The sequence below is a fragment of the Mycobacterium dioxanotrophicus genome (assembly GCF_002157835.1).
Taxonomy (GTDB): Bacteria; Actinomycetota; Actinomycetes; order Mycobacteriales; family Mycobacteriaceae; genus Mycobacterium; species Mycobacterium dioxanotrophicus.
The window spans coordinates 911,607-967,859 of the sequence record NZ_CP020809.1 but is presented as its reverse complement, the minus strand read 5'-3'; the positions used below and the strand labels follow the sequence as shown (position 1 = coordinate 967,859).

General features: G+C 67.4%; 54 protein-coding genes and 1 pseudogene (2 of these 55 running past the window's edge). 31 read left to right on the top strand and 24 right to left on the bottom strand.

Annotated features, from left to right (window positions below; all coding sequences use genetic code 11):
* Window positions 1-651, bottom strand: partial view of a response regulator transcription factor gene (locus BTO20_RS04580; RefSeq protein WP_087073763.1) — the 5' portion only. Its footprint begins 15 nt before the window's first position; only the first 651 of its 666 coding nucleotides appear in the window; its start codon is at window positions 649-651; the stop codon falls past the left edge of the window.
* A gap of 123 nt (window positions 652-774) precedes the next feature.
* Between BTO20_RS04580 and BTO20_RS04575 the strand changes: the two genes are divergently transcribed.
* The 5 genes from BTO20_RS04575 to BTO20_RS04555 are packed head-to-tail and all read left to right on the top strand — an operon-like array spanning window position 775 to window position 7,930.
* A complete protein-coding gene (locus tag BTO20_RS04575) occupies window positions 775-2,073 on the top strand; it encodes an SWIM zinc finger family protein (RefSeq protein WP_157680132.1) in 1,299 nt (432 codons plus the stop codon).
* Window positions 2,070-3,518, top strand: a complete 1,449-nt coding sequence (locus BTO20_RS04570) for a DUF5691 domain-containing protein (protein WP_087073759.1) — start codon at window positions 2,070-2,072, stop codon at window positions 3,516-3,518. Before BTO20_RS04575 ends, BTO20_RS04570 begins: the two co-directional genes overlap by 4 nt.
* Complete coding sequence (locus tag BTO20_RS04565; protein WP_087073757.1) at window positions 3,515-4,603, top strand: ATP-binding protein; 1,089 nt, start codon at window positions 3,515-3,517, stop codon at window positions 4,601-4,603. The genes BTO20_RS04570 and BTO20_RS04565 overlap by 4 nt, the downstream gene beginning before the upstream one ends.
* A gap of 53 nt (window positions 4,604-4,656) precedes the next feature.
* The gene (locus BTO20_RS04560) at window positions 4,657-6,783 is read left to right on the top strand and encodes a DUF5682 family protein (RefSeq protein WP_408632180.1); all 2,127 of its coding nucleotides are present in this window, start codon (window positions 4,657-4,659) and stop codon (window positions 6,781-6,783) included.
* Complete coding sequence (locus BTO20_RS04555; RefSeq protein ID WP_087073755.1) at window positions 6,776-7,930, top strand: VWA domain-containing protein; 1,155 nt, start codon at window positions 6,776-6,778, stop codon at window positions 7,928-7,930. Before BTO20_RS04560 ends, BTO20_RS04555 begins: the two co-directional genes overlap by 8 nt.
* A 133-nt stretch (window positions 7,931-8,063) precedes the next feature.
* On the opposite strand, the gene ipdF is transcribed toward BTO20_RS04555, so the two are convergent.
* Together ipdF and ipdE1 are read right to left on the bottom strand one after the other, a co-directional pair.
* Entirely contained in the window at window positions 8,064-8,852 is a 789-nt protein-coding gene (gene ipdF / locus BTO20_RS04550) for a (5R,7aS)-5-hydroxy-7a-methyl-1-oxo-2,3,5,6,7,7a-hexahydro-1H-indene-carboxyl-CoA reductase (protein ID WP_087081602.1), read from the bottom strand.
* Between the two features lie 23 nt (window positions 8,853-8,875).
* Window positions 8,876-10,024 carry an acyl-CoA dehydrogenase IpdE1 gene (gene ipdE1 / locus BTO20_RS04545; protein WP_087073753.1) on the bottom strand — a complete coding sequence of 383 codons (1,149 nt, stop codon included), beginning with the start codon at window positions 10,022-10,024 and terminating at the stop codon, window positions 8,876-8,878.
* Window positions 10,025-10,071: 47 nt separating this feature from the next.
* On the opposite strand from ipdE1, the gene fadD3 reads away from it, so the two are divergent.
* Genes fadD3 through ipdE2 form a run of 4 tightly spaced genes read left to right on the top strand, consistent with a single transcriptional unit; the run spans window position 10,072 to window position 14,649 of the window.
* Window positions 10,072-11,619: a 3-((3aS,4S,7aS)-7a-methyl-1,5-dioxo-octahydro-1H-inden-4-yl)propanoate--CoA ligase FadD3 gene (gene fadD3, locus BTO20_RS04540; RefSeq protein WP_087073751.1), complete on the top strand. Its 1,548-nt coding sequence runs from the start codon at window positions 10,072-10,074 to the stop codon at window positions 11,617-11,619.
* Window positions 11,610-12,767 carry an acyl-CoA dehydrogenase family protein gene (locus tag BTO20_RS04535; protein ID WP_087073749.1) on the top strand — a complete coding sequence of 386 codons (1,158 nt, stop codon included), beginning with the start codon at window positions 11,610-11,612 and terminating at the stop codon, window positions 12,765-12,767. Before fadD3 ends, BTO20_RS04535 begins: the two co-directional genes overlap by 10 nt.
* On the top strand, window positions 12,764-13,717 hold the full coding sequence (locus BTO20_RS04530) for an acyl-CoA dehydrogenase family protein (protein ID WP_087073748.1): 954 nt from the start codon (window positions 12,764-12,766) through the stop codon (window positions 13,715-13,717). The genes BTO20_RS04535 and BTO20_RS04530 overlap by 4 nt, the downstream gene beginning before the upstream one ends.
* Window positions 13,714-14,649 carry an acyl-CoA dehydrogenase IpdE2 gene (ipdE2, locus tag BTO20_RS04525; protein ID WP_087073746.1) on the top strand — a complete coding sequence of 312 codons (936 nt, stop codon included), beginning with the start codon at window positions 13,714-13,716 and terminating at the stop codon, window positions 14,647-14,649. Before BTO20_RS04530 ends, ipdE2 begins: the two co-directional genes overlap by 4 nt.
* Here the strand turns inward: ipdE2 and BTO20_RS04520 are convergent.
* Genes BTO20_RS04520 through BTO20_RS04500 form a run of 5 tightly spaced genes read right to left on the bottom strand, consistent with a single transcriptional unit; the run spans window position 14,646 to window position 18,705 of the window.
* Window positions 14,646-15,569 carry an ABC transporter substrate-binding protein gene (locus BTO20_RS04520; protein WP_087073744.1) on the bottom strand — a complete coding sequence of 308 codons (924 nt, stop codon included), beginning with the start codon at window positions 15,567-15,569 and terminating at the stop codon, window positions 14,646-14,648. The two genes, ipdE2 and BTO20_RS04520, sit on opposite strands and share 4 nt — an antisense overlap.
* A gap of 1 nt (window position 15,570) precedes the next feature.
* Window positions 15,571-16,290 (bottom strand): ABC transporter permease, encoded by a 720-nt coding sequence (locus BTO20_RS04515; RefSeq protein WP_232491034.1) that lies wholly within the window; start codon window positions 16,288-16,290, stop codon window positions 15,571-15,573.
* On the bottom strand, window positions 16,287-16,931 hold the full coding sequence (locus BTO20_RS04510) for an ABC transporter permease (RefSeq protein ID WP_087073740.1): 645 nt from the start codon (window positions 16,929-16,931) through the stop codon (window positions 16,287-16,289). The genes BTO20_RS04515 and BTO20_RS04510 overlap by 4 nt, the downstream gene beginning before the upstream one ends.
* Window positions 16,928-18,028 carry an ATP-binding cassette domain-containing protein gene (locus BTO20_RS04505; RefSeq protein ID WP_087073738.1) on the bottom strand — a complete coding sequence of 367 codons (1,101 nt, stop codon included), beginning with the start codon at window positions 18,026-18,028 and terminating at the stop codon, window positions 16,928-16,930. The genes BTO20_RS04510 and BTO20_RS04505 overlap by 4 nt, the downstream gene beginning before the upstream one ends.
* Window positions 18,025-18,705: an IclR family transcriptional regulator gene (locus tag BTO20_RS04500; protein ID WP_087081600.1), complete on the bottom strand. Its 681-nt coding sequence runs from the start codon at window positions 18,703-18,705 to the stop codon at window positions 18,025-18,027. The genes BTO20_RS04505 and BTO20_RS04500 overlap by 4 nt, the downstream gene beginning before the upstream one ends.
* A gap of 126 nt (window positions 18,706-18,831) precedes the next feature.
* Between BTO20_RS04500 and BTO20_RS04495 the strand changes: the two genes are divergently transcribed.
* Both BTO20_RS04495 and BTO20_RS04490 read left to right on the top strand, forming a co-directional pair.
* Window positions 18,832-20,283: an aromatic amino acid lyase gene (locus BTO20_RS04495; RefSeq protein ID WP_087073736.1), complete on the top strand. Its 1,452-nt coding sequence runs from the start codon at window positions 18,832-18,834 to the stop codon at window positions 20,281-20,283.
* A 9-nt stretch (window positions 20,284-20,292) separates the two neighbouring features.
* On the top strand, window positions 20,293-21,459 hold the full coding sequence (locus BTO20_RS04490; protein WP_087073734.1) for a pyridoxal phosphate-dependent aminotransferase: 1,167 nt from the start codon (window positions 20,293-20,295) through the stop codon (window positions 21,457-21,459).
* A 45-nt stretch (window positions 21,460-21,504) separates the two neighbouring features.
* On the opposite strand, the gene BTO20_RS04485 is transcribed toward BTO20_RS04490, so the two are convergent.
* Genes BTO20_RS04485 through BTO20_RS04475 form a run of 3 tightly spaced genes read right to left on the bottom strand, consistent with a single transcriptional unit; the run spans window position 21,505 to window position 25,507 of the window.
* Window positions 21,505-23,439, bottom strand: coding sequence for an acetoacetate--CoA ligase (locus BTO20_RS04485; protein WP_087081598.1), 1,935 nt, complete (start codon window positions 23,437-23,439; stop codon window positions 21,505-21,507).
* Window positions 23,436-24,182, bottom strand: a complete 747-nt coding sequence (locus BTO20_RS04480; protein WP_087073732.1) for a 3-hydroxybutyrate dehydrogenase — start codon at window positions 24,180-24,182, stop codon at window positions 23,436-23,438. Before BTO20_RS04480 ends, BTO20_RS04485 begins: the two co-directional genes overlap by 4 nt.
* Entirely contained in the window at window positions 24,179-25,507 is a 1,329-nt protein-coding gene (locus tag BTO20_RS04475) for an MFS transporter (protein WP_087073731.1), read from the bottom strand. The genes BTO20_RS04480 and BTO20_RS04475 overlap by 4 nt, the downstream gene beginning before the upstream one ends.
* Before the next feature lie 72 nt (window positions 25,508-25,579).
* Here BTO20_RS04475 and BTO20_RS04470 point away from each other — a divergent pair, with 72 nt between their 5' ends.
* Both BTO20_RS04470 and BTO20_RS04465 read left to right on the top strand, forming a co-directional pair.
* Complete coding sequence (locus tag BTO20_RS04470; RefSeq protein WP_198344254.1) at window positions 25,580-26,563, top strand: LysR family transcriptional regulator; 984 nt, start codon at window positions 25,580-25,582, stop codon at window positions 26,561-26,563.
* Window positions 26,564-26,607: 44 nt separating this feature from the next.
* Window positions 26,608-27,372 (top strand): alpha/beta fold hydrolase, encoded by a 765-nt coding sequence (locus BTO20_RS04465; protein ID WP_087073728.1) that lies wholly within the window; start codon window positions 26,608-26,610, stop codon window positions 27,370-27,372.
* Here the strand turns inward: BTO20_RS04465 and BTO20_RS04460 are convergent.
* Window positions 27,353-27,925: a TetR family transcriptional regulator gene (locus BTO20_RS04460; protein WP_087073726.1), complete on the bottom strand. Its 573-nt coding sequence runs from the start codon at window positions 27,923-27,925 to the stop codon at window positions 27,353-27,355. The two genes, BTO20_RS04465 and BTO20_RS04460, sit on opposite strands and share 20 nt — an antisense overlap.
* An 82-nt stretch (window positions 27,926-28,007) precedes the next feature.
* Here BTO20_RS04460 and BTO20_RS04455 point away from each other — a divergent pair, with 82 nt between their 5' ends.
* The 8 genes from BTO20_RS04455 (at window position 28,008) to BTO20_RS04420 (ending at window position 36,870) form a co-directional block, all read left to right on the top strand.
* Window positions 28,008-28,838, top strand: coding sequence for a mycofactocin-coupled SDR family oxidoreductase (locus BTO20_RS04455; RefSeq protein WP_087073724.1), 831 nt, complete (start codon window positions 28,008-28,010; stop codon window positions 28,836-28,838).
* The gene (locus BTO20_RS04450; RefSeq protein ID WP_087073722.1) at window positions 28,835-29,638 is read left to right on the top strand and encodes a mycofactocin-coupled SDR family oxidoreductase; all 804 of its coding nucleotides are present in this window, start codon (window positions 28,835-28,837) and stop codon (window positions 29,636-29,638) included. The genes BTO20_RS04455 and BTO20_RS04450 overlap by 4 nt, the downstream gene beginning before the upstream one ends.
* On the top strand, window positions 29,635-30,417 hold the full coding sequence (locus tag BTO20_RS04445) for a carboxymuconolactone decarboxylase family protein (RefSeq protein WP_087073720.1): 783 nt from the start codon (window positions 29,635-29,637) through the stop codon (window positions 30,415-30,417). The genes BTO20_RS04450 and BTO20_RS04445 overlap by 4 nt, the downstream gene beginning before the upstream one ends.
* 66 nt (window positions 30,418-30,483) lie before the next feature.
* Window positions 30,484-31,260: a DeoR/GlpR family DNA-binding transcription regulator gene (locus tag BTO20_RS04440; protein WP_087073718.1), complete on the top strand. Its 777-nt coding sequence runs from the start codon at window positions 30,484-30,486 to the stop codon at window positions 31,258-31,260.
* An 84-nt stretch (window positions 31,261-31,344) separates the two neighbouring features.
* The gene (locus BTO20_RS04435) at window positions 31,345-32,832 is read left to right on the top strand and encodes an amino acid permease (protein ID WP_087073716.1); all 1,488 of its coding nucleotides are present in this window, start codon (window positions 31,345-31,347) and stop codon (window positions 32,830-32,832) included.
* Complete coding sequence (locus BTO20_RS04430; protein ID WP_087073714.1) at window positions 32,832-34,256, top strand: FGGY family carbohydrate kinase; 1,425 nt, start codon at window positions 32,832-32,834, stop codon at window positions 34,254-34,256. The genes BTO20_RS04435 and BTO20_RS04430 overlap by 1 nt, the downstream gene beginning before the upstream one ends.
* The gene (locus BTO20_RS04425; RefSeq protein ID WP_087073712.1) at window positions 34,253-35,638 is read left to right on the top strand and encodes an NAD(P)/FAD-dependent oxidoreductase; all 1,386 of its coding nucleotides are present in this window, start codon (window positions 34,253-34,255) and stop codon (window positions 35,636-35,638) included. The genes BTO20_RS04430 and BTO20_RS04425 overlap by 4 nt, the downstream gene beginning before the upstream one ends.
* Window positions 35,635-36,870 carry an NAD(P)/FAD-dependent oxidoreductase gene (locus tag BTO20_RS04420; protein ID WP_087073710.1) on the top strand — a complete coding sequence of 412 codons (1,236 nt, stop codon included), beginning with the start codon at window positions 35,635-35,637 and terminating at the stop codon, window positions 36,868-36,870. The genes BTO20_RS04425 and BTO20_RS04420 overlap by 4 nt, the downstream gene beginning before the upstream one ends.
* Here the strand turns inward: BTO20_RS04420 and BTO20_RS04415 are convergent.
* Together BTO20_RS04415 and BTO20_RS04410 are read right to left on the bottom strand one after the other, a co-directional pair.
* Window positions 36,854-38,134 carry a cytochrome P450 gene (locus BTO20_RS04415; RefSeq protein ID WP_087073708.1) on the bottom strand — a complete coding sequence of 427 codons (1,281 nt, stop codon included), beginning with the start codon at window positions 38,132-38,134 and terminating at the stop codon, window positions 36,854-36,856. The two genes, BTO20_RS04420 and BTO20_RS04415, sit on opposite strands and share 17 nt — an antisense overlap.
* Before the next feature lies 1 nt (window position 38,135).
* On the bottom strand, window positions 38,136-38,363 hold the full coding sequence (locus tag BTO20_RS04410) for a ferredoxin (RefSeq protein ID WP_087073706.1): 228 nt from the start codon (window positions 38,361-38,363) through the stop codon (window positions 38,136-38,138).
* A gap of 49 nt (window positions 38,364-38,412) precedes the next feature.
* On the opposite strand from BTO20_RS04410, the gene BTO20_RS04405 reads away from it, so the two are divergent.
* Complete coding sequence (locus BTO20_RS04405; protein WP_087073704.1) at window positions 38,413-38,997, top strand: TetR/AcrR family transcriptional regulator; 585 nt, start codon at window positions 38,413-38,415, stop codon at window positions 38,995-38,997.
* On the opposite strand, the gene BTO20_RS04400 is transcribed toward BTO20_RS04405, so the two are convergent.
* On the bottom strand, window positions 38,990-39,829 hold the full coding sequence (locus tag BTO20_RS04400) for a mycofactocin-coupled SDR family oxidoreductase (RefSeq protein ID WP_087081596.1): 840 nt from the start codon (window positions 39,827-39,829) through the stop codon (window positions 38,990-38,992). The two genes, BTO20_RS04405 and BTO20_RS04400, sit on opposite strands and share 8 nt — an antisense overlap.
* A 294-nt stretch (window positions 39,830-40,123) precedes the next feature.
* Between BTO20_RS04400 and BTO20_RS04395 the strand changes: the two genes are divergently transcribed.
* Window positions 40,124-41,503: a hypothetical protein gene (locus BTO20_RS04395; RefSeq protein ID WP_087073702.1), complete on the top strand. Its 1,380-nt coding sequence runs from the start codon at window positions 40,124-40,126 to the stop codon at window positions 41,501-41,503.
* A 51-nt stretch (window positions 41,504-41,554) separates the two neighbouring features.
* Here BTO20_RS04395 and hsaB read toward each other — a convergent pair whose 3' ends face one another.
* From hsaB to hsaA, 4 genes are read right to left on the bottom strand one after another with little or no spacing between them, the layout of a single operon-like run.
* Window positions 41,555-42,118: a 3-hydroxy-9,10-secoandrosta-1,3,5(10)-triene-9,17-dione monooxygenase reductase subunit gene (gene hsaB / locus BTO20_RS04390; RefSeq protein WP_087073700.1), complete on the bottom strand. Its 564-nt coding sequence runs from the start codon at window positions 42,116-42,118 to the stop codon at window positions 41,555-41,557.
* Between the two features lie 34 nt (window positions 42,119-42,152).
* Window positions 42,153-43,052, bottom strand: a complete 900-nt coding sequence (gene hsaC / locus BTO20_RS04385; protein ID WP_087073698.1) for an iron-dependent extradiol dioxygenase HsaC — start codon at window positions 43,050-43,052, stop codon at window positions 42,153-42,155.
* A gap of 3 nt (window positions 43,053-43,055) precedes the next feature.
* Window positions 43,056-43,931 carry a 4,5:9,10-diseco-3-hydroxy-5,9,17-trioxoandrosta-1(10),2-diene-4-oate hydrolase gene (gene hsaD / locus BTO20_RS04380; RefSeq protein ID WP_087073696.1) on the bottom strand — a complete coding sequence of 292 codons (876 nt, stop codon included), beginning with the start codon at window positions 43,929-43,931 and terminating at the stop codon, window positions 43,056-43,058.
* A 1-nt stretch (window position 43,932) separates the two neighbouring features.
* Window positions 43,933-45,123 carry a 3-hydroxy-9,10-secoandrosta-1,3,5(10)-triene-9,17-dione monooxygenase oxygenase subunit gene (gene hsaA, locus BTO20_RS04375; protein WP_087081594.1) on the bottom strand — a complete coding sequence of 397 codons (1,191 nt, stop codon included), beginning with the start codon at window positions 45,121-45,123 and terminating at the stop codon, window positions 43,933-43,935.
* 150 nt (window positions 45,124-45,273) lie between these two features.
* On the opposite strand from hsaA, the gene BTO20_RS04370 reads away from it, so the two are divergent.
* Window positions 45,274-46,332, top strand: coding sequence for a ferredoxin--NADP reductase (locus BTO20_RS04370; protein WP_087081590.1), 1,059 nt, complete (start codon window positions 45,274-45,276; stop codon window positions 46,330-46,332).
* 28 nt (window positions 46,333-46,360) lie between these two features.
* Entirely contained in the window at window positions 46,361-46,930 is a 570-nt protein-coding gene (locus BTO20_RS04365) for a hypothetical protein (RefSeq protein ID WP_087081592.1), read from the top strand.
* 3 nt (window positions 46,931-46,933) lie between these two features.
* Here the strand turns inward: BTO20_RS04365 and BTO20_RS04360 are convergent, their stop codons facing one another.
* Window positions 46,934-49,063 (bottom strand): acyl-CoA dehydrogenase, encoded by a 2,130-nt coding sequence (locus BTO20_RS04360; protein WP_087073694.1) that lies wholly within the window; start codon window positions 49,061-49,063, stop codon window positions 46,934-46,936.
* A 273-nt stretch (window positions 49,064-49,336) separates the two neighbouring features.
* Between BTO20_RS04360 and kstR the strand changes: the two genes are divergently transcribed.
* Window positions 49,337-49,942 (top strand): cholesterol catabolism transcriptional regulator KstR, encoded by a 606-nt coding sequence (gene kstR / locus BTO20_RS04355; RefSeq protein WP_170064307.1) that lies wholly within the window; start codon window positions 49,337-49,339, stop codon window positions 49,940-49,942.
* A 3-nt stretch (window positions 49,943-49,945) separates the two neighbouring features.
* Complete coding sequence (gene otsB, locus BTO20_RS04350; protein WP_087073692.1) at window positions 49,946-50,695, top strand: trehalose-phosphatase; 750 nt, start codon at window positions 49,946-49,948, stop codon at window positions 50,693-50,695.
* Here otsB and BTO20_RS04345 read toward each other — a convergent pair.
* The 4 genes from BTO20_RS04345 to BTO20_RS04330 are packed head-to-tail and all read right to left on the bottom strand — an operon-like array spanning window position 50,692 to window position 54,386.
* Window positions 50,692-51,792, bottom strand: coding sequence for a LacI family DNA-binding transcriptional regulator (locus BTO20_RS04345; RefSeq protein WP_087073690.1), 1,101 nt, complete (start codon window positions 51,790-51,792; stop codon window positions 50,692-50,694). The two genes, otsB and BTO20_RS04345, sit on opposite strands and share 4 nt — an antisense overlap.
* A gap of 11 nt (window positions 51,793-51,803) precedes the next feature.
* Window positions 51,804-52,643 carry a metal ABC transporter permease gene (locus BTO20_RS04340; protein ID WP_087073688.1) on the bottom strand — a complete coding sequence of 280 codons (840 nt, stop codon included), beginning with the start codon at window positions 52,641-52,643 and terminating at the stop codon, window positions 51,804-51,806.
* Window positions 52,644-52,657: 14 nt separating this feature from the next.
* Window positions 52,658-53,434 (bottom strand): metal ABC transporter ATP-binding protein, encoded by a 777-nt coding sequence (locus tag BTO20_RS04335; protein WP_087073687.1) that lies wholly within the window; start codon window positions 53,432-53,434, stop codon window positions 52,658-52,660.
* A complete protein-coding gene (locus BTO20_RS04330) occupies window positions 53,421-54,386 on the bottom strand; it encodes a metal ABC transporter solute-binding protein, Zn/Mn family (RefSeq protein WP_087073685.1) in 966 nt (321 codons plus the stop codon). Before BTO20_RS04330 ends, BTO20_RS04335 begins: the two co-directional genes overlap by 14 nt.
* Window positions 54,387-54,415: 29 nt before the next feature.
* Here BTO20_RS04330 and BTO20_RS04325 point away from each other — a divergent pair.
* The 4 genes and pseudogenes from BTO20_RS04325 to BTO20_RS04310 all read left to right on the top strand — a co-directional run.
* Window positions 54,416-54,598 (top strand): annotated as a pseudogene (locus BTO20_RS04325) (GTP-binding protein); the annotation flags it as partial.
* A 9-nt stretch (window positions 54,599-54,607) separates the two neighbouring features.
* Complete coding sequence (bluB, locus tag BTO20_RS04320) at window positions 54,608-55,267, top strand: 5,6-dimethylbenzimidazole synthase (protein WP_087073683.1); 660 nt, start codon at window positions 54,608-54,610, stop codon at window positions 55,265-55,267.
* A gap of 9 nt (window positions 55,268-55,276) precedes the next feature.
* On the top strand, window positions 55,277-56,038 hold the full coding sequence (locus tag BTO20_RS04315; RefSeq protein ID WP_087073681.1) for a LamB/YcsF family protein: 762 nt from the start codon (window positions 55,277-55,279) through the stop codon (window positions 56,036-56,038).
* A gap of 19 nt (window positions 56,039-56,057) precedes the next feature.
* Window positions 56,058-56,253, top strand: partial view of a permease gene (locus BTO20_RS04310; protein WP_198344252.1) — the 5' end (the start) only. Its footprint extends 806 nt past the window's final position; 196 of the gene's 1,002 nt are visible here — the first part of the coding sequence; its start codon is at window positions 56,058-56,060; its stop codon lies beyond the right edge, outside the window.

Sequence of the window (56,253 nt, the reverse complement as noted above, 5' to 3'; positions counted from 1 at the left end):
GAGGGCGTACCCCACCCCATGCACAGTCCGGATGAGCTCGGACCCGAGTTTGCGGCGCAGGGCCTTGACGTGGCTGTCGACCGTTCGGCTCTCGACGTCGGAGGTCCACCCCCAGACGTGTTCCAGCAGGGTCTCACGGGCCACCGCGGCGCGCGGCCGGCCGGCGAGGAAGGCCAGCAGGTCGAACTCCGTTCGGGTCAGGTGGATCTCCTGCTCGCCCTGATGTACCCGGCGCTCGGCCAGATCGATGCGGTAGTCCCCCAGCGACAGCGGCTGGTCGGCGCTCGCCCGGTCCACCCGCCGCAGCAGCACCATCACCCGGGCCACCAGTTCGCGCATGCTGAACGGCTTGGTCAGATAGTCGTCGGCGCCGATGCCCAGGCCGATGAGCATGTCGGTCTCGTCGGTGCGCGCTGTCAGCATCAGCACCGGCACCGCGCGCTCGGCCTGGATACGCCGGCACACCTCCAGCCCGTCGAAGCCGGGCAGCATCACGTCGAGCACCACCAGATCGGGCTGGATCGCTGCCGCGGTTGCTACCGCCGACGGTCCGTCGACGGCTGTCTCGACGTCGAACGCCTCGGCGCGCAGCCTGGTGGCCACCGCGGACAAGATGGTCGGCTCGTCGTCGACCACCAGGATTCGCTTCACGGATCTGACTCTAGGTGCAGGTTGTGGTGGTCACGGGCAGCGATTGTGAAGATCCTGTGCAGACCATGTCGGCCGTTCTGGCTACGCTGGCCTGGGTCAGGCTATGGCAGGAGGGACATCGGGGTGGACCAGAACACGGCATGGTCCACCGACGAGGTGCGTCAGTTTGCCGGGAAGGCCTACGCCGCGGGCCAGAAGCTGGCAGGCGCTGCCGGCTGGTCCAACACCGGCGCCACCCAGACCTTGTTGTGGGGCGACTTCCAGGGCAGCGGGCGGACGCCGTACCGCGTGCAGGTCAATCTGGTGGGTCCGACGTACAAATGCTCGTGCCCGTCGCGGCAGTTCCCCTGCAAACATGTGGTCGGTCTGGTGCTGCGCTGGTGCGGTGGCAGCGTCGACGAATCGGACGCGCCGGCAAGCACGCTGACGGCGCCCGCCGCTCCGAAGGCGCCGCGGGAAATCAGCGAGAAAGCCGTCGCGGCACGGCAGCGCAGCGTTGCCGAGGGCTTGGAACAGCTCGACCGGTGGATCCATGACCAGGTCCGCAACGGCATCGCCGGGATCAGCACCGATCCGTACGCGGGGTGGAGTGAGCCGATCGCCAGACGCATGGTCGACGCGAAGGCACCCGGCCTGGCGGGCTGGTTGCGCAACCTTCCCGGCTATCTCACGCACGACGAATGGCCGCGGATGATCATCGAGGATCTCGGGTTGATGCAGCTGCTCATCGACGCCTACCGCACCATCGACACTCTCTCCGACGAGACCGCCGCGGCGGTGCGTCGCCACATCGGCTTCACGGTGGCGCGGGCCGACGTGCTGGCGACGGATCCGGTGACCGACACCTGGCAGGTGCTCGGCTACGCGGAGACCTTGGAGGACCGCTACACCACCCGGCGAATGTGGTTGAGCGGAAATGCTACCGGGCTGCTGGTCAACGTGCAGTCCACCGCGCCGAGCGGAGCCAGCTTCGACAACCGGCTCACCCCGGGCCGCGAGTTCACCGGCGGTGTGCATCTGTATCCCGGCGGTCCGTCGAGCTTCCGTGTCGCGATCCCCGACGGTGACGTGCCGACAACGCCCATCGAGCAGCTCGCCGTCACCGGCACCGGGATCGACGCCGCGTTGGCCGGGCGGGCGCGCGCCCTGGCCGTCGACCCGTGGCTGCTGCGCTACCCCGCGATCGTCACCGCCCGGCCCGCGCAGCACAGCAAGCCCAAGCGCCGTCATCTCGTCGACGCGAACGGCAATGCGCTACCGGCGAACTGCGACGACGACCACTGGGGACGGCTGCAGGCGGCGTCGGGCGGCCGGCTGCACCCAATCCTGGTCGAGATCACCACGGACGGGATCGATCCGCTGTCGATGCTGAGCGACGCGCCACCGTCGCGCCTGACCGGACCGGCGGTGACGGCACTATGAGCGACTACCAGCGGATGATCTCCGCAGCGACTGTGGGATTCGGTGCAAAACCCTTCCCGGCAGGCACATTCGATCCTCCCGTCGACGGCCGCGTCGCCGCGGTGTGCGATGCAGACGATTCCGTCGGGTCGGTGCTGCGGGTGGCCGGTCTCTATGCCGTCGCCCGGCGGGCCGGACAGTTGCCGTCATCGATCGATCCGGCCACCGCCCCTGCACCCGCTGAGACCCGGCCGCTGATCACGGGTGCCCACGCGTTCCTGATCGAGCGGGCGCTCACCGTCAGGCCCATCCTCGACGGTGTACTCGGCGATATCGCCGCGGCCGGTCTGCGGCTGCCGCCACGGCTCATCCCGGAACTGTTGCGCCTGCAGCAGAGCGGTGTTGTGACGCAGGCACTCTGGGATGCGATCGGCAGCGGCGGCCAGTGGTATGCCGTCGAGCACTACGGCCGTGGCCACCGCGCGCTGCGCAGCGTACGGTGGGCGGACAGCACGGACTGGCCCAAGGAAACCGACTACACCCACGGCGACATCGCCAAACGCCTCGAGTGGCTCGCCGTGGCCCGCACGCTCGACCCGGACCGGGCTCGCGACGTCGTGGCGTCGCACTGGACTTCCGAGGACGCCGAGTCGCGGGCAACGCTTTTGGCGGCGTTTGCGGCCCCCGAGCACGACGCCGACGAGCCGTTCCTGGAAGCCGCGCTCGACGATCGTGCCGTGACCGTCCGGAGCGCCGCTGTCGCCGTGCTCGACCGACGATCCGGCAGCCGCTATCTCGATCGCATGAAAGCGCGTGCCGCCCATATCTTCTCGGTCAAAAAGTCGGTGCTCGGGGTGAAGATCACCGTCCATCCGCTGCCCGGGCCCGACGCTGCCGCCGTTCGCGACGGGCTGAGCACCACCAAACCTGAAGCCGTCATCGCGCGCACCCCGATCGCCTTCTGGAGCGAGGTCTTCGGTGGAGCGGCACCGGAGAAGGTGGCCCGCGCGCTGCCGGACACCGTGCTCGCGGCGCTGACGCTCAGTGCGTTACGCGGCAACGACCCCAGGTGGGCCGTTCCACTGTTGCAGCGTTGTCTGCCAACCGATTACGGCACCTCATACGATCCTGCCACCGCACACCCGGCGATCTCTGCCGAGATGATCCGAGCGCTCACCAACACCGCGGAGTCCGCGCCCCTGGTCCGTCTCGCTGCGGGTCTGCCACGGCCGTTCGCTCGCGAGGTGGCCGAAGCGCTGTTCGGATCCCTGGCCGGGGCCGCATGGGGCACCGCGCGCCAGCGTCGGGAGGCCGCCGCGCATCTTGCCGCCGGATATCCCCTGGACTGGCTGCCACGCTTCGTTGCACTGGTCGACCGCACAACCGACGAAGAACTGCACAGGTTCTATGCCACCGTGTTCGAACTGCTCACCCTGCGCTCCGACATTGCAAAGGAACTGCCATGAACCCGACCCTGCTGCGCCCGCATGCCGAGCAGTTGTTCGCCGCGGAACTCGCCGCGCTGCGGGCCGCCGATGCCTTGCCGGTACCGCCGAACTGGTCGATGTCCCCGCATGGGGTGGTCCGGTATCTGCTCGGTGGCGAAACCGTTGAGGGCGTGGAGATCACCCCGAAGTACATCGGCCCGCGCCGCCTGATGGAGGTGGCCGTGGCGACGCTTGCGACCGACCGGGCGCTGCTGCTGCTCGGGGTTCCCGGCACCGCAAAGACGTGGGTGTCGGAGCATCTGGCGGCGGCGGTGACCGGGGATTCGACGCTGCTGGTGCAGGGCACCGCCGGCACCGTCGAGGAGGCTGTGCGGTACGGCTGGAACTACGCCCGGCTGATCGCGGAGGGTCCGTCGGAGCAGGCCCTGGTCCCGTCGCCGATCATGACCGCGATGCGGGGCGGCAAGATCGCCCGCCTCGAAGAGCTCACCCGCATCCCGTCGGAGGTGCAGGACGCGCTCATCACGGTGCTCTCCGAAAAGACCCTGCCGATACCGGAACTCGGCACCGAGGTGCAGGCCACGCAGGGCTTCAACGTGATCGCGACGGCCAACGACCGCGACCGCGGCGTCAACGATCTGTCGTCGGCGCTGCGGCGCCGGTTCAACACCGTGGTGCTCCCGCTGCCCGCGAGCCTTGAGGACGAGGTCCAGATCGTGACGCGCCGCGTCGCCGACATCAGCGGGTCGCTGCAACTGCCCGAAGTTCCTACCTCGGCCGACGAAATCCGCCGCGTCGTCACGGTTTTCCGCGAACTGCGCTCCGGGTTGACCGCCGACGGCCGCAACAAGCTCAAGCAGCCGTCCGGCACGCTGTCCACCGCGGAGGCGATCTCCGTTGTCACGCAAGGGATCGCGATGTCGGCGCACTTCGGTGACGGCGTGCTGCGACCTGCTGACACCGCGGCGGGCATCGTCGGCGCGGTGGTGAAGGATCCGGTCAACGACGCGGTGGTGTGGCTCGAGTACCTCGAGGCCGTGGTGCGGGAACGCGATGGCTGGGCCGACTTCTACCGGGCATCGCGGGACGTGCTGAACTCGTGACCACCCACGTCCTGGGCATTCGGCATCACGGACCCGGATCTGCGCGCGCCGTGATGTCCGAGCTGGCCCGGATCCAGCCCGACATCGTGGTGATCGAAGGACCGGCCGACGCGAACCCGCTCACCACCGACGTCGACCACGTCGACATGGTGCCGCCGGTGGCGATCATGGCGTATGCCGTCGACGATCCCGCGGTGTCGGCGTTCTGGCCGTTCGGCGGCTTCTCGCCCGAATGGCAGGCACTGCTGTGGGCCGCCCGCAACCAGGTGCCGGTGCGGTTCTGCGATCTGCCCGCCGCCACCGTGCTGGCCCAACGCGACCAGCGGCACGAAGATGTCTCCCGTGTTCGGGTCGATCCGATCGCGGCGCTCGCCGACGCCGCGGGCTACGACGACCCCGAACGGTGGTGGGATGACGTCGTTGAATCCCGTACGGATGGCAGCGGATTCGACGCGATCACCGAGGCCATGCGGACGGTTCGCGAGCTCGAACCCGGCGATGACGACGACCCGATCGAGCAGCAGCGCGAAGCACACATGCGTCAGGTGATCCGTAAGGCCGCCAAGGAATTCGCGACCGTGGTCGTGGTGTGCGGCGCCTGGCACGCGCCGGCCTTGGCCGGAAAACTGCCCGCCGCGACCGCTGATTCGGCGCTGCTGCGCGGCCTGCCGAAGGTCAAGTGCGCGACAGTGTGGGTACCGTGGACACATTCGCGGCTGTCCGCGGCGTCGGGTTACGGCGCAGGCATCCGCTCCCCGGGCTGGTACCAGCACGCGTTCCTGGAACGGGACCGGCCGGTGGAGACCTGGCTCACCCTGGCGGCCAGGGCTTTACGCGCGCACGACATCTTCGTCTCCTCGGCGCACGTCATCGAAGGCGTGCGGCTGGCCAACGCGCTGGCCACGATGCGGGGCCGGGCCCATCCCGGTTTGAGCGAGGTCAACGAAGCCACCGAGGCCGTGCTGTGCGAAGGCTCCGATGCCCGGTTCGGCCTGATCGTGCGCGAGCTGGTCATCGGTGAACGGCTGGGCAGCATTCCCCAGCATCTGCCGATGCTGCCGCTGCTCGCCGACATCACCAAGCAGCAGAAGTCGTTGCGGCTCAAGCCCGATCCAACTGCCAAGCAGGTCACCCTCGATCTGCGCAAACCCAATGACCTCGCCAAATCCCACCTGCTGCACCGGCTCGCCGTCCTCGACATTCCGTGGGGCGAGCCCGAGATGACCAGCGGCCAGGGCACATTCAAAGAAGCCTGGGCGCTGCAGTGGCTGCCGGAGTTCGCCGTGAAGGTCGTGGTGTCGTCGGTGTGGGGCAATACGGTATACCGCGCGTGCAAGGCCAAACTGGCCGATACCGCCACGAACGCCACGCATCTGGGTGAGGTCACCGCAGCCATCGAGGCCGCCCTGCTCGGCGGTGTCGACGAGGCTGTCGCACCGCTGCTGGCCATCCTGGAGAATAAGGCCGCCGTCGACCGCGATCTCACGGAGCTCATGGCGGCCCTGCCGGCGCTGGCCCGCTCGCTGCGCTACGGCGATGTCCGTCGCACCGACGCCGGTGCGCTCGGCGTGGTCACCACGTCGCTGCTGCGCCGGGTCAACGTCGGTCTGCCCGCGACGCTCACCGGCCTGGGATCCGATGCTGCCGCCGAGATGCTCGCACACGTCAACGCCGTGACCGACACCGTCGATCTGCTGGATGCCGATGTTCGAGGCGAATGGCTGACCACCATCGCACGGCTGGCCGACCGCGACGATCTGCACGGCAGCCTGGTCGGCCGGTTCGTCCGGATCGGTGTCGACGGCGCGGTGTTCACCACCACCGAAGCGGCCCGACGCATGCGCCGCGCCCTGAGTATCGGTGCGCCCGCCGACGAGAAGTCCGCCTGGATCGAAGGCTTCCTGTCCGGCAGCGGGCTGCTGCTGGTGCACGACACCGAACTGCTCTCCGTGATCGACGAATGGCTGATCGGTTTGACGGCAACCGAATTCACCGACGTGCTGCCCCTGGTACGTCGTACCTTCAGCACCTTCGACGCAGGCATCAAACGCAACATCGGGCACGCGGTGGCCACAGCCGGCGCCGCCGTCCACACCGAATTCGACATCGACGCCGACCGCGCCGGCCCCGCGGTGATCGCGGCGGCGGCGATCTTCGCACGAGGTATCGCCCATGCCTGACGAGACCATCCCCGACGAACGCGACCGCCGGTGGCGGCTGGTGCTGGGCTCCGACGCGGAGTCACTGCCGAGCCTGCAGGGCGGTGACGTCGAGATGGACAAAGCCCTGTCGGCGCTCTACGACCGCAAAGGTGGGCTCGGCGGCTCGGCACCTCGAGTGGCCCGGTGGTTGGGCGACATCCGAAAGTACTTCCCCAGCACCGTGGTTCAGGTGATGCAGCAAGACGCGATCGAGCGGCTCAACCTGCGCATGCTGCTGCTCGAACCGGAGATGATGGACAGCGTGGTCCCAGATCTGTCGTTGGCCACCACGCTGATCACGCTGGGCGAGGCCATTCCCGACGAGTCCAAAGCCTCGGCCCGGGCCTTGGTGCGCAAGGTCGTCGGGGACATCGAGCGTCGCATCGCCGACGGCACCCAGGCCACACTGCGCGGAGCACTGTCCCGCAATGCCCGCACCAGCCGTCCGCTGTCGGCCGACATCGACTGGAACCGCACCATCGCGCGGAACCTGAAAACCTTTCAGCCCGATCTGAACACGATCATCCCCGAACGCCTCGTCGGATTCCGCCGCGCCGGCCGATCCGTCACCAAGGACATCGTGCTGGCCATCGACCAGTCCGGCTCGATGGCCGAATCGATCGTGTACTCAGCGGTTTTCGGGGCGGTGATCGCGTCGATGCGTTCGTTGCGCACATCGCTCGTGGTGTTCGACACCGAAGTGGTCGATCTGACCGATCTACTCGACGATCCCGTCGACGTGCTGTTCGGCACCCAGCTCGGTGGCGGCACCGATATCAACCGGGCCATCGCCTACTGCCAGACCTTGATCACCCGGCCGGCCGACAGCATCTTCGTGCTGATCTCCGACCTCTACGAGGGCGGCGTGCGCGACGAGATGCTGGCCCGGGTCAAACAACTCGTCGACGCGGGCGTCCAAGTCGTGGTCCTGCTGGCGCTGTCCGACTCGGGCGCACCGTCATTCGACCGCGAGATCGCCGCAGACCTGGCCGCCATGGAGATCCCCGCCTTCGCCTGCACGCCCGACGCGTTTCCCGAACTGCTGGCGCTGGCCATCAACAAGGGCGACATCCGAGGTTGGGCGGACCGCACCGGGCTCGCTCAGCGGGGCATGGAGCAGGCCTAGTCACATGCCGCCGATGGCACAGGATTCCCCGCGCAATTCGCATGCCGCCGATTTTGACATCAGGACTGTTGTGATCAACGAAGCACAGCCCTGGTGTCAAAATCGGCGGTTCACATCGCGTGCGTAACGTACCTCAGGCCCGCTGGCTCGACACCGAAATGACCTCGCCGGTCAAATAACTGGAGTAGTCGCTCGCCAGGAAGGCGATGGTCGACGCGACTTCCCACGGCTCGGCGGCCCGGCCGAAGGCCTCGTCGGAGGAGAGCCGATCCAACAGGTCCGCAGATGCCGACTTCTCCAGGAACTTGTGCCGCGCGATACTCGGCGACACCGCGTTGATCCGCACGCCGTACTCGACGGCTTCGATCGCGCTGCAGCGGGTCAGCGCCATCACACCGGCCTTGGCCGCGGCGTAATGCGACTGTGAGTGCTGTGCGCGCCAACCCAGCACACTGGCGTTGTTGACGATGACGCCGCCGTGCTCAACGCCCCGGAAGTACCGCAGCGCCGCACGGGTTGCCCGCATCACCGAGGTGAGCGTGACGTTCAGGACGCGGTCCCACTCGTCGTCGGTCATGTCGACCAGCGGGGTCTCACCGCCAAGGCCGGCGTTGTTGACCAAAACATCCAAGCGGCCCATCTTTTCGACCGTCGCAGCAATCAACGCGTCGACTGCTTCGGTGGACGTGACATCGCAGACCACGTCCTCGACGCGGCCCAAGCCCAGCGCGGCGAGCTGCTCGCGGGTCTCCTTCAACCGCCGTTCGTGGTAGTCGGACACCACGACGTCGGCACCTTCGAGCAGCGCGCGCCGCGCAGTGGACGAGCCGATGCCCGTACCCGCGGCGGCGGTCACCAGGACCACCTTGTCTTTCAGCAGGCCATGGCCCTCGACCTCGTTGGGAGCCACTGACAAATCCATTTTTTGCTCCTCGCGTGCGCCGGTCATCCCTTTGCCTCTCGGGGTAGGCCGAGCACCCGCTCGGCGATGATGTTGCGCTGGATTTCGTTGGACCCGCCGTAGATGGTGTCCGAGCGGGAGAACAGGTACAGCCGTTGCCATTCGTCGAACTCGCCGTCTTCCAGCGTCAGGCCTGCCATACCCTGCACATCCATGGCGATCTCGCCGAGTTCGCGATGCCAGTTGGCCCACAACAGCTTCGAAACCGAGTCTTGCCCGGGCTGTTCGACGTCCATGGTGGCCAACGCGTACGACCGCATGGCCTGCAGCCCGGTCCAGGAACGGACAAGTGCGCCGCGGACCAGCGGGTCATCAGCCGCGCCGGTGCGCTTGGCCAGCTCGACCAGGTTGGAATGCTCACGGGCGTAACGGATCTGCTGACCGAGCGTCGACACGCCGCGTTCGAAGGTCAGTGTGCCCATCGCGACGCGCCAGCCGTCTCCGGGCGCTCCGACCACCAGTGACGCATCGGTGCGGGCATCATCGAAGAAGACCTCGTTGAACTCCGAGTCGCCGGTGAGCTGGATGATCGGGCGGATCTCGACGCCCGGCTGATCCAGCGGCACCAGCAGATAGGACAGGCCGGCGTGCCGCTTGGAGCCCTTCTCCGTCCGCGCCACCACGAAGCACCACTGTGCCCAGTGCGCGAGCGAGGTCCATACTTTCTGCCCGTTGATGACCCACTCGTCGCCGACCAGCTCGGCCGTCGTCGCGACGTTGGCGAGGTCGCTACCCGCGTTCGGCTCGGAATACCCCTGGCTCCACAGCTCGGTGACATTGCGGATGCTGGGCAGGAACCGCTGTTGTTGTTCTGGGGTGCCGTACTCGATGAGCGTCGGCCCGAGCAGTTCCTCGCCCAGGTGGTTGACCTTGTCGGGAGCGTTGGCGCGGGCGTACTCCTCGTAGAACGCGACCCGGTGCGCGACCGAGAGTCCGCGGCCACCGTGCTCGACGGGCCACCCCAGGCAGGTGAGCCCGGCGGCGGCGAGGTGTTGATTCCACGCGCGCCGCTCTTCGAATGCCTCATGTTCACGACCCGGTCCACCCAGGCCCTTGAGCGCGGCATATTCACCGACGAGATTGTCTGCGAGCCACTGCCGGACCTCGGCCCGGAACTCCTGGACCTCTATCACCCCTGTAGGCTAACCTACCAAGCACTTGCTTTGTTAGAGGAGCATCAATGACCACCGACCCGAGGACCGTCCCGGGGGTCCTGGACCGGATCGCCGTGCAGTTTTCCGACCATGAGGCCCTGGTCACGCCCGATAAGCACCTCACCTACGGACAACTTCGCGCCGAGGTCCGCCAGGCCGCTGCCGCCATGATCGACCTCGGCGTCCAGGCCGGCGACCGGGTCGCCATCTGGTCGCCGAACACCTGGCACTGGGTGGTTGCGTGCCTGGCCACCCACTACGCAGGTGGCGTGATGGTGCCGCTGAACACGCGCTACACCGCCAGCGAGGCCACCGACATCCTGGCGCGCACCGAAGCGCCGCTACTGATCGCCGCCGGCGAATTCCTCGGCTCTGATCGCGCGTCGCAGCTGGACCGCGGCGCGCTGCCTGCGCTGCGCCACATCGTGCGGGTGCCGATCGACGCCGACGACGGAACGTGGGACGAATTCGTCGCGCGAGGCATCGACCTTGATGCGGTCGACGCACGCGCTGCTGCGGTGTCTGCGGACGACGTCTCCGACATCCTGTTCACCTCCGGCACGACGGGTCGCAGCAAGGGCGTGCGGTGCGCGCACCGGCAGTCCCTGGACGGCTCTGCGGCGTGGGCGGCGTGCGGTGAGGTCACCAGCGCCGACCGCTACCTCTGCATCAACCCGTTCTTCCACAATTTCGGTTACAAGGCCGGCATCCTGGCCTGCCTGCAGACCGGCGCCACGCTCGTTCCGCTGTTGACATTCAACCCCGAGCAGGCCATGAAAACGGTTGCCGAGCAGCGCATCACAGTGTTGCCCGGCCCGCCGACCATCTATCAGACCCTTCTGGACCACCCGAAGCGCAGCGACTACGACCTGAGCTCGCTGCGGTTCGCGGTCACCGGCGCCGCCACGGTCCCGGTCGTGCTCATCGAGCGCATGCAGAACGAGCTGGACATCGACATCGTGCTCACCGCATACGGTCTCACCGAGGGCGCCGGGTTCGGCACCATGTGCCGACCCACCGACGACGCCGTCACGGTGGCCACCACCTGCGGCAGGCCGATTGCCGATTTCGAACTGCGCATCGACGAGCCCACCGGCGAGGTGCTGCTGCGTGGCCCCAACGTCATGCTCGGCTATCTCGACGATCCCGAGGCCACCGCGGCAGCCATCGACACCGACGGCTGGCTGCACACCGGCGACGTCGGAAAGCTCGATGCCGCAGGAAATCTGACCATCACCGACCGGCTCAAGGACATGTACATCAGCGGCGGGTTCAATGTCTACCCGGCCGAGATCGAACAGGTGCTCGCCCGGTTGGACGGCGTGGCCGAGTCCGCGGTGATCGGTGTGCCCGACGAACGCCTCGGCGAAGTCGGCAAGGCTTATGTGGTGCTCAAACCGGGCACTGCGCTCGATGAGGCCGCCGTGATCGCCTATGCGCGTGAGCATCTGGCGAACTTCAAGGCCCCGCGGTCGGTGGAGTTTCTCGACGTGTTGCCGCGAAATCCGGGCGGCAAGGTGATCAAACCCGTGCTGCGCAGCAAGGGGACCCGAGAAGGGGTGCAATGGACCTGAATTTCGACGACGAAACCGAGGCATTTCGGGCCGAGGTGCGCGAATTCCTGACGGCCAACCGCGGCTCGTTCCCGACGAAGTCCTACGACACGCTCGAAGGTTTCGAACAGCATCGCCGCTGGGACAAGGTGCTCTTCGACGCCGGGCTGTCGGTGATCGCATGGCCCAAAAAGTACGGTGGCCGCGACGCCACCCTGCTGCAATGGGTGGTGTTCGAGGAGGAGTACTTCCGGGCCGGTGCACCGGGGCGCGCCAGCGCCAACGGCACCTCGATGCTGGCACCGACGCTGTTCGCACACGGTACCGAGGAACAACTGGATCGCGTACTGCCGAAAATGGCCAGTGGCGAAGAGATCTGGGCCCAAGCCTGGTCCGAGCCCGAGTCGGGCAGCGACCTGGCGTCCCTGCGCTCGACGGCGACGCGTACGGACGGCGGCTGGAAACTCAACGGACAGAAGATCTGGAGCTCGCGGGCCCCGTTCGGCGAGCGTGGCTTCGGGTTGTTCCGCTCCGACCCGGAAGCCCAGCGGCACAAGGGCCTCACCTACTTCATGTTCGACCTCAAGGCGCCGGGGATCACCGTGCGGCCCATTGCCCAGCTCGGCGGGGACACCGGTTTCGGCGAGATCTTCCTCGACGACGTGTTCGTACCCGACCACGACGTCATCGGTGGAGTGCACGACGGCTGGCGGGCGGCGATGAGCACGTCGAGCAATGAGCGCGGCATGTCGCTGCGCAGCCCGGCCCGCTTCCTGGCTCCGGCCGAGCGGCTGGTCCGACGCTGGAAATCCAACCCGGACCCGGTGTTCACCGACCGGGTGGCCGATGCGTGGATCAAGGCCCAGGCCTACCGGCTGCACACCTTCGGCACCGTGACGCGGCTCGCGGGTGGTGGCGAATTGGGCGCCGAGTCGTCGGTGACCAAGGTGTTCTGGTCAGATCTCGACGTCGCACTGCACCAGACGGCGCTGGACCTGCAGGGCGCTGACGGTGAGCTCGCAGATCGCCCCGGACGCGAGGAGGAAAATTACTCCTGGACCGAAGGCCTGTTGTTTGCACTGGGCGGCCCGATCTACGCCGGCACCAACGAGATTCAGCGCAACATCATCGCCGAGCGACTCCTCGGACTGCCCCGGGAGGCAAAGTGAACTTCGAGATCGACGAACAGCAGCGCGATTTCGCGTCGAGCATCGACGCTGCGCTCGGCGCGGCCGACGTGCCCGCCGCGGTGCGGGCCTGGGCTGCCGGTGACAACGCGCCCGGCCGCAAGGTGTGGACGCAGCTCGCCGACCTCGGAGTGACGGCGCTGCTGGTATCCGAGAAGTTCGACGGTATCGACGCACATCCGGTGGATCTCATCGTGGCGCTGGAGCGCTTGGGCTACTGGGCGGTGCCGGGGCCGGTGACCGAATCCATTGCCGTGGCACCGGTGCTCCTTGCAGACGACGAGCGGTCCGGACAGCTCGCGACGGGTGAGCTCATCGCCACCGTGGCCATGCCGCCGCAGGTGCCGCGCGCCGTCAACGCCGACGTCGCCGGACTCGTCCTCGTGGCCGCCGACGGCCAGGTGGCAGACGCCACCGCCGGCACAGCGCACGATTCCGTCGATCCGGTGCGGAAACTTTTCGACGTCGACGTAACCGGTGCGCCCCGCACAGCTGACACCGCACGGGCCTATGAGTTCGGTGTGCTGGCCACCGCCGCACAACTGGTGGGCGCCGGACAGGCCATGCTGGATCATTCGGTGGAATACGCCAAGCAGCGCACGCAGTTCGGCCGGGTGATCGGCTCCTACCAGGCCATCAAACACAAGCTGGCCGACGTGCACATTGCCGTCGAACTCGCGCGTCCACTGGTGTACGGGGCGGCACTGTCCCTCGCAGCAGGGTCTGCCGACACGGCACGCGATGTCAGCGCCGCCAAGGTCGCCGCGGCCGACGCGGCCCTGCTGGCCGCGCGCTCGTCACTGCAAACCCACGGTGCCATCGGCTTCACGCAGGAGCATGACCTGTCCCTGCTGTTGCTCCGGGTGCAGGCGCTGCGCTCGGCCTGGGGCGATCCCACGCTGCACCGTCGTCGGCTCTTGGAGGCCTTGTGAGTGAAGAGCGCGAGCTGCTGCGGGAAACCGTTGCAGCCCTGGTGGACAAGCACGCCTCTCCGGAAGCCGTCCGCGCGGCGATGCAGTCAGAACGCGGCTACGACGAAAAGCTGTGGAGCCTGCTGTGCGAACAGGTCGGCGCCGCGGCCCTGGTGGTGCCGGAGGAGCTCGGCGGCGCCGGTGGCGAACTCGCCGATGCCGCAGTGGTTCTCGAAGAGCTGGGCAAGGCCCTGGTGCCCACTCCCCTGCTGGGTACGACCCTCGCCGAGCTGGCCCTGCTCGCTGCCGGTGACCACGAGCCGCTTGAGGCATTGGCCGAGGGCACGTCCATCGGCACCGTGGTGTTCGATCCCGAGTACGTCGTCAACGGCGACGTCGCCGATGTGGTGATCGCTGCCGACGGTGAAAACCTCACCCGCTGGACCAAATTCACCGCGCAGGCCAAGACCACCATGGATCTGACCCGACGCCTGGCCGCGGTCACGCCCGGGGAGACATCGGTGCTCGGCACCGATCCGGGCTTGTCCGACACCGCGGCGCTGCTGATCGCGGCCGAGCAGGTCGGTGCGGCGGCGCGCTGCCTGGACCTCACTGTCGCCTATACGAAGGACCGGGTGCAGTTCGGGCGGCCCATCGGCAGCTTCCAGGCGCTCAAGCATCGGATGGCCGATCTGTACGTCAAGGTGTCCGCCACGCGCGCGGTGGTCAACGACGCCATCGCCGATCCGACGCCGACATCCGCCGCGCTGGCCCGGTTCATGGCCAGCGAGACGCTGTCCGCGGTGACCGCCGAGGCCATCCAGTTGCACGGCGGCATCGCGATCACCTGGGAGAGCGACATCCAGCTGTACTTCAAACGCGCGCACGGCAGTGCACAACTGCTCGGGCCGCCGCGGGACCAGTTGCGACGGCTCGACGCAGACATTTTCTAGCGGCTGATCAAGCCCGAATCCGCGAGCCACTTCTTGGCGATGTCGGAAAGGTTGGTGCCCTTGGCGGCCTCGGCGTTCATGTCGATGAGGTCGTTGGTGGTCAGCTTCGCCGACACGTCGTTGAGCGCGTTGGTGAGGGCCTGACTTTGTTTGGACGATTTGATCAGCGGGATGACGTTCTCGGCGGCGAACAGGTTCTTGTCATCCTCAAGGGCGACAAGGTTGTTGGCCTTGAGTCCGGGATCGGTGCTGAACAGGTCGCCGGCCTGAATCTGTCCGTTGGTCAGCGCCGTCATCGTCAAAGTGCCACCGGCGTCCAGGCTGACGAAGTCCTTGAAGTTGAGCCCGTACACGTCGTGCAGGCCGACGACGCCCTGCACCCGGGTCTTCCATTCGGGCGGCCCGCCGAGCACCATTTCGCCTGCGACGGGTGCGAGGTCGGAGATCTTGTGCAGCTTGTACTTGTCGGCGGTGGCCTGCGTGACGGCGACGACGTCCTTGTCCTGGGCGGGCGACGGAGCCAGCAGCGTGATGCCGGCAGGCATCCTGCTGACCAGGCCGGTGACCACTGCCTCGGTGGTCGACGCGGTCGATTCCGGGTTGAGATAGCTGAGCAGAGCGCCGGAGTACTCCGGGACCAGATCGATGGAGCCGTCCTTCAACGCCGCCATGTAGACCTCGCGGCTGCCGATGTTGAACTGCTCCTTGACGCTGATTCCCTTGGCCTGCAAGGCCTGTGAATAGATGCTGGCGATCAGCTGGCTTTCGGTGAAGTCGGCCGACCCGATGATGACCTGCGATCCTGCCGAGCCGCCGGCATTGTCGGAGGCCAGCGGGTCGCTGTTGAGGCCGCAGGCTGACAGTGTCAACGTCGCGGCTGCGGCGGTGGCCAAGGCGGACAGGAATTTTCGTCTGATCATTTCAGACCTCCATCGGTACGGCGGTGTCAAGAGGGGAGGTTTTGGCGGCGACCCGGCGCAGACCGGGAGATACCACCACTCGGCCCATCCAGGCGAAGCCGAGTTCCAAGGCGATGGCGACGAGGGCGACAAGGATTGCACCGCCGGCCATTTCGCTGTAGTTGGCTTGCGCTCGGCCGTCGAGGATGAACCGGCCCAAGCCCTGCAGGCCCAGATAGGCGGCGATGGTCGCGGTCGAGACGATCTGCAGGGTCGAGCTGCGGATGCCCGAAATGAGCAGCGGCAGTGCGCAGGGCAGCTGAACGTGCATCAGGATCTGTCGTTTGGTGAACCCCATGCCGCGGGCCGCGCCCACCGCGTCGGGGTCGGCGTTCTGGATCCCGGCGTACGTGCCGGTGAGGATCGGCGGCACCGCCAGCAGCACCAGCACCACGATGGTCGGCAGGACGTAGACGAGCTTTCCTGCGACGACGGGCGCGAAAAGCAGGAACAGCAGCACCAGCAGGCCCAGGCTGGGCAGCGCCCGCAGTGCATTGGCGAGCCCGGCGACCAGGGTCTCACCGCGGCCGGTGTAGCCGATCACGATTCCCAACGGCACGCCGATGGCCAAGGCAACCAGCAGCGCGATGGCCGAATAGAGCAGGTGATAGCCGACCTGCATGGGGATGCTGCCCGAACCGCTCCAGTGCGCCGGATCGGTGAACCAGCCGATGATGTTCATGAGGTGACCGTCCGTTGCCGCCATGGGGTGAGTAGTTTGTTCGCCACGATGATCAGTCCGTCGAGGATCACCGCGAGTACGACGCACATCACCACGCCGGTGACGAGCGGTACGAACAGCCGCAGCTGAAAGCCCTGGGTGAAGAGCGACCCGAGCTGCGGAATGCCCAGGAGCGCAGCCATTGTCACGATGCTGACGTTGGACACCACCGCCACCCGCAGGCCTGCGGCGATCACCGGTACCGCGACCGGCAGTTCCACCAGCAGCAGTCGCTGCCAGCCGCGGTAGCCCATGGCCTCTGCGGCGGCCACGGTGTCGTGCGGCACCGAGCTCAGCCCGTCGGCGACGACGCGCACCAGCAGCGCCAAGGTATAAAAGGTAAGCGCCACAATGATGTTGATCGGATCCAAGATCTTGGTCCCGAGCAACACGGGCAGCAGGATGAACAGGGCCAGCGACGGGATGGTGTAGAGCAGGCCGGCCACCCCGACGATGGCCGCATACCCCCGCTTCGACCGGTGCGCCCACCACCCCAGCGGCAACGCCAGCAGCAGACCCAGCACCGTGGGGATCACGGTCAGCCAGGTGTGGCTGATGGTGAGGGTCAGGATGCGGTCGAGGTTCGACGAGATCCAGTTCACGATCGGGAGTCCTTCGCGCGTCGGATGGCCTCCACGATGTCGTGATCGGTGACGGTGCCGAGCAACTTTCCGGCGTCATCGGTGACGACGCAGCGTCCGCTCGGGCTGGACAGCGCCGAGTTGAGCAATTCACGCAGCGGGTCCGAGCGGCGGGCGGTGGTGCCGCACAGGTTCACGTCACGGTCGGCGACTGTGGCACCGGACAGGTTCGCGGTGTCGACCCAGCCGACCGGCGCGTGGTTGACGTCGACCGCCAGGATCCACTTGCCCTCGACCACCGGTATGTCCGAAACCGGTTGCCCAACCGTCACTGTCGGCTCGTCGTTGAGTCGCAGCCGATCATCGGCGGTGTGGAAACCGAGCGCCTGGTAGCCGCGGGCGGAGCCCACGAAGTCGGCGACGAACGAATCGGTCGGGGCAGCCAGCAGCTCGGCGGGTGACGCGGCTTGCGCGAGCGTTCCGCCTTCCCGCAGCACCACCACCTGATCGCCCAGCTTGAGGGCCTCGTCGATGTCGTGGGTGACCATCACGATGGTCTTGGAGATGTCGGCCTGCAATTGCAGGAACCCGTCCTGCAACTGGCTGCGGACGATCGGGTCGACCGCGCTGAAGGGCTCGTCCATCAACAGGAATGGCGGATCGGTCGCCAGCGCGCGGGCCACGCCCACTCGCTGTTGCTGACCGCCGGAGAGCTGCCATGGATAACGCCGGGCGAACTTGGCGTCGAGCCCGACACGTTCCAGCAGTTCCATTGCCTTGGAACGGGTTTCCTTCTTGCCGCCGCCGAGCAACCGCGGCAGCGCGGCCACGTTGTCGACGACCGTGCGGTGGGGAAACAGGCCCGCGTTCTGGATGACGTAGCCGATTCGGCGTCGCAGCGACACCCGGTCCAGCGACTGGGTGTCGACTCCGTCGAGTTCGATTGTGCCCGAGCTGGGTTCGATGAGCCGGTTGATCATCCGCATCGAGGTCGTCTTGCCGCAGCCGGACGGGCCGACCAGCGTGGTGATCTTTCCGTTGGGCGCGGTCAACGTCAGGCTGTCCACGGCGACCGTGCCGTCCGGGTACACCTTGGAGACGTTGTCGAATGTGATCATGACTGTCTTTCTTCGGAGTCTGGCTTGGGGGAACGGCTCAGCTGGGCGGACAACTCCGCCGCAGCCGAGACCAGCAGCTCGCCGCACCGGGACGCCTCGGATTCGGTGACCCGGTAACTCGGGATCACGAAACTCAGCGCTGCGACGATGCGTGCTTCGGAGTACACCGGGCACGCGATCGCGGTCACGTCGGGCTCGACACCGCGTTCGACAACGACGTACCCGTCGCTGTTGACGTCACCGCGGAGCGCATGCCCCGCGGCGGAGATATCCAGTGGAATGGTCCGGCCCACCCAACTGGTGTGGCGCACAGAGTGAGTGCCCTGCATGATGCCGATGTAAATGGCGAGGTCACTGTGCCATTCGACCGACAGGTAGACGGACTCACCGGTCTGTGCGACGAGTTTCTCCATGACCGGCTTGGCCAGGTCGGTCAATGACTCACTGCTGAGCGCGGCGGCGCCCAGTTGGATCATCCGGCCGCCGGGACGGTAGATGCCGGCCTCGTCCTTCGCGACGAAACCCGTGGCCTCCAACGTACGTAACAACCGCAGCGCGGTGCTCGGCGCGAGATCGCAATCCCTGGCGCTGTCAGCAAGATTCGCGCTGCCACGCTCGCAGATCGTGGCGAGCAGGGCCAGTGCCCGCTCCACGGTCCGGGTGGATGCCTCAGCCAACTCGCCACTCCTCTCACCCCGTGCCATTTCTAGTGGCTGGAATTCGATTGCCATCTAGCGGAATTTTTAGGTTGGAGCGATGATAGGTCGTGTCACGCGGCAGCGGTAGAGATTGAGGAGAATTACATGGTTGTGCTGAACGGGACGGGCACGATTGCAGACGTCGTGACGCTCGCCGACCGCCGTGAACAGGTATCGATCTCCGCAGAAGTCCTGGCCGGCGTCGAACAGGCCTACCACCGCGCAGCCGATCTGAGCGCACGCTTTCCCACCTACGGGCGCACCACCGGGGTCGGCGCGAATCGAACCACCCAGGTTCTCGCCGACGACAAGGACTACGGGATGCGACTGCTGCGCAGCCACGCCGTCGACGCCGGCGATCCCCTCGCCGACAGGACCGTCCGGGCCATGCTCGCCGTGCGATTGATTCAGCTGTGCGCACCCGGGGCTGGGCTCGACCCGAAGATCCTGTCCGCGCTCGCGCGGATGCTCAACGACGACGCGCTGCCCGAACTCCTCCAGTACGCGTCGATCGGCACCGGCGACCTCGCCGCGCTGGCAGGCACCGCCCTGACCTTGATCGGCGAGCGACCGGCGAAAGCGCCCCTGCCGCCGATGCCCCCGTGGGGTGCCGACAGCGCGCTGCCGTTCATGAGCAGCAGCGCCCTCACTGTCGGACGCACGTGCCTCGCCCTGGACGAGCTGCACCGGTTGGAGCGCGCGTCCAGCGTCATCTACATGCTCAGTTTCCTTGCCCTCGACGGTAACCCGTCGACGTTCTCGGTCCCCGCAGCCCGCGCCGCGGCCGCCCCGCACGTCGACACGGTCGCCGCACGCCTGCGCTGGCTCTCGGCGGGCGACGGGCGTGACGGTCGCCAGCCGCGTCGCATCCAGGATCCGTACGGCCTGCGGGTCTACCCGGTCGCGCACGCCAGCGTCGTCGCGTCGCTGGATTCGCTTGGACGGCAACTGGAACGGACGCTCAATGCGGCCCAGGAGAACCCCCTGTTCGATGTCGATGGCGACATGGTCGTCCATCACGGCGCGTTCTATCAGGCGTCGCTGTCACTCGAGCTCGACGGTGCCACTCTGGCGTTGGCACTCACCGCGCCCATCACGCATTCGCGCATCCGGATGCTCAACGATCCGGAGACCAACGGCCACAACGCATTTCTCGCTGCCGGCGAAGACGGATCATCGGGGCTGATGATGGTCGAATATGTCGCCGCCGGGGCGATCGCCGAGATCCGGGCGGCGGCGCAACCCGCATCGGTCGGCACTCTCGTCCTGTCCCGTGGTGCCGAGGAAGACGCCACGTTCGCGTCTCAAGGCACGCAGCAACTCGAACGGTCGGTCGCCGCGTATCGGGTGTTGCTGGCCTGCGAGTTGGTCGGCGCGCTGCGGCTGCTTCGGCAACGTGGTCTGCACGACCGGTTCGGCGGGGTGCTCGGCGAGGCGCTCGACCTCGCCGCGGAACTACCGTGGAACGACCAGGATCGTGATCTGCGCGGTGATCTGGCGGCCGCCGAGGAGCTGCTGGACCACCTGGGCGGGTTGGTCACGGATTCCGACGGCTAGCCTGGCGAGATGGACGTCTCATTGCGCGCAGGTATCCCACCGTTCCATGTGATGGATGTGTGGCTGGCCGCCGCTGAACGTCAGCGTACCCACGGTGACCTGGTGAATCTGTCGGCAGGCCAGCCCAGCGCCGGGCCGCCGACCGCGGTGCGCGAGGCTGCCGTCGCGGCGATCCACGGCAACCAGCTCGGCTACACCGTCGCGCTGGGCATCCCCGAACTGCGCGCCCAGATCGCCGCGTCGTACCGCAAGTACGGCATCGAGGTCGGCGTCGACGACGTCGTGCTCACGACCGGATCGTCCGGCGGATTCCTGCTGACCTTCCTGGCGTGTTTCGACGTCGGCGACCGGGTGGCGATCGCCAGCCCCGGCTACCCGTGTTACCGCAACATCCTCACGGCGCTGGGCTGCGAAGTCGTCGAGATCCCGTGCGGCCCGCAGACCCGTTTCCAACCCACGCTCGCCATGCTCGAAGAGTTGGATCCGCCAGTGGCCGGCGTGATCGTCGCGAGCCCGGCGAACCCGACCGGAACCGTGATCCCGCCCGACGAGCTGGCCGCGATCGCTTCGTGGTGCGAGGCGTCGGGCGTGCGGCTGGTCAGCGACGAGGTCTATCACGGCCTGGTGTACGAGGGTGCGCCCGCGACCAGTTGCGCATGGGAGACGTCGCGAGATGCCGTGGTGGTCAACAGCTTTTCGAAGTACTTCGCGATGACGGGCTGGCGGCTCGGCTGGCTGCTGGTGCCGGAGGAGCTGCGCCGCGTGGTGGACTGCCTCACCGGCAACTTCACCATCTGCCCGCCCGCGCTGGCCCAGCATGCCGCGGTGGCCGCGTTCACCCCGGAGTCGCTGGCCGAGGCCGACGGGCTGCTGGCGCACTACGCGGACAATCGCAGGCTGCTGCTCGACGGGTTGAGCGATATCGGGATCGACCGGCTGGCTCCGACCGATGGCGCGTTCTACGTGTACGCCGATGTCAGCGACCGCACCGACGACTCACTGTCCTTCTGCTCGAAGCTGTTGGCCAACACCGGTGTTGCCATCGCTCCCGGGGTCGACTTCGACACGGTCCGGGGCGGTTCATACGTCCGGCTGTCGTTCGCGGGGCCGACGAGCGACATCGAGGAAGCCCTGCACCGGATCGAGCTGAACCTGCGCCGAAACTACGCTTTTTGACGGGAAATCAGTGATTTCGCGGCAAAACCCGTAGTCTCGGCGGGTCTATCGCTTGATAGCCGCATACCAATCCAGCAGATCCGGGTTGTCCACGGCGCTGCGCTCGACCACCTTGGCCGGGTCGGCGCCTTGGAACAGCTTTTTGATCGGCACCTCGAGCTTCTTGCCGGTCCGGGTATGCGGAACGCCTGGCGCGACGATGATCTCGTCGGGCACGTGACGCGGGGACACCTCGGTGCGGATGGTCTGCTTGATGCGGTCGCGCAGGTCGTCGGTGAGCTCGATCCCGTCGGCCAGCACGACGAACAACGGCATCCAGTAGCCGCCGTCGGGTTGCTCGGCGCCGATCACGAGAGACTCGACGATCTCCGGCAGCCGCTCGACCGCCTGGTAGATGTCGGCACTGCCCATCCGGATACCGTGCCGGTTCAGGGTCGAGTCGGAGCGGCCGTGCACGACGATGCTGCCGTGGTCGGTGATGGTGATCCAGTCGCCGTGCCGCCACACCCCGGGAAACATCTCGAAATAGGCGTCCCGGTAACGGGATCCGTCGGCATCGTTCCAGAAGCGGATCGGCATGGACGGCATCGGCTTGGTGATCACCAACTCGCCCACCTCGCCGCGCACGGGATTGCCTGCTTCGTCCCGGGCATCGAGCGCCACCCCGAGGAACGGCGCGGAGAGCTCCCCCGGCCACACCGGCACGGTCGGGACCCCGCCGATGAACGCCGACACCACATCGGTGCCGCCGCTGATCGAATTCACCTGAACCCGCTCGCCGACGTTGTCCCGCAACCACAGTGCCGAGGACGGCGGCAAGGACGATCCCGTGATGCCGACACTGCGCAGCGCCGACAGGTCGTGCTGCTTGCGCGGTACCGCACCGGCTTTCGCGCACGCCAACACGTAGCCGGGGCTGGTACCGAGCACCGTGGCACCGATCGTGGCCGCGATGCTCCACAGCGCATCGGCCTGCGGGTAGGTGGGGCTGCCGGCGTAGCAGACGATGGTTGCGCCCACCAGCAGGCCTGCCACCTGGAAGTTCCACATCATCCAGCTGGGGCTGGTGTACCAGAAGAACGTGTCGTCGCGACCGATGTCACTCTGCAGGGCAACGGCTTTGAGGTGCTCGACGAGCACGCCGCCATGGCCGTGCACGATGCCCTTGGGCAGTCCGGTGGTTCCCGACGAATACAGGATCCACAGCGGATGGTCGAAATCGACGGCGGTGGTGACCAGTTCGGCGTCGCCGGGTGCGCTCGCCGACTCCCAGTCCACCCACTCGCTGCGGGCCGAGCCGAGCCGCGACACCAGCACAGCCGCCTTGAGCGTCGGCAACCCGGCGCGCAGCGTGGCGATGTCCTCGCTTTTGTCGTGCTCCTTACCGGCGAAGCGGTAGCCGTCCGCGGTCACGAGCACCGTCGGCTCCAGCTGACCGAGCCGGTCCAGCGCGGCCTTCGCGGTGTAGTCCTGCCCGCATGCGCTCCAGATCCCCCCGATGCTCGCGGTGGCGAGGAACGCGATGATGGCCTCGGCGATGTTCGGCAGGTAGCCGACCACGCGATCCCCCGGCCGCACCCCCAGCGAGCGTAGGGTTTCCGCGAAGGTCGCTGTGCGCGCGAGCAATTCGGACCAGGCCAACTCGGTGACGGCGCCACCCTCGGCGACCGTCAGGATCGCGGGCCGGTCGGTGCGGGCGTTGCGCTGAATCTGGTCGACGTAGTTCAGCCGTGCGCCCGGGAACCAGCGCGCCCCCGGCATCGTCTCGCCAGCGAGCACCTCGGCCGGCCGCTCACCGAGGTCGAAGTAGTCCCACAGGGCACCCCAGAATTCGGCAGGGTCATCGACCGACCACTGCCACAGATCGTGGTAGTCGGCCAGTTCGCGCCGTGCCCGCGCCGCCACGAACCGGGCGAAGTCCGTGACTTGCGCGTTGTCGATGTCGGCCTGCGTCGGCTCCCACTGGGGCGGGGTACTCATCGTGCGGTCCATCCACCATCCATCGTGTACGACGCCCCGGTCACCATCCTGGCGTCCGGTGATGCGAGCCAACCTACCAACGAGGCAACCTCTTCGGGCTCCGTCAGCTGCTTGATGGCACTCTCCTTCAGCAGCACCTTGGCTACCACCTCGTCCTCGGGAATGCCGTGGATGCGGGCCTGATCGGCGATCTGCTTGGCCACCAGCGGCGTCCGCACATAGCCGGGGTTGACGCAGTTGCTGGTGACGCCGTGTGGACCACCTTCCAGCGCGGTCACCTTCGACAGCCCCTCCAACGCGTGCTTGGCCGTGACGTACCCGGCCTTGAATTCCGACGCGCGCAGCCCGTGCACCGACGAGATGTTGATGATCCGGCCGAATCCGCCGGCGTACATGTGCGGCAACGCAGCCCGGATGAGCAGAAACGGCGCCTCGACCATCAAGGCGAGCAGCATCCGGAACTTCTCCGGCGGAAACGCGTCGATCGGGTTGATGCTCTGGATCCCGGCGTTGTTGACCAGAATGTCGCAGTCCAGCCGCAGGCCTTCGAGCGCCCTTACGTTGAGAAGATCAACCGCCCAGGACTTCCCGCCGACCTTGGCCGCCACGGCGGAGGCTCCCGCGGCGTCGATGTCGGCGACCGTCACGGTCGCACCGCGTGCGGCGAGCGCATGCACGCACGCCGCACCGATCCCGCTCGCGGCGCCGGTGACCAGCGCCGTGCGCCCCTTCAGATCGCTCATGTCAGCGCCCTTTCCGCGTCGGCTGCGTCGATGTCGACCAGGTCGATTCCCTTGGTCTCCCGAGCGAACACCACCGAGACCAGGGTGATGAGCGCGGCCCCGGCCAGGTACCCGGCAATCGGCACCCAGGAGTCGTATTGGCGCAGCAACCACACCGCGATGATGGGCGCCAACGACCCGGCCACAATGGCAGTCACCTGATAACCAAGGGACACACCGGAATAACGCATCCGGGTCGGGAACATCTCGGCCATGATCGCCGGTTGCGGTGCGTACATGAAGGCGTGGATCACCAACCCGAGCGTCACCGCCGCGACGATCGGCAGATACTTGCCGGTGTCCATCATGGGGTAGGCGACAAAGCCCCAGAACACCGCCGCCACGGCCCCGATGAAGTACACGGGCCGCCGCCCGTACCGGTCCGAGAGCCGACCGACCGTCGGGATCGCCACCAGATGGGCCGTGTGGGCGATGAGCAGCCACCACAGGATGTCGCTGGTGTCGGAGTGCACCTGTTCCTTGAGATAAGTGATGGAGAAGGTGACCACCAGGTAGTACATGATGTTCTCGCCGAAGCGCAGCCCCATCGCGGTCAGCACCCCGCGCGGGTACCGCTTGAGCACCTCGATGGCGCTGAACGAGCTCTCCTTGATCTGTTCGGCTTCCTGTTGCGCCGCAAGGAAGATCGGGGCGTCGGAGACCTTGGTGCGGATGTAGTAGCCGATCAGCACCACGACGGCCGACAGCCAGAACGCCACGCGCCACCCCCACGACAGGAAGTCCGCGTGGGACAGCCCGCCGTAGAGCACCAGCAGCACGACGGTGGCCAGGATGTTGCCGACCGGCACGCCGGCCTGCGGCCAGCTGGCCCAGAATCCGCGGGTGCGGTTGGGGCTGTGCTCGGCGACCAGCAGCACCGCGCCGCCCCATTCCCCGCCGACGGCGAAGCCCTGCAGGAACCGCAGGACCACCAGCAGGGTCGGGGCGAGATAACCGATCTGACCGAACGTGGGCAGGCAGCCCATCAGGAAGGTCGACACACCCACGAGCAGCAGGCTGAACTGCAGCAGCTTCTTGCGGCCGTATTTGTCGCCGTAGTGCCCGAACACGACGCCGCCCAGCGGGCGGGCGATGAAGCCGACGGCATAGGTGACGAACGCGGCCAGGATGGCGTCGAGGTCATTGCCGCCCTGAGCGAAGAACACCTTGTTGAAGACGAGCGTGGCCGCGGTCCCGTAGAGGAAGAACTCATACCACTCCACCACCGTGCCTGCCATCGATGCGACGACGACGCGTCGCAGTCCAGCGGGAATGGGCGCGCTCATCGGCGACTCCTCATGACGTGGATCATTACCTTTACCCAGTGTGACGGGTCTTACAGCTTCCGGTGAGTATTCATGCAGGTATGTTCGGCCGCAATGACCAGATCTGCAGCTTGTCTCTGCAAAAATGCAGATGTGAGCGACAGGGCAGCCCGGCCACCCAGCGCCGATGATCTGCTGGTGCTGCTGGCCGTGGGGCGGTCGGGCCGTTACACCGCGGCGGCCGACGAGCTCGGCATCAACCACACCACGATCTCGCGGCGCATCGCCGCGCTCGAGCGGGCCATCGGTGGCCGGGTGCTGACCCGCGCCGGCAGCGGCTGGGAACTCACCGACCTGGGGCGCGACGCGCTCGCCGCGGCCGAGACCGTGGAATCGGCGGTCCGCTCGGTCAGTGCCACCGGGATGCGGCAGCTCGAGGGCGTGGTGCGCGTCTCGGCGACCGACGGTTTCAGCGCCTACATCGCGGCGCCTGCCGCCGCGCACGTCCAACGTCGGCACCCGCGCGTCACCGTCGAGATCGTCGCTACCACGCGCCGCGCATCGCTGCAGCGGTCGAGTCTGGACATCGAGATCGTCGTCGGAGCACCGCAGGTGCGCCGGGCCGAGGCGATCCGGCTCGGTGACTACCGGCTCGGGCTCTACGCCTCCCGCGACTATCTCGCCGAACACGGCACACCCGAGTCGGTCGACGAGCTGGCCGCCCATCCGCTGGTGTACTTCATCGATTCGATGCTGCAGGTGGACGATCTCGATGTCGCGACCGCATCCGTCCCCGCCATGCGGGAATCGGTGACCTCCACCAACGTCTTCGTCCACGTGGAGGCAACCCGGGCCGCGGCAGGCCTGGGCCTGCTCCCGTGCTTCATGGCCGACCGGCACGACGATTTGGTGCGGGTGCTGCCCGATGCCGTCTCGGCGCAGTTGAGCTACTGGCTGGTGGCCCGGGCCGAGACGCTGCGCAGGCCGGTCGTGGCTGCCGTCGTCGATGCCATCCGCGACCGGATGGAAGAGCAACGCGACGTACTGCTCGGCGGCAATGCTTACCCGACAGGGTGATTCGAACGCTTGCGGGCCGCGGTGGATGTTGGTGCAGTAGTGGCATGCCTTTCATCGAGCATGGTCGCGGACGCGCCTACTACCGGCACTGGGCCGCGACAGAACCGCGCGCGGCCGTCATCTTCCTGCACGGCTTCGGGGAACACACCGCGTTATATCACCGGTACGGCTTCGCGTTGAACGCCGCCGGGATCGACCTGTGGGCGGTCGATCAGTTCGGCCACGGGCTGACGCCAGGTACGCGCGGCGATTTCGGATCGGTCGACGAGAGTTCGGCGCTCGCCGAGTCGCTCACCGAGCTTGCCGAGGCCGCGCATCCTGGCTTACCCCTGGTGGCACAAGGCCATTCGTTCGGATCGGTGGTCACGTTGTTCCGGCTGCTCGGCCAGCCCGACCGCTACCGGGTGGGCGTCGTCTCCGGTGCGCCGCTGACCCCGATTCCGGAGCTGAACTCCGACAGTGCATTCGAGCTCGACCCCGGCTGGCTGTCGTCTGACCCGTTCTATCTCGACGCGTTGGAGAACGATCCGCTGGCCTTCGTCGACGCCGACGGGGCACCCCTGGCCCGTGAACTCGACAAGGCGTGGGACCGGTTCGGCACCGAGCTGCCTCGACTTGCCGTGCCGACGCTGGCCCTGCACGGTTCGGCGGATCCGATCGCCCCCGTCGCCGGTGTGCGCTCGTATGCCGATCAGGTAGAAGCCTTGCAGCTCAAGGAGTTTCCGGATGCCCGCCACGATCTGATCAACGAGTCGGTACACCGAGAGGTGGCGGGCACGGTGGTGAACTTCATCGACGCGGCGCTGTGACGCGCGACGCCTCGTAGCCCGCGGTCAGCCACCGTACCGTGCGTTCCAGGCTCGGCAGGATGTCGGTGATGGCGATCTCGCCCGCCGCGAACCGTCCGGTGAGGCCGAACACCAGGCTGGACAGGATGCTGTCCAGATCGGCGATGAACGCCTCGTCGACGTCGGCGAGGATCTCCATCCCGGCAGGCACGACGGCATCGAGTCCGCGGCGAACGAGGCGCTCACCACCCGGGGCCGAGCGAGCCCGGGAGTAGGCCATGAGCATGGCCGGGTGCTTCTCCCACGGCTCAAAGATGGTGCGCAGCATGCGCATCAGCCCGCTGTAGAGGGATTCGCCTGCGGCGCGGGTCTGGCCGGCCAGCGGGGAGTACCGATTCTCCGTCATCCAGGCGTCGAGCGCGGCCAGGATCAACTCGTCGCGGTTGGCGTAGTGCTTGTAGATGGTGGCCAGTGACGTCCGTGCCCGCCTGGCGACCTCGCGCAGTTGCACTGCGTCGTAGCCGTCGGTTTCGAGCAGCTCGACGACGATGTCGAGGATCCGGTCAGTAGCCATGTGCACCCCCTTGCCGTCTGCGAGTAACCCAGTTACCGTACTCGATGTAACGAGGTTACTCACCGCGACGAAGCGAGGATACATGGGTTCTTTGGACGGAAAGGTCGCGTTCATCACCGGCGTGGCCCGCGGTCAGGGCCGCAGCCATGCGCTGCGGCTTGCCGCCGACGGCGCCGCCATCATCGGCGTGGACATCTGTGCCGACATCGCGTCCAACGGCTACCCGATGGCAGGCCGCGACGAGCTCGACGAGACCGTCGCACTCGTCGAGGCCAACGGCGGCAAGATGATCGGCACGGTGGCCGACGTCCGGGACTTCCCCGCACTCAAGGCGGCGCTCGATGCCGGAGTCGACCAATTCGGCCGGCTCGACATCGTGTGCGCCAACGCGGGTATCGCCGCCATGGCCTTTCGCGAGCTGAGCATCGAGGAAGACCTGCAGATGTGGACCGACGTCCTCGACGTGAACCTGGTCGGGTCGTTCCACACCGCCAAGGCCGCCATCGGCCATCTCATCGCGGGCGGGCGCGGCGGATCCATCGTGTTCACCAGCTCGACGGCCGGGCTGCGCGGCTTCGGCGGACTGCAGGGCGGCGGCCTCGGATACGCCGCATCCAAGCACGGCATCGTCGGCCTCATGCGCACCCTGGCCAATGCGCTTGCCCCACACAGCATCCGGGTCAACACCGTGCATCCCACCGCAGTCAACACCATGATGGCGGTGAATCCCGCGATGACGGCGTTCCTGGAGAACTACCCCGACGGCGGGCCCCATTTGCAGAACCCGATGCCGGTCTCGCTGCTGGAACCCGAGGACATCAGCGCTGCCATCGCATATCTGGTCTCCGACGCCGCCCGCTACGTCACCGGGGTCACCTTCCCCGTCGACGCCGGATTCACCAACAAATTATGAGCGGACGCGTCGCAGGCAAGCGGGTATTGATCACCGGAGCAGCCCGCGGTATGGGGCGCAGCCACGCGGTGCGCCTCGCCGAAGAGGGTGCTGACGTGATCCTCGTCGACATCTGCGCATCGCTACCCGAGGTCGAATACCCGCTCGCCACGCCCGAGGAACTCGACGAAACCGCGCGACTGGTAACGGAATTGGGCGGCAAGGCCGTCACCGCGGTGGTGGACGTCCGGGACGCCGCAGCACTTGCGGCGGCAGTCGACGACGGCGTGGCCCAGCTCGGCGGGCTCGACGCCGCGGTCGCCAACGCCGGGGTGCTCACCGCCGGGACCTGGGACACCACCACGGCCGAGCAGTGGCGAACGGTGGTCGACGTCAACCTGATCGGAACATGGAACACGTGCGCGGCGGCACTGCCCCACCTCGTCGAGCGCGGCGGCAGCCTGGTCAACATCAGTTCCGCCGCGGGTATCAAAGGGACACCGCTGCACACCCCATACACCGCGTCCAAGCACGGCGTCGTCGGCATGAGCAGGGCGCTGGCCAACGAGCTTGCGGCACACCATGTCCGGGTCAACACCGTGCACCCCACCGGCGTCGAGACCGGGATGCGACCCGACTCCCTGCACAGCCTGCTCATCGAGCAACGGCCCGATCTGGCCCCGCTGTTCGGCAACGCCCTACCGATCGTGATGGCCGAGACCGTCGACATCAGCAATGCCGTGCTGTTCCTGGTGTCCGACGAATCCCGGTACGTCACCGGCCTGGAATTCAAGGTCGATGCGGGCGTAACCATCCGATGAACCGCACCGAACGCGGCCGCCGCGAGTTCACGGAGGTGATGACGTTCGCGCCGCCGCCGGACAGCACCGCCGCCGCATCCGCATTGATCGACTTCGTCTTCGGCGAGGTGTGGCCGCGGCCCGCATTGAGCCGTCGCGACCGCCGATTCGTCACGCTGCCGTGCGTTGCCGCCGCGGATGCCGAAGGCCCGCTGCGCGACCACGTCTACGCGGCATTGAACAGCGGTGACCTCACCATCACCGAAATGCGGGAAACAGTACTGCATTTCGCGGTGTACGGCGGCTGGCCCAAGGCGTCGCGGTTCAACATCACCGTCGACGAGCAGTGGGACCGCATCCACCGCGAGCGGGGTCAACAGCCGCCGCCACCCGAACCGCTGCTGCCATTGCCGACCGCGAGCGATCCGGAGCTGCGGCTTGCCGGTGGGGAGCAGTCCTTCAAGGACATCAACTGCATGCCGTACGCGCCGATCCGCGACAACCCCTATTCCGGCGCCGGCATCCTCAACTTCGTCTTCGGCGAGATGTGGTTGCGCCCCGGGCTCGGCATGAAGGAACGACGGCTGGTCACGGTGGCGTGCGTGGCTTTCCAGGACGCGCCGGTGCCGATCCTGAGCCACGTCTACGCCGCACTGAAGAGCCGCGATGTGTCGTTCGATGAAATGGACGAGGTGGCGCTGCACTTCGCGGCGTATTACGGCTGGCCCAAGGCGTCGCATCTGAATCAGGTGATCGGCGAGCAGAAGCAGCGGGTGCTCGACGAGTGGCGACAGGGTTGACGTGAGCCACACAACACTCCACAATTGTCGTCATGATCGGTCAGAAACCCACAGAAGTGGTCGGTCGTGCTTCCGGTTGAGCGGCACGAGGCGATCATCGACGCGGTGGGCACCGCCCAGGCCGTAAGCACCGACGAGCTGGTCCGCCGACTGGGCGTATCCGCCGAGACCATCCGGCGTGACCTGGCTTTTCTGGAGGAACGCGGGGCCGTGCGCCGCGTGCACGGCGGTGCCGCCGCCGTCACCGAGCGACGCGGAATCGAACCGTCGTTCACCGAGCGGTCGATCATCCGGCACGAGGCCAAAGCGCAACTGGCGCACACTGCCGTCGGGCTGCTCAAGAACGGGCAGACCATCGTCCTCGACATCGGCACCACGGCTGTCGCCGTCGCGCAGGCCATCCCCCGCGGCTTCACCGGAACCGTGATCACCCCGTCACTGCCGGTCGCCGTCGAACTGGCCGACCGGCCCGGGATCGAGGTGCTGGTGGCGGGCGGTCGAGTCCGTGCAGGGGATCTGGCCTGCTCGAATGCCCACACCAAGGCGTTCTTCGCCGATGTCTATGCCGACATCGCGCTGCTGGGCTCCGGAGGGGTCGACGCAACGGCCGGGCTGACCGACTTCCACCTCGACGAAATCGACGTCCGCCGGACCATCATCGCCAACAGCGCATCGAGCTACATCCTCGCAGACTCGTCCAAGCTCGGGCAGGTGGCGCCGTACCGGGTGTGCGAGCTCGCCGCCGTCGACGGCCTCATCACCGATCAAAACACCGCACCGGCTGTTGCAGCAGCCATCGAGGAGACGGGGGGTGTCGTACTCACCGCAGGCCCCAGCGCCTGAAACGGGTGCGGGCGGCGTTGCAGCGCCGCCCGCGGACCGAACCCTGCCCCGAAACAGTCAATTCCAGTCAGAAAGCCCGATCCGATGACAGATTCTTCCACATCACCCGGCGATGGCCGGGTCACCGAATTCGGTTACACGCAGTCGCTCGAACGGTCGACGGGACGGTTCGCATCCTTCGCCGTGGCGTTCGCCTTCGTGTCGATCGCCACCGGCATCTTCACCACCTACGGCAGTGTTCTCACCAGCTCCGGGCCGATGGGGATCTGGACCTGGCCCATCGTGATCGTCGGCCAGCTGGCCGTCGCGCTGCTGATCGGGTCACTGGCCGCGCGCATCCCCGTCACCGGCTACGCCTACCAGTGGGTGTCCCGGCTGGCCAACCCCGTACTGGGCTGGATCACCGGCTGGATCTCGTTCACGTTCCTGGCCATTGTCGTGGTGGCCGTGGACTACACCGTGGCGGCCACCGTGGTGCCCGCGCTGTTCGATTTCACCGGCACACCCGCGACCGCATTCCTGATCACCGCGGGAATCCTCGTGCTGCAGGGGCTGCTGGTCGGCCTGTCGACGAAGTGGACCGAGCGGGTCAACAACTTCGCCGTCACCGCCGAGCTCATCGGCATGGTGGCACTCGTGGTGCTGCTGTTCATCGTCGGCGTCATCGCCCACAAGCTCTCGGTCGGAAACCTGTTCTCCCGCGGCGCCATTCCGGCCGACGGGTACTGGAGCTTCGGCACCGCCACCTCGGCCGGGCCGTGGATGCTGGGTTTCCTGCTCGGCGCGTTCACCATCGTCGGCTTCGAGTCCGCGGCCAACCTCGCCGAGGAGACCAAGAAACCCGAAATCGTCGTGCCCCGGGCCATGTGGCAGGCGGTCCTGGCGTCGGGCGTACTGGGCTTCCTGTTCCTGTTGGTGGTCACCGCTGCAGTGAACGATCCGGCCGCACTGGCCCAGTCTGGCACCCCCATCGCCGACATCATCCGCGACATCCTCGGATCGTTCGTGGGCACCGCGCTGCTGGTACTGGTGGCCATCGCGATCTTCGCGTGCGGTCTGGTCATCCTGATGAGCGGCGTCCGGCTGGTGTGGGCGATGTCGCGGGATCAGCGGTTCCCGGGTTGGCAGGCGCTGCACAAGATCTCGCCGCGGTTCAAGACACCGCTCAACGCCACCGTCACGATGACGGTGATCTCGGCGGTCATCCTCGGCCTGTTCTCCACGAGCACCGACGCCCTGTTCAAGCTGTTCTCGGCGGCCACCCTGCTGCCCGCCATCATCTACGCCATCACGGTGGCGCTGTACATCGCGACCCGGCGCAAGCTGCCGCCGAGCAAGGGCTTCACCCTCGGTCGCTGGGAGACGCCGGTTCTGGTGGTCGCCGTGCTGTGGCTGGTTTTCGTGCTTTCCCTCTTCCGTGACGCCTCGTTCCGGGATCCTTGGCTGTATGCGGTGGTCATGGTGGCGCTCGGCGCGGTCTACCTGTGCTACCTGCTGGTCACCCGCGGCAGGCACGGTCTGAAGATGCCCGAGATGTCCTCGATCGACGCCGAATTCGAGGACGCGGCGTAATGACCGTCCTGGCGATCGACCAAGGCACGTCGGGCACCAAGGCGATCGTCGTCGACCCGGTCGATGGAGTCGTCGGACTGGCCGAGGTCGCGGTGCACCCGCGCTACCTCGACGGGGGCGGCGTCGAGCAGGACCCGGCCGAGCTCCTCGACTCTGTCCTGACAGCCGGCCGTGCCGCCACCGAGCAGGCTGGCCGGCCCATCGACGCGGTGTCGCTGGCCAACCAGGGCGAAACCGTCCTGGCGTGGGATCCCGACACCGGGCGCCCGCTCACCGCGGCGATCGTGTGGCAGGACCGCCGCGCCGAGCCCCTGTGCGCGGCGTTGGGCGAACACCGCGAATTGTTCGCCGCCCGTACTGGTTTGGTGCTCGACTCCTACTTCTCGGCACCGAAGATGGCCTGGCTGCGCCGCAACGTCGAGACCGGCGGCGTGGTCACCACATCGGACACCTGGCTGCTGCATCAGCTCACCGGCGCCTTCGTCACCGACGCCACCACCGCCAGCCGGTCGCTGGCCGTCGAGCTCGGTGCACAGGACTGGAGCACCGAGCTGCTCGGACTGTTCGGCCTCGACGGCGAACGCCTGCCCGCCATCGTGGGCAACGACGAGATGATCGGGACCACAACGGCATTCGGTGCCGAGACCCCGGTCGGCGGCATCGTCGTCGACCAGCAGGCGGCCCTGCTCGCCGAAGGCTGTCTCGACCCGGGAATGGCCAAGTGCACCTTCGGAACCGGCGCCTTCCTGCTCGCGAACACCGGCGACACCCCGGTGCACTCCACGGCCGGGCTGACCTCGTCGGTGGCCTGGCGCACCGGCGGCAAGGACACCTTCTGCGTCGACGGGCAGGTGTACACCGCAGCATCGGCGGTCAAATGGTTGTCCTCGCTGGGCGTCATCAGCGGTGCCGCAGAGATGGATTCGGTCGCCGCCGACGACGCCGGCGGCGTGCTGTGTGTGCCCGCGCTGGCCGGCCTGGCCGCGCCGTGGTGGAAATCCCAAGCCACGGCCACCATCTCGGGGATGTCGCTGTCCACCGGCCGGGGCCACATCGTGCTCGCAGTGCTGCAGGGCATCGCCGCACAGGTCGCCGAACTCGCCTCGGCAATCGACACCGACGCCACCGGTCTGACCCGGCTGCGCGCCGATGGCGGACTGACCCAATCCAAGGTGCTGATGCAGGCGGTCGCCGACATCCTGCAGGTGCCCGTGGACGTGTACCCGTCGGCCCATGCCACCGCGCTGGGCGCCGCGGCGCTGGCGACGCTGAGCCTGCAGCCCGGTCGGTCGGTGCGTGACGTCGTATCGCAATGGACCCCTTCTGCGAGCTACGAGCCCAGCTGGCAACCCGCCCGCGCCGACGAATTCCGTTCCGCGTGGCGCGCATTGGCGGCCACGACCTATCCCCAGGAGACTTCATGAACACCGACTACGACATCGTGGTCATCGGCGGCGGCATCGTCGGGGCCGCGATCGCGCGGGAGCTGTCCGGATACCGGCTATCAGTCGCCCTGCTCGAAGCCCGCGACGACGTGGGCGACGGCACCAGCAAGGCCAACACCGCGATCCTGCACACCGGCTTCGACGCCAAACCCGGCACACTCGAATCGGCGATGGTCAGCCGCGGCTACCAACTGCTCTCCGAGTACGCCAAGCACACCGGCATCCCGGTCGAGCACACCGGCGCCATCCTGGTGGCCTGGGATTCCGAGCAGCTCGACGCACTCCCCGGCCTGCGGGACAAGGCGGTTGCCAACGGCTATGACCGGTGCGAAATCGTCGACGCGGCAGCGGTATACGCGGCGGTACCCAACCTGGGACCGGGTGCGCTGGGCGGCCTGACGGTGCCCGACGAATCCATCATCTGCACATGGACCGTCAACCTGGCGCTGGCCACCGACGCCGTCAACCGCGGCACCGCGCTGCTGCGCGGCCACCGCGTGGAACGGGTCGACGTCACGCCCGACGGCACGACCCTGCACACCACGGCAGGACCGGTCAGCGCCCGCTGGGTGATCAACGCCGCCGGGCTCGGTGCCGACGTGATCGACGGCCTGTTCGGCCACACGCGTTTCACCGTCACGCCGCGCCGCGGCGAATTGATCGTCTACGACAAGCTGGCCCGCCCGCTGGTCGACAAGATCGTGCTGCCGGTCCCCACCGCCCGCGGCAAGGGCGTGCTGGTCAGCCCCACCATCTACGGCAACGTCATGCTCGGGCCCACCTCAGAGGACCTGCAGGACCGGACCGCGACCGGAACCTCCGAGCGCGGTTTCGAATTCCTGCTCGAGAAGGGCCGTGCCCTGATGCCGCGGCTGCTCGACGAGGAGGTCACCGCCACCTACGCCGGGCTGCGCGCGGCCATCGACCACGGCGACTACCTCATCGAGACCGACCCGCAACAGCACTACCTGCTGGTCGGCGGCATCCGCTCCACCGGCCTGACCGCGGGCATGGCCATCGCCGAACATGTTCGCGACCAACTGATCTCGGCCGGGCTCGAGCTGACGGCGCGGAACACCCTGCCGGATCCGCCGGAGATGCCCAACCTCGGCGAGGCCTTTCCCCGGCCCTATCAGCAGACCGAGAGAATCGCGGCCGACCCGGCGTACGGCCGGATCGTGTGCTTCTGCGAACGCGTCACCGAGGGCGAGCTGCGCGACGCCTGCCACGCGGTCGTGCCGCCCGCAGGCCTGGACGGTCTACGCCGCCGCACGCGCGCCATGAACGGACGCTGCCAGGCGTTCTTCTGCGGCGCCGAAGTGAAGACCATTTTCGAGCAGCAATTGGAGCAGAACTCATGAGCAGCACCGACGTCGCGATCATCGGCGGGGGTCCCGCCGGACTGACGGCGGCCGCCGCCCTTGCGAGCGATTCAACACTCAATGTCGTTGTTTTGGAACGGGAATCGGCCGCAGGCGGGATACCGCGGCACAGCGATCATCCCGGCTACGGCATGCGCGATATGAAGACGTTCATCAGCGGGCCGGCCTACGCGCGTCGACTGGTGGCCAACGCCGCGGCTGCGGGAGCCGCCATCCGGACCAACACCATGGTCACCGGTTGGGCCGGTGACCGTTCGCTGGACCTCACGTCCCCGTCCGGCCGGGAACGTCTGGATGCGGGAGCGGTCATCCTGGCCACCGGAGCCCGGGAACGCCCGCGGCCGGCGCGGATGATCCCGGGCGACCGGCCTGCCGGCGTGTACACCACCGGCCATCTGCAGAACGTCGTACACCTCAAGCACGGCACGGTCGGTCGCCGCGCCGTGGTGGTCGGTGCCGAACTGGTCAGCTACTCCGCAGTGCTCACCCTCAAGCACGCCGGATGCCAGACCGCGCTGATGACCACCGAGTACCGCACGCCCGAGTCGTACGCGGTGTTCAACCTCGCAGGCCGGACTCCCCTGCTCGGTGTCGACATCGCCACCCGCACCCGGGTCACCCACATCATCGGCAAACCCGTGGTCGAAGGCGTCGAGATCGAGAACCTCGACACCGGAGAACGCCGGGTGATCGATTGCGACACCGTGGTTTTCACCGGAGACTGGATCCCCGATCACGAGCTCGCCCGGTCCGGTGGCCTGGACATCGACCCGGGCACGCTCGGACCCGTCGTCGACACCGCCCTGCGCACCAGCCGCGACGGTGTCTTCGCGATCGGCAACCTGCTGCACCCGGTCGACACCGCCGACATCGCCGCCCTCGACGGGCGCCACGTGGCCGCTCAGGTGCGCCGCTATCTGGGCGGTCACCGGCCGGCGCAGGACGGCATCCGCATCCAGGCCGATGCACCGCTGCGGTGGGTGGCCCCGACCCTGCTGCGCCCCGGGGACCCGGCACCGGCGCGTGGCCGGCTGCTGCTGTGGACCGACGCGCTGGTCCGCGTCCCCAAAGTCGTTGCCCGCCAGGACGGCCGGGTGATCGGCCGGAAGACGCTGCCGTGGCCGGCGTCGCCGGGGCGCGTGTTCCGGGTGCCGTCGAGCATTCTGCGGGCCGCCGATCCGCACGGCGGCACGGTCACTCTGTCGTTGTGAACTCGATATGTAGTTCGGTGAGGCCGCGCAGCAGGAACGTCGGTTCGTAGCGGTAGTTCCGGTTGCCGGCCGGGCCGTGCGCGGCTTCACTGATCGTGATGTCGCGCATCCGATCCAGCAGACGGTGGACGGTGATCTGACCCTCCACCCGGGCCAGTGGCGCGCCGGCGCAGGTATGGATGCCCCGCCCGAAGGCGATGTGCTCGCGGACATTCGGCCGGTCGATGCGGAACTGATCGGGGTCGGGGAATTTCCGCGGGTCTCGGTTCGCCGCACCGAGGCACAGCATCAGCACCGTGCCGGCCTTGATCGCAACCCCGCCGAGCGTGGTGGTCTTGCGGGCCAGTCGGAAGTCGATCTTGGTGGGACTCTGGATGCGCAGGGCCTCCTCGATGAACGCCGGGATCTCGGCGGGGTTGGCGCGCAGCCGCTGCTGGAACTCGGGATGGTCGCCCAAGGTCTGCACCGCGGCGCTGAGCAGTTTGGTCACGGTCTCCTGGCCCGCCGCGAAGAGGAACGTCGCCGGGCGCACGACCTCGAGCAACTCCGGGACCGATCCATCCGGATACGTCGCACATGCCATGCCGCCCAGCACATCTGCGCGCGGCCCTCGTCGCCGTTCGGCGATGTAGCCGCTGAACTTGTCGTCGAGGTACTGCAAGGGGTTGAGCCCCACGGGCTCTCCGTCGAGTGCGCCGACGCGGCTGCCGGGCTGTTTGCCCGCACCCAGCGCGAGCCGGAACTCGGCACGGTCTTCCTCCGGGACGCCGAGCAGGTCGGTGATGGCCAAAGTCGCGAAGGGCTTGGCATATTCACTGAGGAACTCGCAACGGCCGTTGGCGATGAACTCGTCGAGTTGGTGGTCGGCCAGTTGCCACATGTAGTCCTCGTTCTCCTTGAGCCGCCGCGGGGTCAGCAGCTTGGAGAGCAGTGAGCGGGCCCGCTCGTGCTGCGGCGGGTCCATCACCACCATGTGCTCGAAGATCGGGAACTCGTGGCGGTGTGCCTCGATCTGCTCGGTGATGTCGTCGCCTTCCGGCTCGAACGGCAGCGGTGGAAACGGGCCACCGATCGCGTTGACCGCCGAGAACGAGTCGGTGTCCTTGAAGGCCGCCATCACCTCCTGATATCCGGTGACGGCCACGACGCCGTGGTGCGGTTCGGCGACCACCGGCCCCTGGCTGCGCAGGTACTCGTAGTACTCGTAGGGGTCCTGGGCGAGCGCCGGATCCGAGAAGTAGTCGGCGGCGGCGAGATCGGTCATGTCAACGGCCTTTCGTGGGACGGGGTTCGAGTGAGATGGCCTGCCGGGGGCATGCGTCGACGGCAGCCTTCGCTTTGTCCTGCAACGTATCTGGAACGGTCGTCGCACAGGTGGCGACGTCGTCGTCGCCGAGGTCGAACACCTCGGCCGCCAGCTCGATGCACAGTGCGTGCCCTTCGCACAGGTCCGGGTCGACCCGTACATGGACGCTTCTCGATTCCTCCGACATCGGATCAACTCCATAATTTAATCGACCGATCAAACTGCTAGGGTGGCTCATGCCACGTCAGGCCAGAGACTCCGACGCCGGTACGCGCCAGCGCTTGATCGAGGCGACGGCCCAGATCATGCGCGACGATGGATATGCCGCGGCGACGTCCCGGCACGTGGCGGCCAGGGTCGGGGTGAAGTCGGCGCTGGTGTACTACTACTTCGCGACCATGGACGACCTGTACCTCGCGGTGTTGCGCAGCGGAGCCGATGCCGCGCTGGCCCGCATGCGCGAGGCGCTCACCGACACCGATCCGCTGCGGGCACTGTGGTTGATCAACACCGATTCCCGGCTGACCGGGCTCAATCTCGAGTTCATGGCGCTCGCCAACCACCGCAAGGTCATCGGCGCCGAACTCAAGGCCTTCTCCGAACGCGTCCGCGACATCGAAACCGCCGCCATGGCCATGGTTTTGCGCGCCCACGGCATCGACATGGAGGAGTATCCCCCGGTGGTGATGTCGATGCTGCTGACCCAGACCGCGCGCGGCATCTGCTACGAGGACGCGGTCGGGGTGACGCAGGGACACGACGAGTTCCACGCCTTCGTCGAACGGATGCTGCACCGATTCGGCTCGGCCGCAACTACTTGAGCATGCTGCCGGCATCGACGGTCACCGGTAGGCCTGTGACGTAACGCGACTCGTCGGAGGCCAGGAACAGCACGGCATTGCTGATGTCGACGGGTTCCACCCAGCCGACGGGCAGTACGTGCATCAACTTGGCAACCACGGCCATGTCGTCGGGCCCCGGGTTCTCCAGGTCCGGACGGAACAGCTTCATGGTCCCGTCGTTCATGAACATCGGGGTGTTGACGTTGGTGGGATGCACCGAGTTCACCCGAATCGAATGCTGCCCCAACTCGATTGCGAAGGTACGCATCAAGCCGACCACCCCGTGCTTGGCCGCGATGTAGTGGCCGGTGTTCGGATAGGCCTTGAGGCCGCCGACTGAGCTCGTCAGAATGATCGACCCGCCGCGGCCTCCTGAAAGCAGATGCGGTACACCGGCTTTCACCGTCTTCCAGACGCCGGTCAGGTTCACCCCGATCATGTCGTCCCAGTCTTGTTCGCTGGTCTTGTCCAGCGTCTCGCCGCCGTTGCCGATACCCGCATTGGCCACGATGATGTCAAGGCCGCCGAGCTGCTCGACCCCGCCCGCCACGGCAGCCTTGAGGGCCTCGAAGTCGCGCACGTCGACCTCGGCGGTGACGATCCGGCGGTCGAGGCCTTTGATGAGGTTCGCCGTTTGGGCCAGGTCGTCGGGCGTCGACGCCGGGATCACGCTGTTGCTGCTGACCGGCCGGCAGACGTCGACCGCGATGATGTCCGCGCCTTCCTGCGCCAGGCGCACCGCGTGGCTGCGGCCCTGGCCCCGCGCCGCGCCCGTGATGAAGGCGACCTTGCCCTCGACCCGTCCCGCCATCATCAGCCTTTCGTCGATTTGATCACTCGATCAAACTTTTGCATCCGCGAGATGCACTGTCAAGGACTGTTTTGATCGACCGATCAGGACCTCGTGGGCTCGCCAAACTGCCGCCATACCACGGTACGGCCAGAAATAGGGGGCTACCTAGGGCAACTAAGTTAGGTTAGACATACCTATTGTCTCTCAGGTAAATCTCAGCTAGCGTCCGTCATCGCCGCCGCTGGGCGGTATGACAACCAACAAGGAGCTCCTGTGCAACTCGCAGTTCATCCGGCACCATCGGCTGGCCGCATGAAGAACAAATTCCTGATGGGCAGCGTCGCGGTACTGGGTGCCGGCGCCATCGCCGTGAATCCGGTGGCAACGAGCCCGACATTGCTCGAGGCTCAGCACCGGGCGGTGCAGCTCGTGGCCGATGTCACGGGATCACCGGCCGAGGTGTACCAGGGCATCCTCACCGACACGGTCTCGAATCTCACTGCGCTGGGCGAGAACTGGATGGCCAACCCGTTCCCGCTGCTGAGCCAGATCGCCGCGAACCAGACCGGCTACGCCGAACAGATCGGCACCGCCATCCAGTCCATCCCCACGGTGCTGCAGAACTGGTACGAGAACGGCAAGGGAGAGTCGAAGCCCGGCGCCGAATACCTGGCCAACGCGGCGGCCGCCATCGAAGCCGGTGACTTCAACACCGCCTACGACAACATCAACCGGTTCATGCTGTTCGGCCTGCAGAACCTGGCGGCACCGCTCACCGGCATCTTCCTGTCCTCGACCGACAGGACGACCGGCGAATACCAGGCCGGGATCCCCGAGCAGATGGCACAGAACTTCGCCGACGCCGTGGCGGTGGTGTTCAGCTCGACCACCATGCTGACCGGTGTTTTCCAGTCCGTCTTCGCTCCGCTCAGCGGCGCGGCATGGGAAGCATCGCGCGCCAACGAAGCGATCTCGACCGCTCTGGCCTCGGGAGACGCGCAAGGCGCCGTCACCGCCCTGGTGAACACCCCTGGCGTCATCCTGAACGCCATCGTCAACGGATTCGACTACCAGGACGGCGACACCACGGCACCGTGGGCGGGCCTGCTGACCGGCTGCATCGGCAAGACCGGACGGTGCGGTTCGGGCGCTCTCGAGCAGCTGCTGATCACCATCCCGACCAAGATCGCCACGGCCATCGCCAATCCCACCACGACGGGCAGCCTGACGACCGCGAGCCTGCTGTCGACGACCAGCCTGGCGACTGCCCCGGTCCCGGCCGGTACGGCTACGACGGTCGACACGACCGACGCCGCCGAGACTGTCGAGACTGCGACGACGCCTGCCCTGGCAGCCGCTCCGAGCACCGGCAGCACCGCCAAGGCCGCGGTGGCCACCACCACGACCGCCGCAAGCACCGACGTCGACACCGAAAGCGATGCCACCACAACGAAACCGGCTGCGGGCACCAAGTCCAAGCTGGCCGGCAAGACCGCCAGTGATCGACTGAACGCGACCGTCAAGAACCTGACCGACAAGGTCAAGGGCGCGACGAGCAAGCCCACCAAGTCCGCCACCGGAGCCGCCGCCTCGTCGACCGCATCGGACAAGGCGACCAAGAGCGACAGCTCGACCGGCAAGCACGCCAAGAAGGAGTCGAAGAAGGACTCGGGCAGCAAGTCCGATTCCTGAGCCCCACAACACCAACCGGGCCCCGACATGTCGGGGCCCGGTTCGTGTTGGTTAAAGCCAGGTGTCGTCAGTAGCGGTGGTGAGGAACGCCTCCAGATCGTTGCGCCACGTGGCCGGCGTGTTCTTGTCCGGCTCTATCCCGGTGTATTCACCGCGGTAGAACAGCAGCGGCCGAGGTTTACGTTTGGGCACCTCCGACATGCCGTGCACCGCACCGAACACCACGAAATGGTCGCCGCCGTCATGCACCGACGCCACCGAGCAGTCGATGTGCGCCAACGAACCCTTGATGATCGGAGAGCCGAGTTCTGAAGGCTGCCAATCGATCCCGGCGAACTTGTCAGGTTCCTTGGAGCCGAAGCGCGCCGAGACGTGCTGCTGATCCTCGTGCAGCATGTTGACGCAGAACCGGCCGCTGGCCTCGATGGACTGCCACGACCGCGACACCTTGGTGGGGCAGAACAGCACCAGCGGCGGATCCAACGACAACGCCGCGAACGACTGGCAGGCGAACCCGATCGGGACGTCCTCGTGCACGGTGGTGATGATCGTGATGCCCGTGCAGAACTGACCGAGCACATTGCGGAACGTGCGGGGGTCGACGGTGACGCTCATCGCTGCTCTCGACTCTTCGCGCAAGCGCTCATCGCTACTTGAAGCCGACGGAAAAGTCGTGCCCCCACAGGCTGACCGCCGTCGATTCCCGGGCCACCCAGTCGTTATCGTCGACTTCTAGCCCCTCACAACCGAATTCGATGTCGAAACCGCCCGGTGTCTTCATGTAGAAGGACAGCATCTTGTCGTTGACGTGGCGGCCCAGCGTCGCCGACATCTTCACCTTGCGGCGCAGCGCACGGTCCAGACACAGGCCCACGTCATCGGCCTCGCCCACCTCGACCATCAGATGCACGATGCCGCTGGGTGTCTGGCCCGGCATGAACGCCAGGCTGTGATGGCGCGGGTTGACCCCGAGGAAGCGCAGCCAGGCCGGCTCCCCGTCGGCGGGGCGGCCCACCAACTGCGGCGGCAGCCGCATCGAGTCCCGCAGGTGGAAGCCGAGCACGTCGCGGTAGAACCGCAGGGTTTCGGCGTCATCCTTGGTCGTCAGCACCACATGGCCGAGCCCCTGCTCCTCGGTGACGAACTTGTGCCCGTACGGGCTGACGACGCGACGGTGCTCGAGTGCGACACCGTGGAACACCTCGAGAGTGTTGCCCGACGGGTCGTCGAACACGATCATCTCGTCGACGCGGCGGTCGGTCAGCTCGGTGGCGGTGGCTTCCTTGTAGGGGACGCCGTTGGCCTCGAGCCGATGGCGGATGTCCTGCAGTTCAGCGGCATTCGCGGTTTCCCAGCCGGACTCCAGCAGCCGGTCGTGGTCCCCGGGGACGATGATCAACCGGGCGGGAAATTCGTCCATCCGTAGGTAGAGCGCGCCCTCGGTCTGGCCCTTGCCCTCGACCATGCCGAGCACCTTCAGGCCGTACTCGCGCCAGGCCGCGATGTCGGTGGCCTCGATGCGCAGGTACCCCAGCGATTTGATGCTCATGGGCTAGCCTCCCAGGAAATCGATGGTGAGCTTGTTGAACTCGTCGAACTTCTCCACCTGTGCCCAGTGTCCACATTGCCCGAAAACGTGCAATTGCACCCGCGGAATCTGCTTGACCGCAACGAGTGCGCCGTCGAGCGGGTTGACCCGGTCTTCGCGACCCCAGATGAGCAGCACCGGCTGGCGCAGCTTGTACACCTCGCGCCACATCATGCCGAGCTCGAAATCCGGGCCGGCGAAGGACTTCCCCATCGCGCGGGCAGCGGCCAGTGACTCGGGCCTGCTCGCGATCTCGAACCGCTCGTCGATCAGCTCAGGCGTCACGAGCTTCTGGTCGAAGACCATGATGCGCAGGAAGCGCTCCATGTTCTCGCGCGTCGGGTCGGCGGTGAACTTGCCGAGCAGCTTGACGCCCTCGGTGGGGTCGGGCGCGAACAGGTTGACCGAAAGGCCACCCGGGCCCATCAGCACGAGCTTGCCAGCCCGGTCCGGGTAGTCGAGCGCGAACCGCACCGCGGTGCCGCCGCCGAGAGAGTTGCCCAGCAGCGGAATCCGGCCCTGCAGACCGAGATGGTCGAACAGCCCCAGCAGCGCCTTGGCGCTGTAGCGGTTGTACTGCTCGTGCTCGGTGAGCTTGTCCGAGTGGCCGTAGCCCGGCTGGTCGACGGCGAGCACATGGAAGTGCTCGGCCAGCACGGCGATGTTGCGGCCGAAGTTCGACCAGCTGGACGCCCCTGGCCCACCGCCGTGCAGCAGCACGATGGTCTGGGCCGACGGATCACCGGCCTCGTGGTAGTGCAGCCGCAGGTCCAGATCGCCTGCCTTGACCTGGGCGTAGCGCGACGTCGATTCGAACGTGATCTCTTGTGTGGCAGTCATATCAGACCATCGTGTCCGCGGGCGGGAGACCGAACTCGTTGTTGCCGAAGATCATGTACGCGCGCTCGGGATCGTTCGCGGCGTGCACCCGGCCTGCGTGCGCATCACGCCAGAAGCGTTGCAGCGGAGCGGTGTTGGCCAAGGCGGTGGCGCCCGCCGATTCGAAGAGCCGGTCGATCGATGCGATCGCACGGCCGGTGGCCCGCACCTGATCGCGGCGGGCGCGGGTGCGCAACTCGAACGGGATCTCCTTGCCCGCCTGCAGCAAGGCGTACTCGTCGCCCACGTTGCCGATCAGCTGGCGCCACGCGGCGTCGATGTCGCTGGCGGCCTCGGCGATGCGGACCTTGGCGAACGGATCGTCCTTGCCCTTCTCCCCTGCGAACGCCGCACGTACGCGCTTGCCCTGGTGCTCGACGTGAGCGGCGTACGCGCCGTAGGCCATCCCGACGATCGGAGCCGAGATGGTGGTGGGATGCACCGTGCCCCAAGGCATCTTGTACACCGCTGCGGTGTTGGTCTGGTACCCGCCCGCGGTGCCGTCGTTCATCGACTTGTAGGACAGGAACCGGTGCTTGGGTACGAAGACGTCTTTGACGACGATTGTGTTGCTGCCGGTGCCACGCAGACCGACCACATGCCAGACGTCATCAATCCGGTAGTCACTGATGGGGATGAGGAAGCTGCCGAAGTCGACCGGACGGCCGTCCTTGATCACCGGGCCACCCAGGAACGCCCAGGTGGCGTGGTCACAGCCCGACGACCAGTTCCACGAACCGTTGACGAGATAGCCGTCGCCGGCCTCGGTCACCACGCCCGCACCCATCGGCGCATACGAGGAGGACACCCGCACCGACGTGTCTTCGCCCCACACCTCTTCCTGCGCCCGCTGGTCGAACAGAGCCAGGTGCCAGTTGTGCACGCCGATGATCGAGCTGACCCAGCCGGTGGATCCGCAGGCGCTGGCAAGGCGGCGTACCGCCTCGTAGAACACCGTCGGGTCGCACTGCAGGCCGCCCCATTGCTCGGGCTGCAGCAGCTTGAAGAATCCGATCTCTTCGAGCGCGTCGATCGACTCCTGCGGGATCTTCCGCAGGTCCTCTGTGGCCTGTGCCCGCTCCCGCAGCGCGGGCAGCAGGTCATCGATGCCGGCGAGGACCGCCTGCACGTCGCGCTGTTCAATGGACGTCACTGAATTGCCTCCTGGATCGAGATCCACAACTAGACAGAGATTAGAACACGTTTTAATTTGTGTCGAGCAGCGCCGAGCTGCGGACGCTGGACCAGGGCACCGATATTTTTGTAACCTGTTCTAGTTATGAGCGAAGGAAGAGAGGCACCGGTGACGGATGAGCCGCTGGGCAGCCACGTGCTCGAATTGCAGGTGGCCGCGGTCATCGAGGAGACGGCCGACGCGCGCTCCCTGGTGTTCGCGGTGCCTGCCGGTTCCGATGTGCCCGCCGACCGGTTGCGGTACTCCCCCGGCCAGTTCCTGACGCTGCGCGTCCCCAGCGATCGCACGGGTTCGGTGGCCCGCTGCTACTCGCTGTCCAGCTCGCCGATCACCGACGATCAGCTCACGGTCACCGTCAAGCGCACCGTCGACGGGTACGCGTCGAACTGGCTCTGCGACAACGCCCACGCCGGCATGCGGATGCATGTGCTCGCGCCTTCGGGCACCTTCGTGCCTGCGGACCTTGGCGCGGATCTGCTCCTGCTCGCTGCAGGCAGCGGCATCACTCCGATGATGGCGATCTGCAAGTCGGCACTGGCCGAAGGCACCGGCAAAGTGGTGCTGATCTATGCCAACCGCGACGAGAACTCGATCATCTTCGCCGCCACCTTGCGGGAGCTGGCCGCCAAGTACCCCGACCGGCTCACCGTCGTGCACTGGCTGGAATCCGTGCAGGGATTGCCGAGCGCGGCCGCGCTGAGCGGTCTGGCAGCCCCCTTCACCGGCAGCGACGCCTTCATCTGCGGGCCGGGACCGTTCATGTCCGCCGCCGAGGAGGCCCTGCGCCAGGCCGGCGTCCCCGACGAGCGCATCCACATCGAGGTGTTCAAATCGCTGGACTCCGATCCGTTCGCCCGCGTGGTCGTCACCGAAGATGACAGCGACCAGGGGCCCGCCACCGCGATCGTGACACTCGACGGCACGACACACGAAATCCGTTGGCCGCGTTCGGCGAAACTGCTCGACGTGCTGCTGGACAAGGGCCTCGACGCGCCGTTCTCCTGCCGTGAGGGACACTGCGGTGCGTGCGCGGTGCTCAAGAAATCCGGTGACGTCGAGATGGAGGTCAACGATGTGCTGGAGCCATCCGATCTCGAAGAAGGCCTGATCCTCGGATGCCAGGCCACGCCGGTGTCCGATTCGGTCGAAGTCACATACGACGAGTAGCGAGCGGATACCTTTCTTGACGATGACCATGAACAGGCTCACCGCAGCGAGTGCGGCCACCGTGCTGACCGCGGCGGCACTGGCATTTCCGGCGTCGGCCACGGCGGCGTCGAACTCGGCCGTCACCTCCATCCCCAGCCCACAGGGCGACATCGAGATGCACGTCACCGCCAACTGCGCGGGCACGGTGTGCACGTTCAGCACGCAGGCCAACTTGCTGACGCCCGACGGGCCCATCGGCTTCCCCGGCGACGCGTGGGCACGCCAGACCATCACGCTGCGCAGCACGGACCGCAACGTCTGGCAGGAGGCGTCGTACAGCGCACCGGCCGGCGCACCGCGAGTGGTCAAGGGCGCCAACAACGACAACGTGCTGTCCAAGCAGCTCAAGTCGATCAACAACGCCGAGATCTCGGTGACCACGTTCGGCGGCGGCCCGATCGAGCGCTTCCGGGTCGACGGCGAGTCGACACCTACCGACTGGGCCACCGGCCAGCCGAACACCAAGGCGTCCTTCATCGCGTGCTCGGACATCCAGGTGGTCTTCGGCGGCGTCAACCTCTCGACCCCGACCGCCTGCGCGCAGACCGGTTTCTGACGCCTACCGCGGCAGCCCCAGCAGCCGCTCACCGGCCAGGGTCAGCAGGATCTGTTCGGTACCACCGGCGATGGTCAGGCAGCGGGTGTTGAGGAAGTCGTGCACCTCGCGGTTGATCACCGCGCCGCCGCCGTCGGACAGTTCCATCCGGAACTCGGCCAGCGCCTGCCGGTAGCGCACCCCGATGAGCTTGCGGGCACTGGCCTGCGGGCCCGGGTCCTGCCCGCCGACGGCCAGCACGGCGATGCGCTGATCCAGCAGTGAACCCACCTGGGCCGCCACGATCAACCCACCAAGGCGGTCCTCGTCGGCCGGGTCGACTTCCACGCTGTCGAGTGCCCGCAGCAGCTCCTCCATCGGATTGCCCAGCGCCGTACCGCCCGCCATGGCGACACGCTCGTTGGCCAGCGTCGTACGGGCCAGCCGCCAGCCGTCGTTGACGGTCCCGACCACCATCTCGTCGGGTACGAACACGTCGTCGAAGAACACCTCGTTGAACAGTTCGTCGCCGGTGATCTCCCGCAGCGGTCGGATCACGATGCCGGGCGAGCGCATGTCCACCAGGAAATAGGTGATGCCTTTGTGTTTCGGAGCGTCGGAGTCCGTTCTGGCCAGGCAGACACCCCAGTGCGCCTTCTGTGCCGCCGAGGTCCACACCTTCTGGCCGGTGAGCTTCCACCCCGGCTCGCCGTTGGGCCCTTCTGCGCGAACGGCTTTGGTGCGCAACGCCGCCAGATCCGAACCGGCGCCCGGCTCGGAGAACAACTGACACCACGTCAGCTCACCGCGCAGCGTCGGCGGAACGAACTGCTCGATCTGCGCCGGGCTGCCGTGCTCGAGGATCGTCGGCACCGCCCACCACCCGATCACCAGGTCGGGACGCTCGACCGCCGCGGCGGCCAGCTCCTGGTCGATCAGCAGCTGCTCGGCCGGAGATGCGTTGCGGCCGTAGGGGCGTGGCCAATGCGGTGCGAGCAGCCCGGAGTCGGCCAGCGCGGCCTGCCGCTGTTCGACGGGCAGGGCCGCCACCTCGGCGACCGCGGCCGCGATCTCCGGTCGCAGATCGGCCACCGAGTCCAGATCGATGCGCAGCTCACGCCGGATCCCCTGCCGGGTCAACGCGCCGACCCGACGCAGCCAGCGGCGGTGCCCACCCAGGGCGTGCGATATGCCGTAGGCGCGACGCAGGTACAGGTGTGCGTCGTGTTCCCAGGTGATGCCGATGCCACCCAGCACCTGGATGCAGTCCTTGGCGTTGGCCACCGCGGCGTCGATGCCCGCCGTCGCGGCGACCGCGGCAGCGATGGAGAGCTGCCGCTCATCGTTCTCGGTGGTGGCCGCGGCGGCGTCGGCGGCCGCCACGGCAGCCTGCTCGGAGCGCAGCAGCATCTCGGCGCACATGTGCTTGATGGCCTGGAAGCTGCCGATCGGCTTTCCGAACTGCTCACGCACCTTGGCGTATTCGGTCGCGGTCTGCAGCGCCCAGCGGGCCAACCCGGCGGCCTCGGCGGCCAGCACGGTCGCGGCGAGGTCCTCGAAGCGCCGGCGCGATACCGCAAGCACCTCGGCGGGTGCGGAGTCCAGCACCACGCGCGCCAGAGGCATCGAGAAGTCGGTGGCCGTCGCCGGTTGCATCGTCACACCCGCGGCGGTGGCATCGATCAGCACCACCTGCTCGCCCGCCGACAGCACCACCAGCCCGGCGCTGTCGGCGCCGAGCACGTAGTCGGCCGTGCCCGACACGCGGTCGCCGTCGACACGCACGTCGGCCGTCAGCGCGACGCCCGCGGTGCGCTCACCGGACATCAGAGCCGCAAGGACCGACGCGTCGGTGACGAGCAGGGTTACCAGCGCCGTGGTTGCTACGGGCCCGGGCACGAGGGCCGCAGCGGCCTCGTCGAGCATCGCGCACAGGTCCTCGACGCCGCTGCCGGCTCCGCCGTACTCTTCGGGCACGGCGACGCCGAAGACCCCTAGTTCGGCGAACCGCCGATACGGCGCGCGCCACGCGCCCCGGTCGTGTTCCCCGTCACGCACAGCGGCGATCGCGCCGGACGTCGCGGCCCAGCTTCGAACCAGGTCGCGGGCGGCAAACTGCTCGGAGGTGTCCGTCGACGACGACAGCACAGGCACGGTCGGCTCCTACCGGTAGTGCGAGAAGTCCACGCTTCCCACTAGAACGTGTTCTAATAGTGACAGTGTTCGACCGTCAAGTCGACCGGCATTGCAGCAGGACACGTCGATGTCCAACGGACAAAGACGTGAGAAAAAGGAGACCGGCGTGCGTATCGTTTCCGATGAAGTACGCGGTACGAAGGAGTCGCCAACACCATGTCCGGCTTATCTCAGCCAGCACGCAACGAGCAGTCCGCCGGGGCGGACTCGCGCCCGCGTGAGGTCATGACCGTGGCGGTCCTCGCCGAGTCCGAACTGGGCTCCGAAGCACAGCGGGAGCGCCGCAAGCGCATTCTCGACGCCACCCTGGCCATCGCGTCCAAGGGTGGCTACGAGGCCGTCCAGATGCGGGCGGTCGCCGAACGCGCCGACGTCGCGGTCGGCACGCTGTACCGCTACTTCCCGTCGAAGGTCCATCTGCTGGTCTCCGCGCTGGGCCGCGAGTTCGAGCGCATCGACGCCAAGACCGACCGCGCCGCGCTGTCAGGCGGCACCCCGTATCAGCGGCTGAACTTCATGGTCGGCAAGCTGAACCGGGCCATGCAGCGCAATCCACTGCTCACCGAGGCCATGACCAGGGCATTCGTCTTCGCCGACGCGTCGGCCGCCGGCGAGGTGGACCACGTGGGCAAGCTCATGGACTCGATGTTCGCGCGCGCGATGAGCGACGGCGAACCGACCGAGGACCAATACCACATCGCCCGCGTGATCTCCGACGTGTGGCTGTCCAACCTGCTGGCCTGGCTGACCCGGCGGGCCTCGGCGACCGACGTCGGCAAGCGACTGGACCTCGCGGTGCGACTGCTGATCGGTGACGGGGACCAACCTAAGATCTGACGGGTGAGCGCGTTACCGGCCGACCTGGAGCAAGCACTCGCGGCCGCGGCTCGCGCCGACCGGCTGCTGATCACATCCGATTTCGACGGCACGCTCTCACCCATCGTCAACAACCCGGCCGACGCGCGCCCACTGCCCGACGCCGCGGCCATGCTCGTCGCGCTCGCCGAACTGCCCGGCACAGCCACGGCACTGATCTCCGGCCGGGCGCTGAGCGTGCTGCGCGAGCTGTCGGGGATGCCCGCGACCGTTCACATGATCGGCAGCCACGGCGCCGAGTTCGACACCGGTTTCGCCCATCGGATCGACACGGAACTGCTGGCCACCATCACCGCCGAGCTGCGGGCGATCGCCGCCGACCGGCCCGGGGTCGCCGTGGAGACCAAACCCGCAAGTGTCGCCCTGCACGTCCGCAACGCCGGGCCGGCCGACGCCGAAGCCGCCCTGGCCCAGGCCCGCACGGCGGCGAAAGCATGGGCGGCCGAGCTGACCGAAGGCAAGGCCGTGCTCGAATTCGCGGTGATCTCAACCGACAAGGGCGAGGCGATCGACATCCTGCGCAAGGAGTTCGACGCGTCGACGGTGGTGTACTTCGGCGACGACGTCACCGACGAGAAGGCGTTCCGCCGCCTCGGCACCGGCGACATCGGGGTCAAGGTGGGCCCCGGCGGCACCCTGGCCGGCTACCGCGTGCAGCAGCCGGAAGACGTTGCCGCAGCGCTGAAATATCTGCTCGACGCGCGTCGCGCCTAAGCGGGCGGGCCCGAGGTACGGCCGCGCACCACCTCGGTGTCGAGCACGTCGATCACCGGGAGTCCCGAGCGCGGCGGGTTGTGCAGCAACTGGCCCGCGCGACGCCCCTTCTCCACACTGGACTGCACGACCGTGGTCAGGCCGCGGCGCACCGCGTCGGGAATGCCGTCGAACCCGGTGACCGTCATCTGCCCCGGCACGTAAATGCCATGGGAGCGTAGGTAATCCATCGCCGACAGGGCCAGCACGTCGGCCGTGCACATCAGTGCGGTGATCACCGGATTGGCCGCCAGCGCCACCTCAGCCGCCAAGCCACCCGAGGTCGGCAGGTGCTCGTAGCTCTCCACCACCGTCAACGATTCGGGGTTCAGCCCCGCGGCGCTCATCGCGTCGTACACCCCGTGGATCCGCTCACGCTGAACGTGAAAGTGCGGGCTCTGCACCCGATCCGGCTGCGCCACTGCCGGTTTGCCGCTCGGGTGCGGCCAGTCGCGCCCCAATCGCATGGTGAGCAGACCGATGTCGCGGTGGCCGAGGTCCAGGACGTGCTCGGCCAACCGGCGCATGGAACCCCGATCGTCGATGCCGACGCGGGACACCCCGGGCTCATCCTTGGGCTGATCGACCACCACCATCGGCAGATGCCGCTGCTCCACCACGGGCAGATACGGATCGTCGTCGGAGGCCGAGTACACCACGAAGCCGTCGACGCCCGCGGAAAGCACCGCGGCTGAACCCTCTTCGAAGCTGCGATTCGGCCCGACCGCGACCAGCAACAGACCCTGCCCGGCCGCCTCACACGACTCGGCCAGTCCGGCAACGAAATCGAGCGCGGCCGGATCCCTGAACGAGTAATTGAGCGGTTCGGTGATCACCAGGCCGACCGCACCGGCCTTGCGGGTGCGCAGCGAGCGGGCCACCGGGTCGGGCCCGGCGTAGCCGAGCCGCTTGGCCGCATCGAAGATGCGCTCCCGCAGGTCCGCCGACAACTGATCCGGACGGTTGTAGGCGTTGGAGATCGTGGTGCGAGAAACGTTGAGCTCCGCGGCCAGTGAGGCCAGGGTCGCCCGCCGCGGCGGATGGGGGCTCCTTGGCATGCTTTCTGAGGCTAGCCGATCAGTGCGCCAGTCTCGCGTGCGGCACGCGCCGCCAGCCATACGGCCAGCCAGAAGACGCACGCGATGGTCACGATGAGGAAGCTCGGCGGCATGTTGAACACCGCCGACACCGCCAGTCCGACCCACACCGACACCAAGCTGATCCCGGTCGAGATCGCCATGGCCAGCAATGGTCTGGCGGTCAGCATGATCGCCGTCGCCGCCGGGGTGACGACGAGCGCGAACAACAGCAACGTGCCGACGGCTTGCACCGCCATGGTGACCGCGACTCCCAGCAGCGCCATGAACACGATCGACAACGCTTTCACCGGAACCCCTTTGGCCTCGGCGACCGGCGCGTTGACCGACGCGAACAGCAGCGGCCGGTAGATGAACCCCATGGTGGCGGCCAGCACGGCGAGCAGCACGGTGAAGGTAGACAGCTGCTCACCGGTGATCGCCAGCAGGTTGCCGAACAGCACATTGGTCATGGTCGACGAATTCTTGGTGGCCAGTGAATTGAAGAAGAGCCCGAAGCCGGTGGCCAGGGCCAGCACTGTGCCGGTGGCGACCTCTCGGTCGCCCGCGCGTTTCCCGAGCGCACCGATGACCAGCGCCCCGCCGATACAGAACACCCCGAGCCCGAAGCCGACCGGCAGCCCCAGCAGAAACGCCCCGGTGGCTCCGGGCAACCCGATGTGGGCCAGCGCATGCGCGGCGAACGCGGTGTTGCGCACGATGATGAAGTAGCCGATCAGCCCGGCGGCCAACGCCACCAGGGTGCCGCCGATCAGGGCATTGCGCATGAACGCCGACGTGAGGATCTGCCACCAGTTCTGCTGGTAGCCCATCGCGACAATGGTCACTACCCGCTCCTCATGTACATCTTGCCCTGCAGCGTGTTGGCCACCTGAACCTTCGTGCCGTAGAGGTGGGTCAGCAGGTCGGCATCGACCACCTCGTCGATCGCAGCGTAGTGAGCATGCCCGTCGAGCAGGTAGATGGCACTGCCCAGAACCTCCAACAGCGGGTTGAGATCATGGGCGACGACCAGAATCGTGACACCGAGCTCGGCGTTCAACCGGGCCAGCAGGCGCACGATCTCATGCTGGTTGCGCAGGTCGAGCGCGGCCAGCGGTTCGTCGAGGATCAGCATCTTCGGATGGCCCACGAGGGCGTTGGCCAGCGCGATGCGCTGGCGCTGCCCACCGGAGAGCTGCGACAAGCGTCGGTCGCCGAACTCGGTCGCCTCTACCCAGTCGAGCGCCTCGTCGACCCGGGCTCGGTCGGCCCGGGTGGTGCGACGCAGTCCCCAGCGCCGACCGGTGAGTCCCAGCGTCACCGCATCGCGGGCACGGACCGCCTCACCTGCCCCGGCGACGTAGTCCTGCGGGACGTACCCGATCAGATCGTTGTTCTCCCCGGGTCTGCCGCCCAGGACCCGCACCGATCCCGATGCCATCGGCAGCAGACCCAGCACGACCTGCAGCATGGTCGACTTGCCGGAGCCGTTCGATCCGATCAGCGCGACGATGCCGCCCCCCGGGATCGTGAAGGTGCCTTCCGACCAGATCAGCCGTCCGCCGCGCACCACGCTGACATCGTCGAAGACCAGTGCGGGTTCATCGTTATGACTGGACACCAAGTGCCTTGGCCAGTGCGGTGAGTTGGTCCACCTGCCAAGCCTCGAACGTCTTCGCTCCCGGCGCCACCGTTTCGGTGACTTCGACCACCGGAACCCCGGCTTTCTCCGCGGCGGCACGGATCTGCTCCGGGACCGAACCCTCGGTCTGGGTGTTGCAGATGAGCACATCCACACCCTTACCACCGAGCAGCCGCAGGAACGCGTCCAGATCGGCCGGCGAGGGGTCACTCTCGTTCGACGTCGCCGCCTGGTAGCCCGCGGGAGTGCGGTCGCTCAGGCCCACCGCGGCCGCCATGTCGTCGAAGACGGTTTCGGTGGCCGCGTAGGTCTTGCCCGCAGCCTTGGCCTTGATGGTGTCGATCAGCTGGTTGTATGGCTTCATCTCATCGGTGAACGCCGCGCGCCTGCCTGCGAAGTAGTCCTTGGCCTGCGGGGCGATATCACCGAGCTTGGCGTTGACGGCGTCTGCCAGGGCGGTCACCGTGGCCGGCCGGTACCAGGCGTGCGGGTTGGTGCCGCCGCCCTGGGCTTTGTCGAGATCCAGCGCGTTGATGACGGGCGCGCCCGATGCCGAGTTCGCGGCGAGCTTGGCCGCCCACTCGTCGTAGTGGCCGCCGTTGATGACCACCAGTTGAGCGCCTGCGAACTTGGCCGCATCCGACGGGGACGGCTCGTAGTCGTGCGGGTCGACCGACGAGCTGGCCAGCACCGTGGTGACCTTTGCGCATGCCCCACCCAGGTCGGAGACGATGTCGCCCCACTGGTCGACGCTGACCACGACGTTGATCGGCGTGGCCGGGCAGTCCCCCGCGGCGTGGTCGTTCGGAGCGGTCTTCTCCGAGCCGCACGCGGCGAGGGCGAAGGGGACGGCGAGCACCAGGCCGGCGGCGAGGGTGCGGAGCTTGAGGTTCACGGACCGAGTCACGGCGATAACGATAACCGTTTGCATTAAACGATGCACACCGGGGAGCGTCACGCACCGAGGTGACGCCCGGCCAGGAAATCGTGTTCATCGGGGTCCGGATCGACCGCGACGGGCTCGAGGCGCCGCTTCGCGACGCCCTGCTGACCGACGACGAGCTGGCCTGCGGAGAACAGGCGTGGCTGCGGTACCCCGATCCGCTACCGGCGTGGAGCGTCACGCATGTGCACGCCCCATAGGCTCGGTGCGTGCCCGAGCATGCGTTCAGCCCGCCCGAACGGAAAGCCGTCTACCGCGCTATCGCCGAGCGCCGCGACATGCGCCGGTTCACGCCGGACAGCGCTGTGACCGACGATGTCCTCGCCAGGCTGCTGCAGGCCGCACACGCCGCACCCAGCGTCGGCCTCATGCAGCCGTGGCGGTTCATCCGGATCACCGAGAACGCGTTGCGGCACAAGATCCACGCGCTGGTCGACGAGGAACGCGTACGGACCGCCGACGCACTCGGGCCTCGCGCCGCGGAGTTCCTCGCACTGAAGGTGGAAGGCATCCTGGACTGCGCCGAACTATTCGTGATCGCGCTGGCCGACGACCGCGAGCGCCACGTGTTCGGACGACGCACCATGCCGCACATGGACCTGGCCTCGGTGTCGTGCGCCATCCAGAACATGTGGCTGGCCGCGCGCGCCGAAGGGCTCGGCATGGGCTGGGTGTCGATCTTCGAGCCGGTGCCGCTGGCCCGATTGCTCGGCATGCCCGACGGCGCCGAGCCCATCGCGATCCTGTGCCTCGGACCGGTGCCGGACTTCCCGGAGCGGCCGATGCTGGAGATCGAGCACTGGACGACGGCCCGCCCGCTGCCGGAATTCGTCTCGGAGAACAGCTGGCTCACCGAGACCTCGTTCTAGGCTGAAGCGGTGAGCCCGACCGTCGACCTCAACGCCGACCTGGGCGAGGGCTTCGCGGTGTGGCAACTCGGCGACGACGAAGCCATGCTCGAGGTCGTCACGAGCGCCAACCTGGCCTGCGGCTTCCACGCCGGTGATCCGGCGCTGCTGCTGCGCGCGTGCCGCGCGGCCGCCGAGGCCGGCGTGCGGGTCGGAGCGCAGGTGAGCTACCGCGACCTGGCCGGGTTCGGCAGACGGTTCATCGACGTCACCGCCGAGGACCTGACGGCCGACGTGATCTATCAGATCGGGGCGTTACAGGCCATCGCGCACGCGGCGGGCACCACGGTGAGCTACGTCAAACCCCATGGCGCTCTGTACAACACCATCGTGCACCACACCGATCAGGCGGCGGCCGTCGCGGCGGCCGTGCACGCCGTCGACCCGACGCTGCCGGTGCTCGGCCTGTCCGGATCGGAATTCTTCGCGGCGGCGACGCGACTCGGCCTGCGGACCGTCGCCGAGGCGTTCGCCGACCGGGCCTACCAGCCCGACGGCACGCTGGTGTCCCGTCGGGAGCCGGGCGCGGTGCTGCACGACCCCGCGCAGATCGCCGAGCGCGTGTTCACGATGGTCAACGCAGACGAAGTGCAGGCCGTGGACGGATCGACCATCCCCGTCACCGTGGAATCCGTTTGCGTCCACGGTGATTCGCCGGGTGCCGTGCAGATCGCCCACGCCGTGCGGGACCGGTTGGCGGGTGCGGGCGTGCAGCTCCGCGCGTTCAGCTGACTTCACAGCCAAGGCTGGCATGATGGCCGCCGTGGCGGTGAAGTCGGAGGCGGCGCGAAAGCGCTTGGGATCCATGCCCATCCTCGTCATCGGCATCATCGCCCTGGCCCTGCTGGGCGGACCGGCGCGAGATTTCGTCGAACGCAGCCCGAAGGTGGCGACGGCCGCTACGGTGTTCTGCGGCGTGTTCGTGCAGGCGCTGCCCTTCCTCGCGC

Coding starts and splice junctions, on each gene's coding strand:
- hsaB (WP_087073700.1), bottom strand. CDS start 42,118: ATGAGCGTCACCGTCGACCCCCGCACGTTCCGCAATGTGCTCGGTCAG.
- BTO20_RS04480 (WP_087073732.1), bottom strand. CDS start 24,182: ATGAGCGATCTGAAGGGGCGCACGGCGCTGGTCACCGGCGCCGCGAGC.
- hsaD (WP_087073696.1), bottom strand. CDS start 43,931: ATGACTGCCACACAAGAGATCACGTTCGAATCGACGTCGCGCTACGCC.
- BTO20_RS04425 (WP_087073712.1), top strand. CDS start 34,253: ATGAACACCGACTACGACATCGTGGTCATCGGCGGCGGCATCGTCGGG.
- BTO20_RS04445 (WP_087073720.1), top strand. CDS start 29,635: ATGAACCGCACCGAACGCGGCCGCCGCGAGTTCACGGAGGTGATGACG.
- BTO20_RS04365 (WP_087081592.1), top strand. CDS start 46,361: ATGAACAGGCTCACCGCAGCGAGTGCGGCCACCGTGCTGACCGCGGCG.
- BTO20_RS04405 (WP_087073704.1), top strand. CDS start 38,413: ATGCCACGTCAGGCCAGAGACTCCGACGCCGGTACGCGCCAGCGCTTG.
- BTO20_RS04455 (WP_087073724.1), top strand. CDS start 28,008: ATGGGTTCTTTGGACGGAAAGGTCGCGTTCATCACCGGCGTGGCCCGC.
- hsaC (WP_087073698.1), bottom strand. CDS start 43,052: ATGAGCATCAAATCGCTGGGGTACCTGCGCATCGAGGCCACCGACATC.
- BTO20_RS04450 (WP_087073722.1), top strand. CDS start 28,835: ATGAGCGGACGCGTCGCAGGCAAGCGGGTATTGATCACCGGAGCAGCC.
- BTO20_RS04470 (WP_198344254.1), top strand. CDS start 25,580: ATGCAGGTATGTTCGGCCGCAATGACCAGATCTGCAGCTTGTCTCTGC.
- BTO20_RS04485 (WP_087081598.1), bottom strand. CDS start 23,439: ATGAGTACCCCGCCCCAGTGGGAGCCGACGCAGGCCGACATCGACAAC.
- BTO20_RS04430 (WP_087073714.1), top strand. CDS start 32,832: ATGACCGTCCTGGCGATCGACCAAGGCACGTCGGGCACCAAGGCGATC.
- BTO20_RS04520 (WP_087073744.1), bottom strand. CDS start 15,569: ATGATCAGACGAAAATTCCTGTCCGCCTTGGCCACCGCCGCAGCCGCG.
- BTO20_RS04330 (WP_087073685.1), bottom strand. CDS start 54,386: ATGCAAACGGTTATCGTTATCGCCGTGACTCGGTCCGTGAACCTCAAG.
- BTO20_RS04495 (WP_087073736.1), top strand. CDS start 18,832: ATGGTTGTGCTGAACGGGACGGGCACGATTGCAGACGTCGTGACGCTC.
- BTO20_RS04535 (WP_087073749.1), top strand. CDS start 11,610: ATGGACCTGAATTTCGACGACGAAACCGAGGCATTTCGGGCCGAGGTG.
- BTO20_RS04420 (WP_087073710.1), top strand. CDS start 35,635: ATGAGCAGCACCGACGTCGCGATCATCGGCGGGGGTCCCGCCGGACTG.
- BTO20_RS04565 (WP_087073757.1), top strand. CDS start 3,515: ATGAACCCGACCCTGCTGCGCCCGCATGCCGAGCAGTTGTTCGCCGCG.
- BTO20_RS04410 (WP_087073706.1), bottom strand. CDS start 38,363: ATGTCGGAGGAATCGAGAAGCGTCCATGTACGGGTCGACCCGGACCTG.
- BTO20_RS04395 (WP_087073702.1), top strand. CDS start 40,124: ATGAAGAACAAATTCCTGATGGGCAGCGTCGCGGTACTGGGTGCCGGC.
- BTO20_RS04345 (WP_087073690.1), bottom strand. CDS start 51,792: ATGCCAAGGAGCCCCCATCCGCCGCGGCGGGCGACCCTGGCCTCACTG.
- BTO20_RS04570 (WP_087073759.1), top strand. CDS start 2,070: ATGAGCGACTACCAGCGGATGATCTCCGCAGCGACTGTGGGATTCGGT.
- BTO20_RS04435 (WP_087073716.1), top strand. CDS start 31,345: ATGACAGATTCTTCCACATCACCCGGCGATGGCCGGGTCACCGAATTC.
- BTO20_RS04415 (WP_087073708.1), bottom strand. CDS start 38,134: ATGACCGATCTCGCCGCCGCCGACTACTTCTCGGATCCGGCGCTCGCC.
- BTO20_RS04555 (WP_087073755.1), top strand. CDS start 6,776: ATGCCTGACGAGACCATCCCCGACGAACGCGACCGCCGGTGGCGGCTG.
- BTO20_RS04475 (WP_087073731.1), bottom strand. CDS start 25,507: ATGAGCGCGCCCATTCCCGCTGGACTGCGACGCGTCGTCGTCGCATCG.
- BTO20_RS04465 (WP_087073728.1), top strand. CDS start 26,608: ATGCCTTTCATCGAGCATGGTCGCGGACGCGCCTACTACCGGCACTGG.
- BTO20_RS04460 (WP_087073726.1), bottom strand. CDS start 27,925: ATGGCTACTGACCGGATCCTCGACATCGTCGTCGAGCTGCTCGAAACC.
- BTO20_RS04560 (WP_408632180.1), top strand. CDS start 4,657: ATGTCCGAGCTGGCCCGGATCCAGCCCGACATCGTGGTGATCGAAGGA.
- ipdF (WP_087081602.1), bottom strand. CDS start 8,852: ATGGATTTGTCAGTGGCTCCCAACGAGGTCGAGGGCCATGGCCTGCTG.
- BTO20_RS04340 (WP_087073688.1), bottom strand. CDS start 52,643: ATGGGCTACCAGCAGAACTGGTGGCAGATCCTCACGTCGGCGTTCATG.
- BTO20_RS04490 (WP_087073734.1), top strand. CDS start 20,293: ATGGACGTCTCATTGCGCGCAGGTATCCCACCGTTCCATGTGATGGAT.
- BTO20_RS04505 (WP_087073738.1), bottom strand. CDS start 18,028: ATGATCACATTCGACAACGTCTCCAAGGTGTACCCGGACGGCACGGTC.
- BTO20_RS04515 (WP_232491034.1), bottom strand. CDS start 16,290: ATGAACATCATCGGCTGGTTCACCGATCCGGCGCACTGGAGCGGTTCG.
- fadD3 (WP_087073751.1), top strand. CDS start 10,072: ATGACCACCGACCCGAGGACCGTCCCGGGGGTCCTGGACCGGATCGCC.
- BTO20_RS04400 (WP_087081596.1), bottom strand. CDS start 39,829: ATGGCGGGACGGGTCGAGGGCAAGGTCGCCTTCATCACGGGCGCGGCG.